Genomic DNA, 57,671 nt, shown 5'->3' with positions numbered 1-57,671 from the left:
ATCGAGCGCTTGGCCGAAGATCTAGAGCGCTGGCTGCCCGATGCACCACCCAGCCTGCTGCATGGTGATTGTTGGTCGGGGAATGTACTCACCACCCCGCAGGGGCCCGCTCTGATAGACCCCGCGATATATTGCCACTACCCGGAAGTGGATTTAGCGATGCTGACCTTGTTTGGCTCGCCCGGCGAGGCCTTTTTTGACGCCTACTGGAACGGCGACGCCCCGACCGACTGGCCGAGGCGTGAAGCGCTGTTTCAGCTTTACCCGCTGTTGAATCACCTGCTGCTGTTCGGTGCCGGTTACTGCTCGGCGGTTGAGCGCAGCGTGGCGAGGGTCGAGTCCTTCGCTTGAGTTACCAAGACTTATAGGGCAAAAACTTGCCGTTTAACGTTAGCAAAACCCGGTCGCCTTTGGGGTCTTCGATTTTGTCGACTTCCATGGTGAAGTTGATGGCGCTCATGATGCCGTCGCCGAACTTCTCCTGCACGACGTCCTTCAAGGTTTCCCCATAAACGCCGACCACTTCATACAGGCGGTAGATGAAGGGGTCCTGGGGAATTGCTTCGTCCCAGGCTTTGGTGGGAAACGCCACTAACGCTTCGGCGACGTCGCTTTCCACGCCCAGCGTATCGCATATTTGATGAGCCACATCGCTGCTGGCGCTATTCATGCCGTAGCAGGCGGAAGCGACCCAGACCGGCGACATGCCAACCGTTTTACCAATGTCGTCCCAGCTCATTTTTTTACGCGCTTTGGCGGCGAGCAGAGTATGACGCATTTCGAGCTTATCCATGATGGTTCTCCTTTAGAGTTAAGGGCGTTTGACGCCCTTTTTTGCCTAATAGGCTGCGATCAAGAAAAGACTTTTTTGGCCTGAGTGCGGACGTGGGTGGTGTAGAGAACCAAGCCAACCAGCGTCAAACCGCCTACCAAGTTGCCTAGTACGGTGGGGATTTCGTTCCACATAATGTATTGATACAGAGTGAAGTCAGCGCCCATCATCAGACCAATCGGGAACAGGAACATGTTGACAACGGAGTGCTCAAAACCGAGATAGAAGAAGACAATAATCGGCATCCACATGGCCATGATTTTGCCGGAAACCGTTGTAGAGATGGCAGCACCCACCACGCCCATGGACACCATCCAGTTGCAGAACATGCCTCTTAGGAAGAGCACGATCCAACCGGCAATGCCGGCATCCTGATAACCCACCGTTCGGCTTTCACCGACGGTCATCATCGTTTGGCCGACAGCGTTGATCTCTTCAGTGCCGCCCATGGTGAAGTTCAAGTAACCGAAGGTGGCGATAAATAGGGCACCCCCAAGATTGCCGAGCCCTACCAGCCCCCAGCACTTCAGCATTCGGGGTAGTGTGACGCCAGGCCGCTTGTCGAGCCATGCAAGAGGCACCAGTGTGAAAACACCAGTGAGCAGGTCATAGCCCATCAGGTAAAGCATCACAAAGCCGACCGGAAAGAGCAGCGCCCCTATCAAGAAGTTGCCTGTTTGTGTCGCTATGGTAATGGCGAAAATAACTGCCAACGCCAGGGTAGCTCCCGCCATAAAGGAGCGAATAAGTGTATCCCGGGTGCCCATATAGATTTTTGATTCACCCTGATCCACCAGCTTGGTGACAAATTCACTGGGCATTAGATAAGACATAAGCATGTCTCCTGTGTCATTTCGGTTAATTAACGCTTAACCCAAGAGTTTTAGAGTTTCCTGCTAGGAGCAATAAATAGGAGCAATAAAACCGATGGCTGCGCCTTCCTGGTGCAAAAGAGATTAAGCGTGTGGCGCTATCGCACTATCACTGTTTGTATTGCGATTTATGTGCCAACTCTTGATTGTGCTGATTAACCGTTTGTTTTTAATTAATTTATTTTTTTGGCATTGGTTTTGAATCACTCGAATAGTTACGAAAAATCGTAAATAACGATATTTCGTTGTTTTATTAACGAAAAATCGTAACTGGCGTGGGAATTGAATGGTTCATTAGTGAAGATCACCTTGAATCCTGAGGTAGTAGCTAATGCTTATGCAGGAAACCACGCACGCCACAGCCTCTGCACTCATGGGCGGCTACTCACCGCTTGCCATGATTGTGATCGACCCCTTTACCGATCAGCTATTGGCTGCCAATCCGGCTGCCTGTGAGCTGCTATGCATTGAACAGCTATGTACTGAGCAAACAGGTATTGAGCAAGGCATGTCTCTAGCGGCTCCCTTTAGCCACCGTTTGAGTGCGTCACTGCCGCTATGGGTGAGCTTTACGGATGAGGCGCTGGTGCAAAAAACCGCCTGGTCGGATGATTTGGTGATACTCGATATGCTGCGCCAGCCCTACCGGGTAGAGGTTTATGCCCAGTGCATTGAAGACTCTGACCAGCTTCTGTTAACGCTGATTGATCGTAATAAAGCCGAGCAGCGACGTGCCAAGGCAGAGCTTGGTCGCCAGCACCGCCAGGGTGAAGTGGGCTGGCAGCGTGTCGAGCAGGTCTTCGAGCGCATTGAGAAGCAGAACCAGCTGATTCTCGGCGCGGCAGGCGAGGGCATTTATGGCCTGGATGCCGAGGGTAAAACCACCTTTGTTAATCCCGCCGCGGAGCGCATTTTAGGCTGGAGTACCGAGGACATGGTGGGCCACGACGCGCATCTGATGTTCCATCACACCCACGCCGATGGCAGCCAATTTCCGGTGCAGCAGTGCCCGATTCATGCCTCGTTTAGTGATGGTCAGGTCCATCACGTCGATAACGAAGTGTTTTGGCATAAAAACGGCGAAGCGATCCCGGTCGAGTACACCAGTACACCGATTTTCGAGATGGGCCGTTTGGTCGGGGCAGTAGTGTTGTTTCGTGATATTCGTGAGCGTAAGCGCGCCGAGCAGCAGCTGCGCGATGCGCTGGCTGAAGTGGAGACGCTCAAACAGCGCCTAGAGCTAGAGAACGAATACCTCCAAGAAGAGATAAAAGCGGAGTTAAATCACCGCGATATCGTGGGCAATAGCCCGGCGGTGGCACAACTGATTAAACAGATAGAGATGGTCGCGCCCACTAATGCCAATGTCTTGATTAGCGGCGAATCCGGTACTGGCAAAGAGCTGATCGCCCGGGCTATTCATGCGGGCAATGCGCGCAGCGATCGGCCGCTGATCCGCGTGAACTGCGCCGCTATCCCGCGAGATCTTTTCGAGAGTGAGTTTTTCGGCCATGTAAAAGGCGCCTTTACCGGTGCCGTGCAGGATCGTCCCGGGCGTTTTGAGCTGGCCCACGGCGGTACGCTGTTTTTAGATGAAGTCGGTGAAATTCCCTTGGAGCTGCAGAGTAAGCTGCTGCGTGTATTGCAGGACCAGCAGTTTGAAAGGGTGGGTGACAACCGCACACGGGAGGTCGATGTGCGGGTCATTGCAGCGACCAACCGTGAACTGCGTGACATGATCGAAGCGGGCCACTTTCGGGAAGACCTCTACTTCCGCCTTAACGTCTTTCCCATTGATTCGGTGCCACTACGTAAGCGGATTGAGGATGTGCCGCTACTAGCGCGTCATTTTTTGCACCGTGCCTGTCTTAAATTCAATAAGCCCGGCGTGCGTATTCCTCCCGCCCAATTAGAAATACTCCAGCGTTACCCCTGGCCCGGCAACATTCGTGAGCTGGAAAACGTCATTGAGCGACAGGTGATCGTCACCCAGGACCGGCGCCTGGTATTTGATGACCTGCTGCTGAGTGAACCGCCGCGTTTGTCAAGCCGCAATAACTCGGTGCACTCGGTGGCTCATTCTAGTGGGCAACAAAGTGAAGCACCGCTGCTAACCGAACATGCGCTTAGCCAGCGCCAGCAAGAAAGCACCATTGCCGCTCTATCCAAGGCGGGCGGCAAAGTGTCTGGGGCGGGCGGCGCTGCGGAGCTACTGGGGATCAAGCCAACCACGTTAGCGTCACGGCTAACAAAGTGGGGCATTGATCCAAGGGAATTTCGTAAAAGAAAGCCGCATCTATCGTCAAAGTCTCATGCTTTGGACTAAGGTAAGCTGGATGCGACTTGACAATAGGCCGTACACACAATTTTAGATTGTTCAAGGCTAGCATACATACATGAATGTAACTATAATGCTCATCTTTCTGAGTGGCTTAATGCGCTGAGTGAGTTTGTAAGCTTAGATTCTTTGTAAGCTGAGAGACTTCGTAAGATGAGAAGCTTAGTTCGTTCGCCATCCTGACGCTGATACTTAGAGGCAACCCCATGCGACTGGCACACTGGGCAGTCAATGCCCCTTTACGACCCTTACTGTTAGCGGTATTCACAGCTTCTTTTGTGTTGCCTGCTCAAGCTGCTGACCTCCTCACGATTACCCGTGATGCGTTAGACAATAATGCGGCATTAGCATCGGCACGTTCCGAATATTTAGGCGTTGAAGCTGGCCGAGATGTGGCACGCAGTGGTTTGCTCCCCCAAGTTAACGCAACCGGTAATGTTGCCCACAACCAGCAGTACGAAAGTAAGACATCGTCGCGTGCAGGTACTGGCACAGGCACCGGTAATGTGAGTACCGGTGATGACCGTTACAACACCGTATCGCTCACCTTAGAAGCCACCCAGGCGCTTTATAACGAGGTGACACGCAGAGAAGTCACTCAGGCCGAGCGTCAGATTGACCAGCAGGTATATCTGCTAGCGGCCACCGAACAGCAGCTACTGATTGATACCGCCAGTGCCTATTTTGATATTCTGCGCGCCCATGAAATATTAGAAGCACGTTTCGCTCAAGAGCGGGCGATTGGCCGTCAGCTTGAGCAAGCCGGCGAGCAGTTTGAAGTTGGCTTGATTGCGATTACCGAAGTCGAAGAAGCGCGTGCCACCTTTGACCAGTCTCGTGCTGACCGCATTGCCGCAGAAAGTAATCTTCAAGTGGCTTTTGAAGCATTGGAGCAGCTGACCGGCCAACGTTATGCCAGCATTGAAGCACTGGGCGACAGCATGCCGGTTGGCCTTCCCGAGCCAAGTAGTCGCGACTACTGGGTTGAACAGGCCCTTGAGCTTAACCCGCAGGTATTGGCCCAACAGGCCGGTATTGAGGTAGCACGCAGCGGCGTAGAAATTGCCCGGGCGGGCAACTTACCTACGCTTCAAGCGTTTGGTAATTATCAATACAGTGACAGTGATGTTGATAATACCACCGGTGAAGATTCCTCTAGCCAGGTGGGCTTAAGCGCTAATTTGCCGATTTATACCGGCGGCCGTACCAGCGCCAGTATCCGTCAAGGGACCTATCAACTGGAAAGCAGCCAGTATGATTTCGAGTCTCAGCGTCGCTCTTCGATCCAGCAAGTCCGCTCGCTGTATACCCAAGTCAGCAATGATGTGGAAACCGTTGAAGCCCGCCAGCAGGCTATTGTCTCCAACCAAAGCGCCTTAGAGGCTACCCGCGCCGGTTACGAGGTTGGTACCCGTAACATCGTGGATGTGTTGAACGCTGAGCAAAACCTCTACAACGCGATCGCCAACTACGCGGAAGCTCGCTACGACTATGTGGTGAATTTGCTCTCGCTGCGCCAACAAGCCGGTCGCCTGGACGTTGAAGCCATTGAGGAAGTCAATGCGTGGTTAACCGGCGATGAGGTGAACTTTATCTTGCCAGAAAGTGACGGCAACGACCGCTATGACAGCGCTCTCGACATTGGTGCACCGCCCCAACCGGGTATGTAATTTGCTGCTGTTTTGGGGATGACCCAGGTGCGCAAGTGCTATCAGTCGACTTTTAAAAGATACATGGGAACTTAACGTATGAAGAAGATGATTCACTCACGCCGAGCGAGTCTAGTAACGCTGGTAGCCGCGCTGGCACTCGCGGCCTGTGGTCAAGAGCAAACCGAGGCGCCCCAGCAGGGCGCTGAACAAGAATCCCCGCCCCATCAAGTAGCAGTAACTGAAATGGCGCGTCAGGATATACCGCTGGATAAATCCTACCCCTCCTTGCTACGCAGCGATGATGAAGTCACTTTGGTGGCACGTGTAAACGGTTTTCTTGAAGAGCGTCACTTCGAACCAGGCCAACTGGTAGAAGAGGGCGATAGCCTTTACACCATTGAGCCTGATCTTTACCAGGCAACCGTTAATCAGCGGGAGGCTGATTTACAAAGCGCGCGTGCTGAGCTTTCCCGTGCCCAGCGCGATGCCCAGCGTTTCGAGCAGTTGCTAAGTCAGAACTCGGTCAGCCGTCAGCAGTACGACCAAGCGCTCGCTGACCAGCGAGTCGCCCAAGCAAGCGTAGCGCAGGCCGAGGCGGCATTAACCAGTGCTAACTTAGACCTAGGTTACTCGCAGGTAACTGCTCCGGTGTCGGGCATGATCGGTTTAAGCCAAATTAACGTGGGCAATTTAGTGACTTCTGGCACTGAGCTAGCCACCATCACGCCGCTTGATCCCTTAGAAGTGCGTTTCCAGTTGCCTCAGCGCGATGCCTTTGAGTTGCGTCGTCAGTTGAGCGATGGAGGTGAAGCATCGGATATTCGTGCACGTCTAAGTATTCCGGGCGTGAGCGGCGGCAGTGATTCCGAATTGGAAGGGCGTTTAGACTTCCTGGGTTCCAGTGTGGATCAAGGCACTAGCACCGTTCAGGCATCCGCAACGTTTGAAAACCCTGAAGCGAGCGTACTACCCGGCCAATTTGTCCGCGTACGTATCGAAGGCTTAAAGCGCTTTGATGTGATAGCCGTGCCAGAAATTGCGGTGACCCAAGGCTTGATGGGCCCGCAGGTGTATGTGCTGGATGACGAGGATAAAGCCCGCGAACAGACGGTCTCTTTAGGTGAAGTGGCAGGCCCTTGGCAGTTGATTCGTGAGGGCTTGGAGCCGGGTGATCGCGTGGTGGTTGGCGACCCTGCTGGTTTAGAACCGGGTATGGCGATTGATCCTCAGTCGTTTGATGGCAACGCTGAATACATCGTTGAAGATGTAGAGCAAGAAGAGGAGCAAGAACAGGCCGAGGCAGCGCAAGCGATGGAAGCAGGGGCCGCCGATGGGCAGCCCGCTGAAGGGGAAGAGGGTGCGCAATAATGAACTTCTCTAACTTCTTCATCAGCCGCCCGATATTTGCCACGGTGCTGGCCATTATCGTGACGTTGGTGGGTGTTATGTCGATGCGGGTGCTGCCGATTGAGCAGTATCCCAGCGTGGTACCGCCAACAGTGTCGGTACAGGCGCAGTTCCCTGGTGCGGATGCGGAAACCGTCGCGCAAACCGTTGCGGCACCGCTTGCGGAGGCCATTAATGGCGTTGAGGACATGTTGTACATGACCTCTAACAGTGCTGATAACGGCACCATGAGCCTCAGCGTGGCATTTGATATCGGCACCGATGGCGATATTAATACCATCAACGTCAACAACCGCGTTCAAGGGGCGCTTTCGCAGTTGCCTGAAGCTGTACAGTCCCAAGGCGTGACTGTGGAGCTGCGCTCAGACTCTATTTTGATGTTGGTGGCATTGACCTCACCTAGTGGGGACTACAACAACATCTATATGCAGAACTACGCCACGCTAAACGTGCTTGATGAACTGCGTCAAGTGCCTGGGGTGGGTAATGCCGAAGTGTTGGGTGGTGGTGAGTTCGCCATGCGTATCTGGATGGACCCGGATAAATTGGCGCAGTACGATCTAACGCCTAGCGAAGTGGCGAGTGCGATTAGAGCGCAGAACACTGAGATTCCGGCTGGTAGCTTGGCATCAACGCCGCAAAGTGAACCGCGTGCCTATACCTATACGATTACGGCGGGTGGTCGACTGAATAACGTCGATGATTTCCGCAATATTTACCTGCGCACCAACAGCGATGGTTCCTCACTACGTTTGGAAGACGTAGCGCGCATTGAGCTGGGGGCATCCTTTTACGGGGTTGATGCACGTTTGAACGGCTCTACCATGACGCCGATCATCATTAATCAGCAGCCTGGGGCCAATGCGCTAGCAACCGCAGATGCTGTGCGGTCTACCATGGACGAGCTGGAAGGGCGCTTTCCGCCTGGGTTGGAGTATGTCGCGCCTTATGACACCACGCTCTTCATTGATGCCTCAGTTGAAACCGTACTTAAAACCTTTGTGGAAGCTTTCCTGATCGTTATTGTCATTCTGTTTATTTTTCTGCAGAACTGGCGCTTTACGGTGATTGCCATGTCGGTCGTGCCCGTCGCGGTGGTGGGGACATTTGCTGGCTTCTACCTGTTCGGTTTTTCGATCAATCTGCTGACGCTGTTTGCGCTGGTATTATCGATAGGCATAGTGGTCGATGATGCCATCCTGGTGGTGGAGAACGTTGAGCGGGTGTTGAGTGAAGAGGAGGATATCAGCGTAACGGATGCCACTATCCGCGCAATGAAAGAAGTCGGCGGACCCGTTATCGCCACCTCACTCATCATGGCGGCAGTGTTTGTACCTGTTGCCTTCTTGGGCGGTTTCACCGGCCAGATTTATCAGCAATTTGCGATTACAGTGGCAATCTCTGTGGCGCTCTCGGCGGTCATGGCATTGACCTTCACGCCCGCGCTGTCAGCGATCTTCATCAAGCACAAGATCGCCGGTGCCGGGCAGTCCAAGTTCAAACGAGCCCTGCATACGCCGCTGCGCCTGTTTGACCGTATGTTTGCGGGGATTACCGCCGCTTACATGTTGGTGGTAAAAGGCTTGGTGCGTTTTTGGGTATTGGCGTTGGCGCTCACGGTGCTGACCGGGGTGGGGTCGTACTGGCTCTACGCCAATACGCCCTCGACCCTGGTACCCGAGACCGACCAGGGGATCGTGCTGGTCAGCGTATCGCTTCCCGATGCGGCGTCCCTTGATCGTACTCAGCGCTATATGGAGAAACTTAGTGCCGAGATTGAAAAAATCCCTGGCGTTGAATACTCCTCAGCGGTGGCAGGTTACGACATTCTTTCCAGCGCTGTTAACACCGCGCGTGGGATTATGTTCGTCAATATGCACCCCTGGGCTGAGCGAGATCTGACGGCCAGCGAACTCGTAGGTCAAATTATGGGGCTGGGCGCCAGTATCGACGGCGGTTCGGCAATGGCCTTTAATGTGCCGCCCATTATGGGACTTTCGACGACGGGCGGTTTCACCGGTTATTTGCAATCTTTTGAAGGGTCGACGCCGCGGGAGCTTTACGAAGCTTCGCTACAAATTATGCAGAAGGCGAATGAGCACCCTGCGCTTAACCAGGTATTCTCAACCTTCAACGTGAACGTTCCCTCGTATCGGGCCAACATTGATCAGCAGAAGGCGCTCAGCTACGGTGTGGCGCTGGAGAACATTAACTCGGCTTTATCCAATACGTTTGGTAACGGCTTTGTGAACTACTTCAGCTACCAAAACCGTAATTTCCAGGTGTATCTGCAAAACGAGGATGAATTCCGTAAAACGCCAGAAGACGTGAGCAACGTTTATGTTCGTGGCGGTAATGGTGAGCGTATTCCGCTTTCGGAGTTTGTTGAGCTTGAGCGTCAAACGGGGCCGTCTGTGGTATCGCGATTCGGTGTTTACGCCGGTGCTCAGTTTCAGGGTAATCCCGCGCCTGGCTATAGCTCGGCGCAGGCGATTGAAGCGATGGAGCAGGTGGTTCAAGAAACGCTGGGAACCAACTGGGGCATGGGCTGGACCGGTACGGCGTATCAAGAGTCGAACCTGGGTAATGCTGCGACCCTGGCGATTGTCTTCGGGCTATTGATGGTGTTCCTGATTCTGGCGGCTCAGTATGAAAGTTGGTCTTTACCGCTGGCGGTACTGACAGCAACGCCCTTTGCTTTCCTCGGTGGTATAGGTGGCATCGTGCTGCGCGGGCTGGACACCAGTGTGTATGTACAGATCGGTATGCTAGTGGTGGTCGGGCTTGCCGCGAAAAACGCTATTCTGATCGTAGAGTTCGCCGAACTTCAGCGTAAAGAGCAGGGTAAAACCATTCGCGAAGCGGCAGTTACCGCAGCAGAGCTACGTTTCCGCCCCATCGTGATGACCTCTTTAGCGTTTATCTTCGGTACCTTGCCGTTGGCTTTAGCGACCGGCGCCAGCGACATTAGCAGCCATCACATTGGTACCACGGTGGCGATGGGTATGTTCTCTGTTGCCACTTTGGGCAGCCTGTTTATTCCCAGTTTTTACGCCATGATTGCGACAGCTTCTGATTGGTTAGCTCGCAAAATGAAGGGGAAAAAGCATGCTTCTAACCAGCCAGCGCTGGAGCATGATCACCACTAAGGTTTACGCCTAAGCCGATAAACCAACGTGTAAAGAAACGGGTGCTCCCTGCGGGGAGCACCTTTTTTTTGTCGTGATAATTTAAATCAAAGTAAAATTGGTGCAGAAAAGCTAACGTCGACTAAGCTAAAAGAATAATACATCGTCGGCTAAGTACCGATGGAGGAGGACGTCATGAACGAGCTACTGCACGCAGCGATGCAATTCCCAAGCGTTGTGTTTACGTTTCTACTCGGGCTGTTAGCGCTCTACTGGCTATTAGTTATTATCCGTTTAGCCCCCTTGGAACTGTTTGAGCGCGATAGCCTAAAAGAGGATCATCTGGCAAGTACGTTAGTCTCTTTAGGCTTTGCGGGCGTACCCGCGACGCTGGCGTTAACGGTCATCCTGGCGATTGCTGCAGCACTCACCATCGCGATCGAACTGCTGGTGTTGCGCTGGTTGCCGCTGGGTTTAATACGTATTCCTGTCGGTGTGCTGGTGCTCTGGGGCTCGCTGGTGATTGCCTCACCCGTGTCAGCTGGGCTTTGCCACGTTTTACACCGCGGACTACATCGCTATCACCCCTTTACCCGGCGGTGTTTGCTGGGCCAAACGGTGGTGGTGACCGAGCGCCAGGGGGAGGGTGAACAGGCGTTTGCGGTCATTGATAATGAGCCTAACAGCACCGTAAAACTGCTCAGCAAACGCGATGCCTTGCCTGTACAGGGCGAGCGTCGGGTATTGGTGAAGTACCTGCCTGATGAGGGGGCTTACCGCAGTGTCACTGAGCAAGAGTATCTGGAGACACGTGTTCGTTTAAATAAACTGCGGTTAAGCCAAAAACATCACCCTGCTAGCCATTACTCGGCCTCTCACTGAGTTATCACACGCATTGTGGGTCGCCGCCGGGAGGCCCAAATCTTGAGCTTCCCGGTTTATTTCCACCACCGCCGCCACTGATGAGCCAACCACTGCACTGGGTGATGCCAGAAGTAATGCCAGCCAGTGCCGGTTTGCGATGAGCCGCCTGGAATGGGGCGTGGTACAGGGCGGTTTAGAAAGTGGCGAATGGGATCGACCTGGGCAGATTGATCCAACATGGGGGCGTGGCCGCAGTTAGGGACGGTCAGGGTGACAAGTGTGGGCTGTGCTTCGGCCATGCGGGGCAGCGTTTCGGCATCTAACAAGGTTGATTCTTCGCCGCGAATAACCATCACCGGGCAACGGATACTCGCCCAGTCGGCCCAGGTGTCGCGTGGTGTATCGTGCACAAATTGCTCGCCAATGCGTGGGTCAAAGTGATACGTCCAGCTACCGTCTGGCAACCGACGGGCACTATTAAGCGCTAGTTCACGCCAAGCGGACTCCTTAGTGATGCCGAAACTTGCGTAGTGCTGGGTGAGTTCTTGATGAAGCTCGCTAAAGCTAGAGAATCGGTGAGTAACGCCAAAGTAGCTAGAAAGGGCAATCAGCCCCTGTTTGTTCAATTCAGGCCCTACATCGTTCAGGATTAGCCGAGAAATGCGCGCGCTGTGTTCTGAATCAGCAGCGATCAGCATGCCTAACAGGCCACCCATCGACGTGCCCAGCCAATCAACGTGATCAAGTTTAAAGTGATCTAATAGAGCGATGGCGACCGTCACGTAATGGCTATAAAGGTAGTCGTGAGCCGGAAATAACGACCAGCTTGATAACCCACGGCCTGGCGTATCGGGTGCAAGAATACGCCATTCGCTGCCCAGTTCACGCGCCAGTGCACTAAAGTCGCCGCCGTGGCGAGCAAGACCATGCCAGGCGATAAGCGTGCGGGGGGCGGAAGGGTTCCAAATGCGTACGGCAACTTCTAATTCGCGTACGCGAACAAACTCCAGGGTATCCATAGAATGCTCACACGGCTAGACATAGCGCCAGTAGTAGCATATTTGCTGCATTGCAGCGAGGGATGGGTGAGGTGTTTAACGCTGCATCATACGAATAGAGGTATCGATCAGCTCGCCGCCGCGTTCACGTATTGCAAAAGCGTCAGGATTACGCAACCAGTCATGGAAAAGACCACCCAACATGGATTGCATTAGCCGTGTTGCTACTTCTGGGCTTAAATCTTCGCGCAGTAGTTGCTGCTCTTTAGCCTGTACAAATACCGCCAGCATTTCCTGGTAACACTCGTTACCGATCTCTTCTTGCATATCAAGCGGGTTAATGTCGCTGAAGAACTCGCAGCGGTGCAGTAAAATCGACAGTATCCGTTGGTATGACGGTTGTTCAAGGCGCACCAAGCCCGCATGGCAGGCAAGACGTATCGCTTCTAACGGTGATAGGGCGGTGTCCGTTTTGTCGACTTCATCCATTAACGACTGGAAGGGCATGCGTACCTGTTCAACCAATGCCATGAACAGGTCGCCTTTATTCTTGAAATGCCAATAGACAGCACCGCGGGTGAGGCCCGCATGGCGAGCAATTTGCTCAAGCGATGTGCGTGCCACGCCTTTGGCAAAAAATACCTCTTCTGCAGCTTCAAGCAGCGCTTCGCGAGTAGCAGCAGCTTCAGCTTTGGTCTTTCTTGCCATGGAAACGGAACCTCGTTATCAACTCTGTATGGTCATATTTTAACCTAAGCGAGTGAGTATTTACATTCAAAACTGTATGGATAATTGACTCAACGCATAACGTAAGTTAACAAATTCGTCATTTTGCCAGTGAAAGCGTATAAACAGGCAATGTTACTAGCTTTGAATCTTACTAACATCGCGAAAATAACCGATTAAAAACAGGACATAAAGCATGGCGCGAGCTCCTTTTCAGTTGGGCGAACATACCATTATGCCCGGCCAACGCTTACAAGTGGATGTGCCGGTGGCGCGTTTATATACCCATACGCCGCTGCATATTCCTGTGGAAGTGGTTCATGGCCGTAAGGAGGGCCCCGTATTATTGGTGTGTGGTGGCATTCACGGTGATGAAATTAACGGGGTGGAAATTGTTCGCCGGGTGCTGCGCGCGAAAGCGATCAATAGCATTCGCGGCACCCTGATTGCCGTGCCAGTGGTGAATGTGTTTGGCTTCCTTCAGCAAACACGCTATTTGCCCGATCGACGCGATCTCAATCGCTGCTTTCCAGGCAGTGAGTCAGGGTCGCTAGGCGGACGGATTGCCGCGCTGTTCCGCGAACAAATCGTCGATCACGCCACCCATATTATTGATCTACACACAGGCGCCATTCATCGCACTAACCTGCCACAAATCCGCGCTCAATTGCGCCCAGGCAGTGAAACCGAGCGTATGGCCGATGCCTTCGGTGCGCCCGTGGTACTCAATGCGGAACTGCGTGAAGGCAGCCTTCGCCATTACGCCCAGACTCGCGGCATTCCGGTATTGACCTATGAAGCAGGTGAAGCGCTGCGTTTTGACGAGTGGGCGATTGCCCCCGGCGTGCGCGGTGTGCTGCGGGTAATGCGGCGCCTAGGCATGCTGACCGGCGAGCAGCGCCGCCGCACGCCAGCACCCGCTGAATTGGCCAATGGGTCAAGCTGGGCGCGCGCGCCGATTGACGGCATTTTGCGCCCCAAGGTGCGCCTGGGCGCCCGCGTTGCCAAAGGCGAAGTGCTGGGCAAAGTGGCTGACCCCTTTGGTAACGACGAGGGCGAAGTGCGTGCTGTGGCGGATGGCATCGTGATTGGGATGAGCCGCTTGCCATTGGCCAACGAAGGCGAAGCGCTGTTTCATATTGCCCGTTTTGATGAAATTGAAGAGGCCGAAACCGCCGTTGAAAGCTTTAATTCCAGCTTAGTGCCGCCCACTGATTCGTTCTCTTAAGTGCTTATTCATAAATAAAAACTATTGAGCTGATAGGCAAGCGATAGCCTTCGCGAATGGCAAGTTAGTGACTCGTTGACTATACCTATTATGGGCTTTGTTAGCGGCTATCAAAATGACAACAATGAGGATAAATAGCCAAGCTTTCATCGTACTAGAACGAGTGGCGATCATACGCCACGTCTGCCGTGACATGGAGGAAAAGCGATGACGAGCGATAAACCAAAACACACCACAACGGATGCGGGTATACCGGTTACCAGTGATGAGCATTCACTATCAGTAGGCCCCGATGGGCCGATTGTTCTGCATGATCACTATTTGATGGAGCAGATGGCTGCCTTTAACCGGGAAATGATTCCGAATCGTCAGCCCCACGCAAAAGGGAGTGGCGCCTTTGGTCACTTTCAAGTAACTCACGACGTTAGCCAATACACCAAGGCGGACTTTCTCCAGCCGGGCAAGAAAACCGAGATGTTGGCGCGTTTCTCGACGGTGGCCGGTGAGGCAGGTAGCCCGGACACTTGGCGCGATCCTCGTGGCTTCTCGCTGAAGTTCTACACCGAAGAGGGCAACTTCGACATGGTGGGTAATAATACCCCTGTGTTTTTCGTTCGCGATCCGCTCAAATTCCAGCACTTTATTCACTCACAAAAGCGTCGAGCGGATAACGGCTTGCGTGATCACGATATGCAGTGGGACTTCTGGACGCTTTCGCCGCAATCTGCCCACCAGGTGACCTGGCTAATGGGCGATCGTGGTATCCCTGCCAGTTGGCGCCACATGAACGGCTATTCAAGCCATACCTATATGTGGGTCAACGCTGCAGGCGAGCGCTTTTGGGTGAAGTACCACTTCAAGACGGACCAGGGCATTAAGTGCATGACCCAGGAACAGGCCGATAAGATGGCGGGGGCGGATGCCGACTATCATCGCCGCGACCTGTTCGATGCCATCAAACGCGGGGATTATCCCACCTGGACGCTGCAAGTTCAGATTATGCCGTTTGAAGATGCCAAGACCTACCACATCAACCCCTTCGATTTGACCAAGGTATGGCCGCACGGCGACTACCCGCTGCAAGAAGTCGGTAAGATGACGTTGGATCGCAACCCCGTCGATTTCCACAGCCAAATCGAACAGGCAGCGTTTCAGCCCAGCAACTCGGTACCGGGCACCGGTTTCTCGCCGGATAAAATGCTCTTGGCGCGGGTAATATCCTATGCTGATGCGCACCGCGCGCGTTTAGGGGTGAACTACCAACATATTCCCGTTAACGCACCCAAGGTCCCGGTTAACAGCTATAGCCAGGGTGGTCAGATGCGTATTAATCACTCCACCGACCCGGTGTATGCACCTAATAGCAAAGGGGGCGCGCACGCCAACCCGGAAAAGTACCCGGAAGATGCGGTATGGGAGACGGACGGCGAGTTGGTTCGCGCCGCCTACACGCTGCGCCCGGGCGATGGCGACTTCAACCAGGCCAATGACCTGGTCAATAAGGTAATGGATGATGCTGCCCGCGACCGATTGGTAAACAACATTGTGGGCCACGTTTCCGACGGTGTTGAAGAGCCGGTGCTATCACGGGTATTTGAGTACTGGAAAAACGTCGACCAAACGATCGGCGAACGTGTCGAGCAGGGCGTAATGGCGAACCGCCGGGAAAGCGGTCAGTAAGCTTACGCTACTAGGAAAACGAACCCGCTACATTGCGTAGCGGGTTTTTTTATACGACGCACTTATACAACGAACTCAGGTTCGTTCACCAAGCTAAGCGCGTCATCAAACAGGCGCAATCCTGCGCCTTCCTTATGGGCGTATTCTGACAAATGGCGCCGGAAGCGCCTGCCGCCAGGGCAACCCTGGAACAGGCCCAGCAGGTGACGGGTAATGTGATTCAGCTTCGCGCCTTCATCCAAACGCTGCTGAATATAAGGCCGGAAAGCGTTCGCAGCATCCAAGCGGCTTGCCGCGGGGCCTTTTTCACCAAACAGCTGCTCATCGACGCCTGCCAGCAGCCAAGGGTTTTGATACGCCTCACGCCCCACCATCACGCTATCCACCTGGGTGAGCTGTTCACGGCACTCGGCGAGCGTTTTAATGCCGCCGTTAATACCGATATGTAGCTCGGGCCGACTCTGCTTCAAACGATGAACGCGGGGGGAGTTAAGCGGCGGCACATCGCGGTTCTGCTTAGGCGACAACCCCTGTAGCCACGCCTTACGGGCGTGAACGGTAAACACCTCACAGCCTGCGTCCGCGACGATAGCGATAAACCGCTCAAGGTCGGCATCCTCATCCTGGTCATCGATGCCAATACGGCACTTCACCGTGACCGGAATAGACACCACCGCCTGCATCGCCCGCACTGCATCGGCCACCTTTTCGGGGTAACCCATCAAGCACGCGCCAATCATATTGTTCTGCACGCGGTCGCTCGGGCAACCCACGTTCAGGTTCACCTCATCATAGCCCCACGCCTCGGCAATCGCCGCGCACTCCGCCAGCTCACCGGCATCGCTCCCGCCCAACTGTAGCGCAAGCGGATGCTCCACCTCGTTATAGCCCAAAAAGCGCTCACGGGGCGTCCCGTGCAAAATCGCACCGGTGGTGACCATCTCGGTATACAGCAGCGTCCGCTTGGTTAAGGTACGTGCGAATGCTCTGTAATCGCGGGTTGTCCAGTCCATCATCGGGGCCACAGAAAAAAGCCGCCCACGATCTGCACTATTTTCTTTAATTAAATTAGTCATTTAATAACATTTTTGGCTGCACTAAATGCAGCCATATTGCCTCTTAAAACCGTAATTAACGCACCTGATGTACCCAGCAGCGGTAGTGACTGAAGCCTCAAAAACCGGTTACACCTTGATAGCTATCTCACAGGTAGCATGTTGTATGCGCGCCATTGTACGTAAGAAAGGGCGCGCAGCACATAGCAGGGTAGTTGCCACAGCGCTTACGCCGCAGATCAGGTTGGTTACCGCCCAGCAATGCCATGAAATAGCGCTGTAAATGTGCCTTAGGAGAATGGTGCTAACCTTATTGATGGGTTAGGCTTTCTTAAGGTTAGTAAATGGTTGGTACAAAAATGCCGCGTCCCAAAATAGGAAGGCGTGTTCATACTGCTGGTAAGTGGCGAGCGACGGATCTGACGAGTACAGCGCCTGGCGGGCGGTGCGCTGTACCTAATCAGCGTCAACGACCACTACCAGCCGGAAATTATCAAGCCGCCTGGATATGCATAATATGGAGATTCTGGGGCGGTGTGAGATTCGGATTGGGCGGGTGGTTTGATAAATAACCGTTGAGCAAGTCTCAAAGTCTATTTTAATCATTATATTAAAAATATCGGGGGCAAAGTGAGTAGACGTAATTTTACTAATAAAGAAATTTCTGTTGATGATTTGTTGCTAGACGTTGGAAATGCACGTATCAGAACCGGAGCTGATCAGCGAGACTGTATTGAAAAATATTGGCCAAAGAAGAGCAAATGCTTACGCTGATACAGGATATCGCTGAAAATGGATTAACAACTATGCCCATTTTGGTTCAGCCTTTAGATAATGGGGAGTGGTTAGTATGGGATGGTAATAGGCGTACGACAGCACTTAAGCTGCTAAGGCACCCTGAAAGATGCCCTGTAGAATACTTGAAGCTGAAAATAAAAAGAATTGCAGATGAATTCAAAGATAACATATTAGATAAAGTTGAGTGTCTTTCAAGTGGTGATATACAGTCTTTAGAGAAGGAGGTTATTGCAAGACACTCTGGAGCTATGGGAGGAGCTGGGCAACTCTCTTGGGCTGCTTATATGAAAGCTGTTTTTTCGTTGAATCATAATGGTTCAACAGATTATAGACGAGCTGGAAAATATTTACTTTGGGCCGAATCCAAGGGCTTAATTGTTGAGGATGATTTTCCAATAACTAGTTTGCACAGGTTTTTTACAAAAGAAAATATGAATTTTTTAGGCTTTGAAGTGCAAGATGATGATGCTTTAAAGCTGATGGTTCCAGAAGCTACTGCAAAGTTAATGGCAATTAAAGTTATTTCGGACTTTAGTAGTGGTAAGCCTGTAAGGGATGTTTTTTCACCAGACAGTGCTAAATCATACCTATATGAAGTAAGAGGAAGTGTTGGCCTAAACGCTAATTTAGAAAATGAAGCTGATAGCAATTCTAATACGGGAGCAAGAGCAGAAGGAGAGTCAGAGATAAATAATCAAGAAAGTTCAGACTCAAATGAAGCAACAGGTAATAGTCGCGAAAGTGCATCTAATAATAGTCAGTCTACTAGCTCTGATGATGCTGAAATTGAAAAGCCAGCTGGAACCGGTTCACAAGTTAAAGGTACTCGTTCTGCCTCATGGGAACGCCCCGGGCTGTTTCCGAGAGGGAAGGATGGAATCCCAATTCCTACCGTTAATACAAAGGCTAAGAATATCGTAGCGGAGCTTCGACGTTTAAAAACTAACGGTAGCAGAAGTACCCCGGGAACGCCAATTGCAGTTGCAATGCTATTAAGGGCTTTAATTGAAATTAGTACAGAAAATTATTGTAATAATTTTAGTGATGTTAAAAAAGATCAAGATTTTCATAAGCAAGTTGCTAAAGTCGCTGACCATATGCTGGAAAATGGGTTTATAGCTAAGGATGAGTATGAAGTTGTGATGCGTCAAACCCGTACTGCCGAAAGCATGCTCCACATAAAAACTATTCAGAAGTATGTTCATTCAGAATCATTTCATCCCACGGGACAAGTTCTAAATAGTCTATGGGATGAAGTTTCATTTTATATAGGAATTTGTTGGAGGGCTAAGCCTTCCTAACGACGGAGTGTAGGGCTGTTGTGCAATGTTAAGTTGTCATAAAACATGATTTCAGTTGCATTTGGTCTTGATAAGTGCGTAGAATAATGTAGCGAAAATTCAACATTCCGTTCTTGAGAGTATAGAGCCCTTATAGGATCGCAGTTGTCATAAGTTACTAGCCAGGGATGGCGGATTTTTCTTACTGTGTCTGCAATTTTAGCGTGATCTTCAGGTTGATAATGGTTTCTATATAATTGACTGCCCTTGACATAATAAGGGGGGTCGAGATAAACAAGGCATTTGCTGTTTTCTTCATGGAGTTTTTTTGTTACTAATTCTAACGCGTCCAAGTTGTAAACAGTTATGTGATTTTTGAGGGAGTTTATGCTCTTTATTCTTTTCAAAAGCTTTTCTTTGTTATAACGAGCGTCAATCTTATATTTTCCTTCTTGTTTTTTTCCCCCAATGACACCTGCTGATATTATTCCAGACCTATTGGTTCTGTTTAGAAAAAAGGTGGCAAATCCGAGTTCGGTTATACTATGTTCATCCGGATTGTTAACTATATTTTTTTGCTGATACCAACTTTCCATGTTGATTTCAGTTTTCTCAAAAAGATCGAAGAAAAACTTGTCATCATTTAAGATCGACCACCAGAAGGCATAAATTGCTGGATCAGCATCATTTATAATTATGTTGTTAACATAACCATGTGTTAACAAGTAGATAGCAGCACCTGCACCCCCTGCATAAGGCTCTACATATGAACCGCCACTGATGCCATTGTGCCGCATTAAACTACCCAACCATTCACCAAGGCGAGCCTTTCCTCCCGGGTAGCGTAGGGGAGTAACGAATGAGCGGGGCGAAGACATATTGACTCTCAATTTAGTGTATTTGGCAATTTCGAATTTGAAGCCCATTTTCACGGATTTTTATGCAAAATAATAGGTGTTTCATTGTTATAGCCCAATCTAGATTTTTGCAACTTGATGTTTTTTCAACTAAATATTTCTTACTGCTTGTTTCGCCGCCCCCTCATTCGTATACGCCACCATCAACTCATCCCAATTCGTCGTATAGCGCGTCCATGGTGGCCATTAGCTGTTGGCTGCGCTGGCGTTCCTCTTCCATTTGTGGTTTGTCTATCTGGTTGGGCTTCCGTTGCCGCCAATTGTCGGCCGAGGTAGTTAGGGCTGTTTTGCGACTGTGCAGCAGTTTAAGGGGGGAGTTAGGCAGGCGAGGCGTTGGATGGTGCAGGTGGTCATTACATTGCGTAACGGGAAATAACTTGCTGGCAACTTTGCCATATTGAAGGTGTCGCCTAAGAGCACGCGTTGCGGAAACGTTTCGCCAGATTAATGCGGCAATAAAAATCCCCGACCATGTGGAGTGGTCGGGGGGGGGGTTGAAGCTAACAATTAGGACAGGCGAAAAACGGACTTCTGAGCGCGTTTCTGCGCTTCCTCAGCGCTCAGGCTGATTTTTACATTGCCTTGCCGTTGTGCGGCAAGATAGCGCTTACGTGCGGCCTCAATGGTTGCTGCCTTGCGCTGCTGCTGTGTGATGTGTTCATCCGCGTATAAATGCATAGCATGTTCCTCTCTGGGAGGTATAGGGCGTTAGACCGCTAGCTAGGAAATAAGCTCCATAGCGTCGATAAAGCCTTCTGTAATAGTGGCACAGCTGAGTATTGTCATCAACGGCACAGCCATAATAGCCCGAGCCATGCATATCATAATCAAACAGGCTAATGGACTCTAGCAAGCCAGAGCCGAGTAGATTCAACTCAGTTAAGCCCGCCTTATTCATGAGGCCGACCTGAAAACGAAGATAGCGGATGGTATTCTCTTGAGAAATCAGAACGTTCCGGCAAGAATCTGAACCAAGAGAGCCATCCGCTATGGGTGAAAGCCTATCCACCTGGACGCCCTCATGCAACGGCTCTGTCCGTGTTGAGCTGAGCGGCCAGCGCACTACCAGCGACAGCGGCGCTCTGCTGTTGCGTGAGGCCCTCGACAACAGCGGCGTGATTGAGGCGCTGGAAGACAATCTGGTCGATCGACGCCACCCGCTGCGCATCCTTCATTCGCTGGCCAGCCAGTTGCGTACCCTGGTGCTGCAGCGTGCGATGGGCTGGATCGACCTCAGCGATACCGACACGCTGCGCCGTGATCCGCTCTGGCAGCTGGCCTGCAGCGATGCGCGCGGGACAACGCCCCTGGCCCAGGACCGGCCGTCTCAAGCCACGCTGTCGCGGCTGCTGAGCTGCCTCGGTCGTAACGACAATATCGATGCCGTGCACGAAGGCCTGCTGCGGCTGGTGGTCTGGCGCCTGACCTCGCTGCAGAACGGTGAACGTCCCAAGCAGCTGACGCTGGACATCGACGGCCTGCCGATCAAGGTGCATGGCCACCAGGGCGGGTCGGCCTATCATGGCCTTTACGGGGCCCGCATCTACTCGCCGCTGGTCGCCTCGCTGGCCGAGACCGGCGACATGGTGGGTGGGCTGCTGCGCGAGGGCAACGCCGGCCCGGCCGAGAACGCCGACACTTGGATCCCGCACCTGGTGAAGCGACTCAACGAGAGCACCGGCGCCCAGGTTCGGGTGCGCATCGACGCCGGTTTCACCGACAACGCGACGCTGGAGGCCCTGGAAGAGCGCGACATCGAGTACCTGGGCCGACTGCGCAGTCACTCCGGCCTGCAGAAGCTGGCGGCACCGCACCTGAAGCGGCCACCCGGCCGGCCACCCGAGCAGCCTCGCGAGTGGTGCCACGATCTGGAGTATCAAGCGGGCTCTTGGTCGGCACCGCGTCGCGTGGTGCTGGTGGTGCAGGAACGCCCCGATGACCTGCTGCTGCATGCCTTCTTCCTGGTCACCAACCTCGGCAAGTTCGACTGGCCGCCGGAGAAGGTCCTGGCGCTCTACCGCAAGCGCGGCAGCGCCGAGGCGCACATGGGCGAGGTGAAGTCGGCGCTGGACGTGCACCTCTCGTCGACCGATCGTGGCGCCTCCACCGTTCAGGACGTGATGGCCCGCAACGAGGTGAGCCTGCTGCTCAGCCTCTACGCCTACCAGGTCCTGCATGGCCTGCGCTGCCTGCTGGAGCGGCAGACCCGGCAAGGCTGGAGCCTCAGCCGGATGCGCGAGCAGGTGCTGAAGGTCGCCGCCACGCTGAGGCTGCACGCTCGGCGAATCACGGTTCATCTCGGAGCCGCTGCCGACAAGTGGTGGCCGACCTTGCTTAAGGGGCTGCCGAAGCTGACCGCACTGAGCTGACGCTCCTGCGAGACCACCACAGCATCAGAAAGCGAGCGACCGGAGCGGCGGTCGGCGATCACGGCTGCTTGGACGGCCGCCATTGATTCCAAAGAGCTATAAGTAAGTAGGAAAAGGGCTGCGTTCTGGCATTACTCAACAGCCACTCGCGCTGAAGATGCGAATCCTGATAAGCAATGCCAACAGCCAGTACCTTCAGACCGCTCAATCAGCGCCCTCGTGAATAAGGCGGGTTAAGGAGTAAGGGGCTAGACCTAACTGATATCGAGTACGGTAGCCATGGGCTGGGTTGTCATCCAATAGGCTATCAAGCGTATCAAATTTGATCTCGTAGGCATCTTCTGGGATCTGAACGCCTAGTTCCTGGGTCACTTTAAGAGCGGTGTTATCGTCCCATGCGGGACGAGGAATAAATAACGCGCCGTAGTTAGTCCCAGCTAGCGAAAAATGCTGAACCTGTGCCCCTGGGAGAGTGGTTTCGTCAATAAATTCCCGATTACCAAAAATAATGCCCATGCCGCCTCCTACAAACGGGCCGAATATTATGGCACGGAAATACGCTGCTTTCCTTTCATCTGGCAATGCCTTACAGCGTCTCTATCCTAATACTGCAGGTATAGCTCACGCCGTAAACACCGCATACACCATCTGCAGCGCCAGTCCCATCAACATAAACGCGAATACGCGCTTGAGTAGCGCGACGGGCAGCTTGTGGGCGAGCTTGGCACCAATCGGAGCGGTTATAATGCTGAACGGCGCCATTAGTAGAAACGCGGGAAGATAAACATAGCCTAGCGCGGCACTAGGCAGCCCGGCTGTACTCCAACCATTAATGATGTAACCCAGCGCCCCAGCGACGGCAATGGGTAGCCCAACGGCTGCCGAGGTGCCAATCGCGCGGGGGAGTTTGACGTTGCACCAGGTGAGGAAGGGCACGGTTAGTGAGCCGCCACCAATCGCCACCAGCGCTGAAATACCACCGATGCCCAGGCCCACACCGCTTACTCCCATTGGGCTAGGTAGGCCGCGGTTCGGTTTGGGCTTGATGTTTGCCAACATCTGGAGCGACATTAGCACCATAAAACAGGCGAAAAAGATGGCTAGGCTACGGGTGGGGATCAGCGCGGCGATAAAGGTAGCTAAAAACGTGCCGACTAAAATGCCGGGGGTAATATAACGCACGATGTCCCAGCGTACCGCCTTGTGCCGATGGTGGGAAAGCAGGCTGGCGGTAGACGCAGGAATAATAGACGCCATGGCAGTGCCTAACGCCAAGTGGGCGAGATGTTCATGGGGCACACCTTGAAGTACAAATAGCGACGTTAAAATCGGCACCATAATGCCACCGCCGCCAATCCCTAATAAGCCTGCCATCAAGCCAACAAAGCCGCCCAGTGCTACATATGCCAACCACCAGATGATGTCCAAATCCGCTGCTCCTAAAAGTGTCTTGTTAGCACGATAAGCACATTGTACCGGAAGCGGCGCGTGTAGCGGGACCAAAGTCGAGTATTCGACTGTGGTAGCGGCGATGCAGTGGTAAGCTGCAGGACAAGTAATGTTTCGGAGTTCGTATGCGCAAGGTAATAGGCAATGTTGGCGTTTTGGTAGTGGTAGTTGCGCTATTGGCAGGCTGTAGCGACATGGAGGAGCCGTCAACTGACACAGTTTCCTCCGCGCAACCTGAGGCCACCCCTGAAGCCCCGGTGACTGAGTCGGAAATTGCTGAGGTGGAAGTAGAGCCGCTTGTTGTCGAGATATCGACGCAGGTCGCCTTACGCAGCGATCGGCGCTTAATGGTGGAAGGTAAAAGCAACTTACCGGATGGCACCCAGGTACGCATTGTAGTCGAGCGTGAGATCAGCCGGGTGCGTTGGCAGGCAAGAACGCAAATCGAAAATGGCCAGTTTGCAGCCGGCCCGTTTGGTTCTGGCAGTGGGCTGCCCGATGGCGGCTACGATGTCCGCGTGGAAGTCTCGGAAGGCAGCGTGCAGCCAGTCGCCGTGCAGGCGCGTATTGGCCACGAGGGCCAGCACCTGGCGGGAGAGCTTGTCAGCCAATCCCGCCATGGGCTGGGCCAAGTGGCCACCTACTCACAGCGTTTCTTGGTGGGGAGTGAACCAAGGCAAACGCGTGACCAGGTGGAGGTGCTAGAGAGTCCGGGGAGGTAGACGCTTTAGGCAGGATGCCAATGGGCTAATAGTACTGCATGAATCGATGTGTCACTGGGGGCTTTGGCGAAGTGCTCAATGACGAAACGATCATCGCGTTGCACCACGTAGTGGCCCGCTTTATGAAACACATGGGTAGGCCCGAGCAGCAGTAAATCACCAGCGTTAACGGGCGAAAAATCCGTACCTTGGCCAGGGGTTGCCATCACACATGGTGCTTTCCAGTCGATGTTCAACGGCAAATGGCTGGGCACTTTAATGGTGGTTGCCTGTACCTGTTCCCAGGGGAGGGGACCAGTATGAGTCAACGTTAATAGCTCGGGTGCGCTATCACCTTCCAATAGTGTTGCCAGGGAACAGTCGAGGGCGTCAGCGAGCGCAACTAAGCGTTCGTGACCGATCTGTTTGATCGCCCCGGATTCCCAATAAGAAATGGTGACATCTGACACGCCAACTTTGCGTGCAAGGGCAGCTTTGTTGAGCTTGGCCCTAAGCCGCAGTTGCTTGATCCGTGAGCCTAGCGATTCCATTTCGTTTTCCTGATGATGAGCTAAAAAGCTCGTGAATGTCTTCCACTATAGTCGTCTTTTTCAATATAAAATATAAATAGTGGCGCTACGAACATACGTTATTGCTCTGCTTCAGTCTTGAGGTATGCGCTCAAGGGGTTGCTACAGTGCCATACTAAGCGATTGTGCTTTAGCGCGCATTAGTGGACAAATAACGTTGAGTTAATTTCTCTGACGCTTTCTTGCGCGAGTTGTTCCCTGGGTGCCGCTGTTGGTTGCGCCTAAGGTGCGTATAATAACGCTATGCATTTTTGCCAATAGGACGTTTTCATGACCGTACGTACTCGCATCGCGCCTTCTCCGACAGGGGACCCCCACGTTGGTACGGCTTACATCGCGCTTTTTAATCTATGTTTTGCTCGTCAGCATGGCGGCCAATTTATCCTTCGTATTGAAGACACTGATCGGGTGCGTTCTACGCCTGAATCAGAGCAGATGATTCTTGATTCATTGAGCTGGCTGGGTCTTGAGTGGGATGAAGGCCCTGATGTGGGTGGCCCCTATGGCCCATATCGGCAAAGCGAGCGTGGCGACATTTATGCCCAACACGCTCAACAACTTTTGGATGCCGGTCATGCGTTTAAGTGCTACCGCACCAGTGAAGAGCTGGATGAGCTGCGTGAGACACGCAAAGCCGCAGGATTGCAGCTGGCCTTAAAACCTGCAGATTTAGCGCTGGATGCACAAGAGCAAGCGCGCCGTGAGCAAGAGGGCTGGCCTTATGTAGTGCGCATGAATGTGCCCGCCGAAGGCGTGTGCGTTGTTAAGGACATGCTGCGTGGCATAATCGAGGTGGAGTGGGCGCAGGTAGACGCGCAAATTTTGCTCAAATCAGATGGCATGCCTACCTACCATTTAGCCAACGTGGTCGACGACCATTTAATGGCAATCACTCATGTGTTGCGTGGGGAGGAGTGGATTAACTCCGCACCAAAGCACCAGTTGCTGTATGAGTATTTTGGTTGGGAAATGCCGCAACTTTGTCATATGCCGCTGCTGCGCAACCCGGATAAATCCAAACTCTCCAAGCGCAAGAACCCAACGTCGATCAACTATTACCGTCGAATGGGCTTTTTACCCCAGGCCGTCACCAACTATTTGGGGCGGATGGGCTGGTCAATGCCCGATGAGCGCGAGAAATTCAGTCTGCAAGAAATGATGGCAGAATTTGATGTGCAGCGTGTCTCGTTAGGCGGCCCTGTATTCGACCTGGAGAAGCTGACCTGGCTGAACGGCGTCTATATTCGTGAAGACCTGGACGACGATGCGCTGTTAAGCGCGCTGCGTGAGTGGGCCTTCAATGAAGCCTATATTAAGCAGATTCTGCCGCAGGTACGGCCGCGGGTAGAAACGCTCTCCCAGGTCATGCCGTTGGCAGGGCACTTCTTCTCGGGCTTGCCAGCACTGACTAAAGCGTCGTTTGAGAGTGTGAAGCTTGAGGAAGAGGAGCTGGTAAAACTGCTCCAGTTCCTTGTTTGGCGATTTGAAGGCGTCTCCGCTTGGAATAAAGAGGCGCTACTGAGCGAAGTTAAGCTGCTGTCCGAGCATTTTGATTTGAAAATGAAAGCGTTCCTGGCGCCGGTGTTTATTGCGATTACCGGCAGTACGTCCAGCACCTCGGTTATGGACGCCATGGCGATTCTTGGCTCCGACGTTACCCGGGCTCGCCTGCGCAGCGCGATAGAGGTGTTGGGTGGCGTCTCTAAGAAACAGGCGAAGCGCTTTGAAAAAGAGTTTCGTGAAATAGCTTCGTGAAAGAGCTCTGTGAAAGAGCTCTGTGAAAGAGCTTAGTAACATCAGCTAACCGCAATTGAGATAGTGCTAGCGCCAATTTCTTATCTTTAAGTAATTGGCGTTTTTCATGTTGACGAAGGCCAGGGGAATCAGTATTATACGCTCCGTCTTCGCGACATGTGGGGCCTTAGCTCAGCTGGGAGAGCGCAACACTGGCAGTGTTGAGGTCAGCGGTTCGATCCCGCTAGGCTCCACCAATTCAGCAGCATGTGAATAGTTGCTCGGGAAGACACGCTTTTAGCGTTATATGTCTAGTGTTATACGTCCCATTCGTCTAGTGGTCTAGGACACCGCCCTTTCACGGCGGTAACAGGGGTTCGAACCCCCTATGGGACGCCACTACTTACTACTCCCTTTCTAATGTTTTTTCTGGCAATGAGTCTTCTCATCTGCTGGATTTCTGCGTTCCTGCCGTTCACAAAAAAGCTACAAATCGCCACTTTTTGGGCGATTTTATGCTTGACTTGTCCACTTTTGCGATTCTGATTTCAAGGTTGTGCACAACCCCTTGTTGTTGACGCAAAAAATATTGAACAGAACTTAAATCATTAAAAAACAATGACTTACATTAGATCAAAAAATGACCAATTTAAGGCTGGCCCACTGCCCATGGCGATTGTGGGACGTTTTGAAGTGGTTGTGAACAGGGTTATCCACAGATAGTGTGGAAAACCCTGAGCGAAGCCGAGAGGCAAAAATGTCAAGCGATATTAGGGGTGCTCAGGTGTTTTAATGGTGGTGATTTAGCGCAATGGTTGATTCAAAATTGACTAAGTAATGGAGATACCCAGCGAAGTCAGCTGGTGTTGGTTGCACGGGCATTATAGTAGCCCGTCAGGCGGTGAACTTGCTCAAGCCCTCGTTGGTGTAGCGGTGCGAACGACAGGCGAGTAGAGACCTTTGTTGGCTCAAGTCGCTGGCAGGTGACTGGCGTAATGCCAGCCCAGCGTGAAAGGGACCTTACGCAAAAGGCCACCCGAAGGTGGCCTTTGATCAAGCGGGGTGTTGATTTATTTTTTCGGGTAGTCGCGCTGGTCATGACCAATATAGAGCTGACGCGGACGGCCGATTTTGTAGCTTTCGCTGAGCATTTCGTGCCAATGAGAGATCCAGCCAATGGTGCGCGATACCGCGAAGATCACGGTGAACATATTGGTGGGGATACCCATCGCTTTCAGGATGATGCCTGAATAGAAGTCTACGTTCGGGTATAGCTTACGCTCGATGAAGTACTCGTCTTCAAGGGCGATCTGCTCAAGACGCTTGGCGATTTTAAGCTGTGGGTCGTCGGCCATGCCGAGTTCTGCAAGTACTTCGTCGCAGGTCTCTTTCATTACCTTGGCGCGCGGATCGAAGTTGCGATATACGCGGTGGCCAAAGCCCATTAGCTTGAATGGGTCGTCTTTGTCCTTGGCTTTATCGACAAAGTGCTGGATGTTCTCTTCGGAGTCTTCGCCGATTTCGTCGAGCATCGCCAGTACGGCTTCGTTAGCGCCGCCGTGAGCGGGGCCCCAAAGTGCCGCGATACCAGCGCTGATACAGGCGAATGGGTTAGCGCCCGTGGAGCCTGCAAGGCGTACCGTAGAGGTAGAGGCGTTCTGCTCGTGGTCCGCATGTAGCATAAAGATGCGGTCCATGGCTTTCGCGAATACCGGGTTAATTTTGTACTCTTCGCACGGGTTGCTGAACATCATGTAGAGGAAGTTCTCTGCATAGCTCAGGTCGTTGCGCGGATAGTTGAACGGCTGCCCCACATTATACTTGTGCGACATGGCCGCCAGCGTCGGCATTTTAGCAATCAGACGGATCGCACTAATCACACGATCTTCTTCTTGAGTAATGTCCATATGGTCATGATAGAAAGCGGCTAGGCCGCCGACTACGCCACACAGGATAGACATCGGGTGCGCGTCGCGGCGGAACCCTTTAAAGAAGTTGTTGATCTGATCGTGAACCATGGTGTGGTTACGAATGCGCGATTCAAAATCTGCGTATTGCTCGTCGTTAGGTAGCTCACCAAATAGCAGGGTGTAGCACACTTCTACGAAATTAGACTCTTTGGCCAGCTGGTCGATGGGGTAGCCGCGGTGAAGCAGTACGCCCTTGCCGCCATCAATATAGGTGATGGCAGATTGGCAGGAAGAGGTGGCCATAAAGCCGGGATCGTAGGTGAACAGGCCTTCAGCGCCTAAGCCGCGTACGTCGATGACGTCGGGGCCAAGTGTGCCGGAATACATGGGTAGCTCGATCGGTTTATCAAGACCGTCTACCGTCAATGTCGCTTTCCTGTCAGCCATGCTGGCCTCCTTTCGAATTCGGGTTGGGACGTAAAGTCGTTGCTGCGCATACCGCGCCGGCGAAAAGGCCTGCCCACTATAGAAGTGTGCGACATTTTGTCAATTAGCCTAAGCGCTAGCTGTGTATTGTACAAAAATTGTTATTATGATGAGTGTTGTATAAGATTTAAAAGTCTACAATATGACAAAGCGTTAAAAGACCGGCGATATTTTAACAATAGTTTAACATGAGATGTTAACAGGCTTATCAAATTGCTACTCTATCGTCACTATAGCGATGCTGCAGCGCAAAATCGAATCCGAATGATGGTAATTTTCTTGCACCATAGTCGAGTTAAGCCTGAGTTCGGTTTGTAAGCGAGGGCGAAGGTTCTTATAATCCACGGCGCGCGACCGGCAGGTAGGTGGTCGTGCCCGACTTGGCAACGGCCGAGCCCCTTCCAGCAACCACCGCCCGCTCGGGCCATGCCCGACCTGTCGCAGAGCGGGCCAAGAGAGTGTGTACAAAGCCGTGAATAGCAAACGACCCGTAAACCTAGACCTTACTACGATCCATTTCCCACTGCCGGCCCTGACGTCGATCGCACACCGTATTACGGGTGTCATCCTGTTCATTGGCCTGATTTTCGCTTTTTGGGCGCTGGGTAAATCCTTGTCATCTCCGGCGGGTTTTGACGCCGTTAGCGATGTGCTGGCCAATAATTTCTTGGCTAAGTTAATCGCTTGGGGGCTGTTGTCCGCCCTGGCATTCCACTTTGTAGCAGGCATTAAGCACCTGCTGATGGATGCCGATATTGGGGTAACCCTTGAAGGTGGCGTACAAAAAGCGCAGATCACCGTCGTGGTCAGTGCCGTTCTGATTATTCTGGCAGGAGTTTGGGTATGGTAACTAACATCACAAGTTTTGGCCGTAGTGGGCTTTCTGACTGGCTGATGCAGCGCGTTTCGGCGGTAATTCTGGCCATCTACACGGTCTTTATCGTTGCCTTCCTGCTGTTTAATCCCGATCTCGATTACTACGCGTGGAGCGGCCTGTTCAACCAGACGTGGATGCGGATTTTCTCGCTACTGGCGTTCGTCGCCTTAGCCGCGCACGCCTGGATCGGCCTATGGACCGTCACCACCGACTATCTCAAGTCCACTCGCCTGCGCGTGGGTGTCCAAGCTGTCATCATCCTGGGCATTTTCGTGTACTTGGTGTGGGGCATTCAAATTCTGTGGGGAGCTTGATTACATGTCTAATCTGCGTAGCCTGACGTTTGACGCCATTATCATTGGTGGCGGTGGTGCTGGCCTGCGAGCCGCGCTTGAACTTGCCAAGTCCGGCAAAAAGACGGCCGTGTTATCGAAAGTTTTCCCGACCCGCTCTCACACCGTTTCTGCTCAGGGTGGTATCACCTGTGCAATCGCGTCTGATGACCCGAATGATGACTGGCGCTGGCACATGTACGACACCGTTAAAGGCGGCGACTATATCGCTGACCAGGACGCGGCTGAGTATATGTGTTCTGAAGGCCCGAAAGCGGTCTTTGAGCTCGAACACATGGGCCTGCCGTTCTCGCGTTTAGATAACGGCCGTATTTATCAGCGTCCGTTCGGTGGTCAGTCAAAGAACTTCGGTGAAGGTGGCCAGGCGGCACGTACCTGTGCGGCGGCTGACCGTACCGGCCACGCGCTGTTGCACACGCTTTATCAGAATAACTTGAAGAACGACACCGTGTTCCTCAACGAGTGGTACGCGGTTGATCTGGTCAAAAACGCCAGCGGTGACGTGGTCGGTTGTATCGCCATGTGCATCGAGACGGGCGAAGTAGTTCACGTTAAATCGAAGGCCACGGTACTCGCGACCGGTGGTGCAGGCCGTATTTACGCCTCCACGACTAACGCCTTGATCAATACCGGTGACGGCATCGGTATGGCGCTGCGTGCGGGCTTCCCGATGCAGGACATGGAAATGTGGCAGTTCCACCCGACCGGCATTTACGGTGCGGGCACGCTGGTCACAGAAGGCTGCCGCGGTGAAGGCGGCTACCTGATCAATAAAGACGGCGAGCGCTTTATGGAGCGTTATGCACCGAACGCCAAAGACTTGGCCGGCCGTGACGTTGTTGCTCGTTCAATGGTCATGGAAATTCTGGAAGGTCGTGGCTGTGGCGAGAAGGGCGATCACGTCTTCCTGAAGCTTGATCACCTGGGCGAAGAAGTGCTTGGTAAGCGCCTGCCCGGTATCGTTGAGCTTTCTAAGACCTTTGCTCACGTTGACCCGGCAAAAGATCCAATCCCGGTCGTGCCGACCTGCCACTATATGATGGGCGGTATTCCAACCAACATTCATGGTCAGGCGATTACCATGGACGAAAGCGGTAACGATCATATCGTTAACGGACTGTTTGCCTGTGGTGAAGCGGCGTGTGTATCGGTTCACGGTGCCAACCGCTTGGGCGGTAACTCACTGCTCGATCTGGTAGTGTTTGGGCGTGCCGCGGGTATGTTTATCGAAGGCGCGCTGAACGCAGGCATTGAGTACCTGGACGCTTCTGAGTCTGACATTGAGTCGGCCATGAAGCGGATCACGCGCTGGAATGAGTCTGAGGGTGGTGAAAGTATTCCTGAGCTGAAGGCTGAGCTTCAGGACATCATGCAAACTTCCTTCGGCGTATTCCGTGAAGAGAAAAACATGCTGGAAGGCGTCGACAAGCTAGCGCTACTGCGTGAGCGTATCGCCAATGCCCACCTGCCTGACAAGTCCAATGCCTTTAACACTGCCCGTGTAGAAGCGCTGGAACTCGATAACTTGATGGAAGTGGCTGAAGCGACGGCGATCGCTGCCCTTGAGCGTAAAGAGAGCCGCGGCGCCCACTCGCGCTACGACTATCCAGACCGTGATGACGTCAACTGGCTGAAGCACTCGCTGTTCTTCCCTGCGACGAAAGAGCTGAAAAAACGCGACGTTAACTTCAAGCCGAAAACTGTTGATACGTTCGAGCCTAAGGTTCGTACCTACTAAACGCCGCATAGACGAGAGGGAGTCACTATGTCCAATCTTCAGGTATCCGTATACCGCTACAATCCGGAAACCGACTCCGCACCTTACATGCAGGAGTTTCAGGTCGATACCAAAGGCCGCGATGTGATGGTGCTGGATGTTCTTCATATGATGAAAGAGCAAGACAGCGGTTTGGCGTTTCGCCGTAGCTGCCGTGAGGGTGTTTGCGGTTCTGACGGCATGAACATGAACGGCAAAAATGGCTTGGCGTGTATTACGCCTTTGTCAGACGTTGTGAAGAACAACAAGCTGGTGCTGCGTCCGCTGCCAGGCTTGCCGGTTATTCGCGATATGGTGGTCGATATGGGCTTGTTCTATAAGCAGTACGAGCGTATTCAGCCGTATCTGCAAAACGACACGCCGCCGCCTGCCATTGAGCGCCTGCAGTCGCCGGAAGAGCGCGACAAGCTTGATGGCTTGTATGAGTGTATTCTGTGCGCCTGCTGCTCAACGTCTTGCCCGTCGTTCTGGTGGAACCCAGAGAAGTTTGTTGGCCCAGCCGGTTTGCTGCAGTCTTACCGTTTCCTGGCCGATTCACGTGACACGGCTACCAGCGAGCGGTTGAGCAATCTGGAAGATCCGTTCTCGGTGTTCCGTTGCCGTGGCATAATGAACTGTGTGGCGGTTTGTCCAAAAGGCCTAAATCCCACTCGGGCGATTGGTAAAATTCGCGAAATGCTTCTCGCTGATGCTACCTAAGTTCATGACATTTGAGTAAAAAAGCGTGTGCCACTTAAGTTGGGTAACAATGCCACTTAAATCATGGCGCTTCGCTTGTTATCATAGGGTTTGTCACGTGGTGCGGCGTCACGTCGCACCGCTGGTCAGACAAGTTTGAAAGCCGGTGCCTTGGGTACCGGCTTTCGAGCATGAACTGAAGACGAAACACCGTATGACGCGTTAGATAATGAATAGTTAGATGAATAGGGTTTCCGGCCGTTGGCCGGCGCCGCCGGCAAACGTCCCGCCCCGCCGGCAGGGCAATAGCGATGTCGCCGCACGTTTGCGACGATACCGATACCACCCCATCAGTGCAGGGTGACCGAGAGATGCAACAAGGCATAATGGAGTTGATGTGGCGTTCCTCTCACGTTAGTGGCGGCAATGTTCACTACGTGGAGGCGCTTTACGAGCAGTACCTCGCCGATCCTGAGTCTGTCCCTGACGAATGGCGCAGCTATTTTGATGAGTTGCCGCGTCCCGAGGGCAGTGCCTCCCACGATGTTCCACTAAGCCCAGTCCGTGATCAGTTCTACCAGCTGGGGCGCGAAAGTCGTCCGGGCCGTGTAGTCGCCGCTGCCGATAGCGGTGAAAACAAAAAGCAGGTAAAAGTCCTGCAGCTGATTAACGCCTACCGCTTCCGTGGCCATCAAAAGGCCAATATCGACCCGCTAGGACTGCGTAATCCCACCCCCGTCCCCGATCTTGATCTGTCCTTTCATCAGCTCTCAAAAGCTGATTTGGACACCGAGTTCCAAACCGGTTCTTTCTTTTTAGGTATCGACAAAGCGCCACTGCGTGACATCGTTGATGCGTTGGAGCGCACATACTGCCGCTCCATCGGCTGCGAGATCATGCATATCGTCGATACGGAAGAGAAACGTTGGTTACAGCGACGTTTCGAGTCGGTACGCAGTGCGCCTGATTTCAGTGCTGATGTGCGTAAGCACGTACTGGAGCGTTTGACGGCCGCTGAAGGTTTGGAGAATTACCTGGCATCCAAGTATCCAGGTACCAAGCGCTTTGGTCTTGAAGGCGGTGAAACGTTTGTGCCAATGATGGATGAACTCATCCAGCGTGCCGGCGGTTATGGCACCAAGGAAGTGGTCATTGGCATGGCACACCGTGGGCGACTCAACCTATTGGTCAATATTTTGGGTAAAAACCCAGCTGACTTGATCGATGAGTTTGACGGCAAGAAAGTGATTGAGCGTGGCTCAGGTGACGTGAAGTACCACCAGGGCTTCAGTTCGAACGTCATGTCCCCGGGCGGCGAAGTCCATTTGGCGATGTCGTTTAACCCATCGCACCTGGAAATCGTTGCACCCGTCGTGGAAGGTTCGGTGCGTGCCCGCCAAGATCGCCGTAACGACGAAGAGGGTAGCAAAGTGCTGCCGATCAACGTCCACGGCGATGCAGCGTTTGCCGGTCAAGGCGTGGTGATGGAGACATTCCAGATGTCCCAGACCCGTGCTTTTAAAACCGGTGGCACGGTCCACATTGTGATTAACAACCAAGTGGGCTTCACCACCTCGCATCCGCTGGATGCACGCTCCACAGAATACTGCACTGATATTGCCAAGATGGTTCAAGCGCCTATTTTCCATGTTAATGGCGATGACCCGGATGCAGTGCTGCACGCCACTCAAGTAGCCCTTGATTACCGTCAGCAGTTTAAGAAAGACGTGGTGATCGATCTGGTCTGCTACCGTCGCCGTGGCCACAACGAAGCTGATGAGCCGTCAGGCACGCAGCCGATGATGTATGCCAAAATAAAAGATCACCCCTCTGCGCGCTCGCTTTATGCCAAGCGCCTGGTTGATCAGGGTGTGCTCTCTGAAGAGTCCGCCAAAGCGATGATAGAGACCTATCGTGATGACCTGGTGGCGGGTAACCACGTAGCCAATGCGTTGGTGCAAGAGCCCAATGCCTCTCTATTCGTTGATTGGGCGCCTTACCTGGGCCACGAGTGGACCGGCGATGCAGACACGACGATTGATATGAAGCGTCTGCAGCAGTTGGCTGCCCGTATGTGCGAGGTGCCGGATGGCGTCGACGTTCAGCGTCAAGTCGCCAAGATTTATGAAGATCGCCGTAAAATGCAGGCCGGTGGTTTGGCACTGAACTGGGGCTTTGCGGAAACGTTAGCCTACGCCACGCTGTTAGAGCAGGGTCACCCGATTCGGATTACCGGGCAAGACGTGGGCCGCGGCACTTTCTCCCACCGCCATGCGGTGGTGCATAACCAGAAAGATGGCACCACTTATGTTCCGCTGCAGAACATGGCCGATGGTCAACCGCGCTTTACTATTCATGACTCCTTCCTCTCGGAAGAAGCCGTGCTGGCGTTCGAGTATGGCTACTCCACCACAGCACCGAATGATTTAGTGATCTGGGAAGCCCAGTTTGGTGACTTCTTTAACGGCGCACAGGTCGTCGTTGACCAGTTCATCTCCTCCGGTGAGACGAAGTGGGGCCGGGTGTGTGGTTTGACCATGCTGTTACCACACGGCTACGAAGGCCAGGGTCCGGAGCACTCTTCGGCACGCTTGGAGCGTTTCCTGCAAATGTGTGCTGAGCACAATATGCAGGTGTGCGTACCGACGACCCCCGCGCAGATTTATCATCTATTGCGTCGTCAGGTGATTCGTCCGCTGCGTAAGCCGCTCATCGTAATGACGCCTAAATCGCTGCTGCGTCATAAAGAAGCGACGTCGAGCCTTGAAGATCTGGCCCACGGCAAGTTCCATATGGTGCTCGCTGATCAAGCCGATCTTGCGCCGGAGAAGGTCACCCGCGTTGTACTTTGTGCTGGCAAGGTCTACTACGACTTAGCCGCTTGGCGCGCCGAGAATGAGCGCCATGACACGGCAATCTTGCGTGTTGAGCAGCTTTATCCCTTCCCGAAAGAAGAGCTTCTGGAAGCGCTGCAAGGCTATACCAATGTAGAAGACATTGTGTGGTGCCAGGAAGAACCGCTTAATCAGGGCGCTTGGTACTCCAGTCAGCACAATATGCGTGCAGTGGCCGATATGCTGAAAGATGGCTTCGGACGCGAGTTGAAATTTGCAGGACGTCCTGCCTCTGCTGCACCAGCAGCTGGCTATATGTCCGTCCATACTGAACAGCAGCGCCAGCTGGTGGAAGACGCTTTTAATTTATAAGCGGCCACCGGATTTAGAGAACACATAAGGGAAACGACATGGCTACTGAGATCAAAGCGCCAACCTTTCCGGAATCCGTTGCCGAAGGCACAGTGGCGGCGTGGCATAAAAAGCCGGGTGACAGCGTTGAGCGTGACGAGCTGATTGTTGAGATTGAAACCGACAAAGTGGTGCTTGAAGTCGTCGCACCGGAAGCGGGTACCCTGACCGACGTCATGGCCGAAGAGGGCGATACCGTTCAGTCAGAGCAGGTGCTGGGCAAAATCGGTGAAGGCAGTGCGTCAGGCAGCAAGGAAGAGAAATCTTCTAGCGATGATAGCGCTGAAAAATCCGAAGAGAAGTCTGACGTTAAGGCGTCTGAAGAGAAGCAAGAAAAGCCTGCCAGTAGCGGTGGCGGCAAGCAGCACGACGTAAAAGCCCCGAGCTTCCCTGAGTCGATTCAGGAAGGCACCGTGGCCACTTGGCACAAAAAAGTCGGCGAAGCGGTCAAGCGCGATGAGGTGCTGGCCGACATCGAAACCGATAAAGTCGTACTGGAAGTGGTTGCGCCGGCCGATGGCGCCCTGGCTGAAATTAAAGCCGAAGAGGGTAGCCAGGTCGAATCCGAAGCGATTCTCGCGACCTTTACCGAAGGCGCCGGTGGCGACAGCAGTGGTAGCGAAAGCGGCGGCGATGCAGCGCCTGCTAAAGCTGACACCAGCAGCGACGACGATGGCGCCGATGAGAAAGTCGGTGACAAGATCCTCGCTCCGGCTGCGCGTAAAATGGTGGCTGAGCACGACCTGGACGTTGCCAAGATTAAGGGCACCGGAAAAGGTGGCCGCATCCTGAAAGAAGACGTACAGAAAGCGGTCAAAGACGGTTCCGCCAAGAAAGCAGCCAAATCAGCGGCACCGGCGAAATCGGCTGCTGCACCGGCGGCCGAGGGGGAGCGCATCGAGAAGCGCGTGCCGATGAGCCGCCTGCGTCAAACCATCGCCAAGCGCTTGGTTCAGGCGCAGCAAACGGCGGCGATGCTGACGACCTATAACGAAGTGGACATGACCGAGATCATGGCCCTGCGTGCGCAGTACAAAGAGACGTTCTTAAAAGCTCACGATATCAAACTGGGCTTTATGGGCTTCTTTGTCAAAGCAGCTTCAGAAGCGCTCAAACGTTATCCGGACGTGAACGCCTCTATCGACGGCACCGACATCGTTTATCACGGTTACCAGGATATCGGCGTTGCCGTTTCCACCGACCGTGGTCTGGTCGTGCCGGTACTGCGCGACACCGACAGCATGAAAATTGCTGACGTCGAGCGCAAAATTGTCGATTTCGGCAAGCGTGGTCGTGACGGTAAGCTGGGCATGGACGACATGATCGGCGGCACCTTTACCATCACCAACGGTGGTACTTTTGGCTCGTTGATGTCGACCCCGATCATCAACCCGCCGCAAACCGCCATTCTGGGCATGCACAAAATCCAGGATCGTCCGATGGCAGTTAACGGCAAGGTCGAGATTCGTCCGATGATGTATCTGGCGCTCTCTTACGACCACCGTATGATCGACGGCAAAGACGCCGTTCAATTCTTGGTTACCTTGAAAGAATTGCTGGAAGACCCGGCTCGTCTGCTGCTGGATGTCTAAAGTATAAGCGTCATCTTTATTGAGTACGCTACTGCTTAAACCAGGATTTAACTGCACTCGCACACAGCCTCCCACCCAGTCGCGTTAAAATGGGGGGAGGCCAGCAAGCTAAAGGAGCCAACATGGCTGATAAGTTTGATGTGATCGTTATCGGTGCCGGCCCTGGCGGTTACGTTGCCGCCATTCGTGCTGCACAGATGGGCCTGAAAGCGGCCTGTGTTGAAAAATGGATTGGTAAAGAAGGCAATGTCGTTCACGGTGGCACCTGCTTGAACGTGGGCTGTATCCCGTCTAAAGCGCTGCTTGAAGCCTCCCACAAGTTCGTTGAAGCCAAGCACGATTTCGACGATATGGGTATCCAGGCTGGCGACGTTTCCATGGACGTTACCAAGATGATGGCCCGCAAGGACAAGATCGTTAAGAACTTGACCGGCGGCATCTCTGGCTTGTTCAAGGCCAATGGCGTAACCGCCATCGAAGGTACCGGTAAAGTGGTTTCCGGCAAGCAGGTTGAAGTCACCGATACCGATGGCAACACCACTACTTACGACGCCGACAACATTGTGATTGCAGCGGGTTCAGTGCCGGTAGAAATTCCGCCGACGCCACTGACTGAAGGCCTGATTGTTGATTCAACCGGCGCGCTTGAGTTCACTGAAACACCCAAGCGTTTGGGTGTGATTGGTGCCGGTATCATCGGCCTTGAGCTGGGCAGCGTATGGAACCGTCTCGGCTCTGAAGTTACCGTACTTGAAGCTATGGACTCGTTCCTGCCCATGGTGGACACCACCGTCGCCAAAGAGACGCAGAAACTGCTTAAGAAGCAGGGGCTGGATATCAAATTGGGCGCTCGCGTGACCGGTTCTGAAGTCAAAGGCGACGAAGTCGTTGTGAAGTACAGCGATGCCAACGGCGAACAAGAGATGACATTTGATAAACTCATCGTTTGTGTCGGCCGTCGCCCATACACCAAAGGCGTGATTGCCGACGGTGTTAGCGTTGAACTGGATGAGCGTGGCTTTATCTTTGTTGACGACCAGTGCCGTACCAACGTCCCGGGCGTTTACGCCATTGGTGACTGTGTACGCGGACCAATGCTGGCGCACAAAGCCTCTGAAGAGGGCATCATGGTGGCGGATATCATCGCTGGCCATAAAGCCGAGATGAACTACGACGCGATTCCTAGCGTCATTTATACCTACCCGGAAGTGGCATGGGTCGGTATGACTGAGCAAGACGCTAAAGCGAAAGGCATCGAAGTCAAAACCGGTACCTTCCCGTTCGCGGCAAGCGGCCGTGCGATGGCTAACAACGCCACCGAAGGCAGTGCCAAAATTATCGCCGATGCGGAAACTGACCGTATTCTCGGTATGCACATCGTGGGTCAACACGCTGGTGAGATGATCGCCCAAGGCGTGATTGCCATGGAATTCGGCTCTAGTGCCGAAGACCTGGCCCTGACCTGCTACGCGCACCCGACCATGTCGGAAGCTGTTCACGAAGCAGCGCTTGCGGTAGATGGCCATGCGATTCATATGGCCAATCGCAAGAAGCGTAAGTAATTTAGTTAAACAACGAAGCGCCACCTTTTATGGGTGGCGCAAACTTTCGGCTTTGTGGTAACAAACAAAGATCGAAAGAACGGGGATGACCAGTTCTTTTAAGACCGTTTTTGTAAGACTGCTCTTAAAAAAGAACTGATCATCGTTCGAGTCACATGCAACCAATGGCATGAATCGATGAATCTTCACGAGTATCAAGGTAAACAGCTGTTTGCCGATTATGGTCTACCAGTGTCTAAAGGCTTTGCAGTCGACACTCCCGAAGAAGCGGAAGAGGCTTGCAAAAAAATCGGTGGTGACATGTGGGTGGTTAAAGCCCAGGTGCACGCCGGTGGCCGTGGTAAAGCGGGTGGCGTTAAGCTGATCAAAGACCCGGCTGAAGCCAAAGCATTTGCTGAAAAGTGGCTAGGCAAGAACTTGGTTACCTTCCAGACTGACGAAAAAGGTCAGCCGGTTGCCAAGATTTTGGTTGAGACCTGCACTGACATCGCCGACGAGCTCTATCTCGGTGCCGTTGTCGACCGTACTACCCGTCGTGTGGTCTTCATGGCCTCTACCGAAGGTGGTGTAGAGATCGAGACGGTTGCAGAAGAGACGCCGGAAAAGATTCTCAAAGCTGAAATCGATCCGCTGGTCGGCGCACAGCCGTACCAAGCGCGTGAGCTAGCCTTTGCGCTGGGCCTGAAAGGCGACCAGATCAAGCAGTTCACCAAGATTTTCTTAGGTCTGTCTCAGTTGTTCCACGACAAAGACCTGGCCCTGTTGGAAATTAACCCGCTGGTCGTCACTGAAGAAGGCAATCTGCACTGCCTCGACGCCAAACTGGGTCTGGATAGCAACGCGCTATACCGTCACCCTGACCTGCAGGCCATGCGTGATCCTTCGCAAGAAGATCAGCGTGAAGCCGATGCGGCGAAGTGGGAACTTAACTACGTAGCGCTTGATGGCAACATCGGCTGCATGGTGAACGGCGCAGGTTTGGCCATGGGCACCATGGACATCGTCAACCTGAGCGGCGGCAAGCCCGCTAACTTCTTGGACGTTGGCGGCGGCGCCACCAAGGAGCGCGTGGCAGAAGCGTTCAAAATCATCCTGTCGGATGACAATGTTAAAGCCGTACTGGTTAACATTTTCGGCGGTATCGTACGTTGCGACATGATTGCTGAAGGCATTATCGGTGCCGTTGAGCAAGTGGGCGTCAATGTGCCGGTAGTCGTACGTCTGGAAGGTAACAACGCCGAACTGGGTGCTGAAAAACTAGCATCTAGCGGTTTGAACATTATCGCGGCTACTAGTCTGACCGACGCGGCTCAGCAGGTCGTTAAAGCGGCGGAGGGCAAGTAATGAGCATCCTGATCGATAAGAACACCAAGGTCATCTGCCAGGGCTTTACCGGTGGCCAGGGCACGTTCCACTCCGAGCAGGCGATTGCCTATGGCACGAAAATGGTCGGTGGTGTTACACCGGGCAAAGGCGGCCAAGAGCACCTCGGTCTGCCCGTTTTCAATACCGTGAAAGAAGCGGTAGCGAAAACCGGCGCGGAAGCCAGCGTTATCTACGTACCGGCGCCGTTCTGTAAAGACTCAATCCTTGAAGCGGCGTTTGCCGGTATCAAGCTAATTGTGTGCATCACTGAAGGCATCGCTACGCTCGACATGCTCGAAGCGAAAGTGAAGTGTGACGAGCTGGGCGTACGCCTGATCGGCCCGAACTGCCCGGGTGTTATCACTCCTGGCGAATGCAAAATCGGCATCATGCCGGGTCACATTCACCAGCCGGGCCGCGTAGGTATCGTATCTCGTTCTGGTACCTTGACCTATGAAGCCGTTAAGCAGACCACTGATCACGGTTTCGGTCAGTCTACCTGTGTGGGTATCGGCGGTGACCCGATTCCGGGCTCTAACTTCATCGACATCCTCGAAATGTTCGAGAAGGACCCGAAAACCGAAGCCATCGTGATGATCGGTGAAATCGGCGGTACGGCTGAAGAAGAAGCGGCAGCTTACATCAAAGCCAACGTTTCCAAGCCCGTGGTTTCCTACATTGCCGGTGTGACTGCACCTCCTGGCAAGCGTATGGGCCACGCGGGCGCCATCATCTCTGGCGGTAAAGGCACCGCTGACGAGAAGTTTGCGGCCCTGGAAGACGCCGGTGTTAGAACCGTGCGCTCTTTGGCTGAAATCGGTGATGCGCTGAAAGAAGTGACTGGCTGGTAAGCCATGAACGTTTAGCTGCACGCTATAAGGGCGCCCCTCGGGGCGCCCTTATTTATTTCTGCGTGCTATTTAATAATACTGCTATGGCGCCGAGCGACGCAGCATTCGGTAGCTATACAGCACAAACAGCGGTGCGCCTGCCGCCAAGTAAAGATGGTAGCTGACCAATCGCCACACCAATACCGCTGCGGCGGCCTGTTCGCGCTCCATTAGCGGCAGCAACAGACCACCCACGCCCACCTCCGCAGCGCCCGCGCCACCAGGCAGAAAGCTAAGCTGACTCGCGGCCATCGCCAGCATTTGAGTCAAGAAGGTCCACATCCAGTCTGCATGGCCGCCTACTCCCAGAACCGCCAAATAGAGCAAGCTGTAGCGCATCAGCCAATGGGCGGTGGTCAATAGCATCATCGCAAGAAGCGTCGTGCGCGGCAGCTCTAGCGTCACCTTGAGTGCATGCCGACAGCGCAAAAGGCGCCGTGCAAGCCAACGTCGGCGATACTGGCTTGGCCACGGCGTGTTCACGCCGGGTGAGCGCAGTAGACTTGGTAGATAGCGCATGACCACACTCACCAGCGTCGCCATGAACGCTAACCCCACCAGCGCCCATTGTACGAGAGATTGGTGTGGCCACTGGGTATCGCTGAGCGCCGAAAAGAGCACCAGGCCGCTCAACATGGCCAGGAAAAACAGTAAGTCACAGCCTTGATCAATCAGAAACACTGCCGCGCCTTTGGCAGGCGGAAAGCCGCGCCGTGCAAGCAGCAACAGCAGGGTCGCTAGGCCACCGCTGCCGCCTGGGGTGGCGCACAGCGCAAACTTAGAAGCTAGTTCAATCCCTAGCGCGCCGCGCTGGCCGAGCCTGCCTGCACGGCCCCCCAGCATCAAACGTAGCCTAGCTGCATTCAGGTTCCAGCACAGAACGGCCATCACCAGCATCAATAGCAGCAACCCCAGTGGGAAGTGTTTGACGCGCTGCAGCGCCTCGGCTCCACCCAGCCAGGCGGTGAGCACCAGCGGCGCAATCAGCGCCAAGGCAATCATTACGCCGTGGATAGGCCGCCACTTCAGTAGCTGGCGACGACTAGTGGTGTTGGTGGAGTGCATAGGGTTGGCTGCCGTGGCAAAGCTGCTGATAGTGCTCAAGCAGCGAGTGCATAACACCATCCCAGTTGAAATGGCGCTCGACATGGCGACGCGCATAGCGCCCGCTAGCAGCGATATCATTACTAAACAGCGCTAGACAGGCCTCAGCCATGGCAGTGGGGTCGAGCGGTTTGCATAAAATACCCGCTCCCAACGGCACGTTTTCGGCCAGCGCCCCGGCCCTGACTGCTACCACTGGAATGCCGCAGGCCATGGCTTCCTGGGCAACTAAGCCGAAGGTTTCGCGGGTGCCTGCGTGCAGCAGAGCGTCGCTACTGGCCAGTGCTTTGGCGACCTCGTGGGCACCACAGCAGCGATCCACAATGGTGACATTGCTGGGTACGTGATGCGGCATACCGGGGCCCATCAACAGCAAATGGTAATCGCTGTCTAGCTGACGCATCGTTGAAAGCAGTACATCAAGATTTTTCTCGCGTGAGTTACGTCCCACAAAGATCAGCAGCTTTTTATCGCTGGGTATGCCCATGGTCTGGCGGAACGTCGGGTCACGCTGCTGGGGATTAAATTGCGCTAAATCGACACCCAACGGCTGCACGCGAACATTGTCGACGCCCCAGTCGCGCAGCCGATCTGCCATCGCGTTACAGGGCGCCAATACGCTATCGAACCGACTATAAAGGTCCGCTACATAGCGGGTTAAGCGCTTCTCAACGTAGCGCCCTAAGCGATCACCCATCAAACGTGGAAGATCAGAGTGATAGAAGCCGACCACCGGCACGCCGAGTCGCTGCCCCGCGGCTAACGCCGCCCATGCGGTTACGTACGGGTCGCCAGCCTCAATAAGATCAGGCTTTAGATCAATCAGGGCATCCCGCCAGGGGGAGCCACGTAGTGGGAAACGATAGCCCTGGCCTAGAGGCAGGTGTAGCGCCGGTAAGGTGTGGTGGTCACCCAGGCTATCGCGCTCCGCCCCCGGCACCAGCAGGCTGGTACGCAGCTGTGGGATACGTGAAAAAACACGGTGTTTGGCCTGTAGATAGGTACGTACACCGCCGCTGGCGGGTGCATGGAACATCGTCACATCGGCAATGTGCAAGCTAACCTCCAACCACAAAGAGTGTCATCGTTTCACCATAAAGGAGAAATAAGTCAGTTCAGCGACAGTGGCTTTGCAGGGGGCGGGGTGAGCGTTTATTTACGCTATTAGCTGGACTATTGCTGATTAATGTCTATTATTACCATCCATATGGATGGTGTATGGATTATTTCGCTGCAAAAGAGGCAATGACACATGAGCGTGCATGAACTGCGTCGTAAAAGCGGTGACTCCAGCGAGAAGATCACCATTAATCTGGGCTTGGTTGACTTAGGGCAGATCGACCTGCTGGTGCAGGAAGGGTTTTACTCCAACCGAACGGATCTAATCCGCACGGCCATTCGTAATCAACTGGCGACTCATGCGGAGGTGGTCAAGGAGACCGTGTCCCGAAAGTCGTTTGTACTCGGGCTTGAGCACTATAGCCGTGCAGATTTGGAAGCCCTGCAAGCGACAGGCGAGACGTTACAAATCCAGGTGCTGGGCATGGCCAGCATAGCCGATGACGTAACGCCTGAGCTGGCTCTCGCCACTATCGAATCCGTGGTAGTTCTGGGCGCCTTGCACGCCAGTAAAGCGGTTAAGGCCGCTCTGGCAGATCGCATCCACTAAGGGCTCAGGCTCACTCAATAAACACTGACTACGCAATCATTGAATAAGGATATTGAAAATGATCGATGCCACGATGACTAAGCGAATGGAAGAAGCGACGCGGCTAACCCGTGCGGGAAAACTGCAAGAGGCGATGGCGGTTCTCCAGGGTAGCGCACCCGAATCGAGCGGCGTTGAAACGCCGAATACATCCTACCAGGAAGGCAATACCTTCGACGGTACCTACGAGGTCATCGACGAAGAAGCCTCCGAATCAAAGCCAGAGCCTGCTGAGGCGCCAGCCGGCGCATTCTTGCCCGGCGCTATTAAGGTGCCTGCTGCATGGCGGGATAAGTGGATGAAGTTTCGCGGTGGAATGGCGCAACCCGAGCAAGCACCGAATACCAGCGAGGAGCCACAGCCCGGGGCGTTTACTGCAGGCCGGTTTACCAACCCTGTGGGTTCGCGTGATTACAAACTGTATATCCCTAGCGGCTATACTGGTCAAGCGCTGCCGCTGGTAGTGATGCTGCATGGCTGCACACAGAACCCTGATGACTTTGCTGCCGGAACCGAGATGAACCGGCTGGCCGAAGAGCAGCTGTGTTATGTGCTCTATCCAGCCCAGCCGATGACCGCTAACAGCTCGAAATGCTGGAACTGGTTCAAAGCCGAAGACCAGCAGCGCGAGGGCGGTGAACCCGCGATTATTGCGGGCATGACCCGCCAGATCATTGATACCCATGGCCTTGATGGAACCCGAATCTATGTCGCAGGCCTGTCGGCAGGCGCCGCCATGGCAACCACTCTGGCGATGACCTACCCGGATCTATTTGCGGCGGTGGGCGTGCACTCCGGGCTACCCCACGGCGTGGCCCAAAGTCTTCCTGATGCCTTAGGCGCCATGCAAGGAGGCACAGGGCCTCTTGGCGGTGGTAAAGCGAAAGGGGCCGGTTGGGCATCGGAAGTGCCCGCGATTATCTTTCATGGGGATCTTGACACCACCGTGCACCCCAGCAATGCGGATCGCGTGGCCGCCCAGTACAGCACATCGCGTCAAGAAAGTGCGACGGTAGAGCAGGGAAAGGTGGCTAATGGCCATGCCTATACGCGTACCACGCATCACAACGAGAAGGGCGAACCACACATGGAGCAGTGGCGCATTCATGGAGCTGGCCACGCCTGGTCGGGCGGCAGCGCGAAGGGAAGCTATACCGATTCCAAGGGCCCCGATGCCACCAAGGAAATGCTGCGTTTTTTCTTACAGCATCAGCAGTGTGAACGTGACATGAACTGAGGTGTGACTTGTCGGGCGGCGAAAGCCCGACGCTTCTAGCTGGTACCCCCAGCGCCGCCACGGTCGATAACCGTGGTGGCGTTCTTACTTTTCAAGCGGATACAAGGTTAAGGTGGTAAGAGTGTATGTAACAACAAAGTGCAAAATGCATTCATTATGGTGCATACAATTAATAGTGAAGGTGGTTTCACAACGCTGTTAACAAGATAACTAAAAAATAGCGCTGCTCGTTTTTCTGGAATCATATTGATTTTTTATAATTAAATCGATTTTTGGCACATTAAATGCAGTTGCTAGGGGACCCAGGCAGCCCAAAGGCTCTAACGATGAACTCGTCAATCGCCGTCCCCATCTCTCCAAACGCTAAGCTGAATGACCAAGAAATGCTCCGTCAGAGTGTGATTTCTCTGAGCGGTGTTAAAAAGGCCTTCACAAGCCCCAGCGGTGAATCAATTCCTGTTATCGAAGATATCACTTTAGACATCAAGCAAGAGGAGTTCATCAGCATCGTAGGGCCAAGCGGCTGTGGTAAGAGCACGATGTTCAATATTATCGCCAGTTTGCTCGAACCCAGCGATGGCAGTATTACCTTACGTGGTCGAGATCCAGCATGCGGTGCGCGTATTGGATATATGTTGCAGCGTGATTTGCTCTTTCCATGGCGCACCATTATCGACAACGTGTGCTTGGGGTTGGAAATTCAAGGTGTAGCCAAAGCCAAGCGTTATGCAATGGCCCGCGAACAGTTGGCTCGTTATGGTCTTGCTGATTTCGCTGATCAATACCCCAGTACGCTGTCAGGTGGTATGCGTCAGCGGGTGGCACTGATTCGTACGTTAATCACTGATCCAGACCTTATTCTGCTTGATGAACCATTCTCAGCGCTCGACTACCAGACACGTTTGGTGCTTGAAGAAGAGATCGTCTCAATTCTTAAAGAGCACCATAAAACGGTGGTGTTGATTACCCACGATATTGGCGAAGCTATTGCTATGTCAGATCGAGTGGCGGTAATGACACAACGTCCTACGTCAGTAAAGAAAATCTATGATGTAGGCCTATCCCGCGAGCTCGGTTCCTGTTTAAAAGCGCGAAGTGATACCCGTTATCAGCGCTACTTTGACAGCATTTGGGATGATTTAGATATCCAAATTTCGGGGGCCGAGCAATGAGCGAAGCACAGTTCTATACCCATACCATTCGTGCCGGGAGTATTAAAGAGAACGATGAGCAGCGCACACGAAGTAGCTTTATCACTGACAATTTATGGCGTGTGACTGGCATAGGGTTAGTGGTGGTCCTATGGCAGATAGGCGTTATGACTGACTGGATTAATCCCTTTTTGATGGGGTCCCCTGTTGGTATCGCGGGCGAAGCTTGGCGGCTGATTCAGTCTGGCCAGTTACTAAATGACACCATTGCGACGGTTTATGCCACCGTGGTGGGGTTTCTGCTAGGCAGTATTCTCGGTTCTATCAGTGGGTTGCTGCTGTGGTTCTCGCGGACTACCGCTCGTATTATTGACCCCTTCATGGTGGCACTTAACGGCCTACCCAAGATTGCTCTGGCGCCGATGATTATCATCTGGTTTGGCTCCGGCATGCTGTCCAAAATTGCTCTTGCCTTTGTGGCCACCTTTGTTGTCGCTCTGCTCTCTGCCTATCAAGGGACGCATCAAATAGATCGCAATCTTATTAACTTGATGCGCTCGATGGGTGCCAGTCGCCGTGAAGTGTTTACCAAAGTAGTTGCGCCAGCGTCGTTGCCTTGGATCATCTCTGCTTTCCGCTTAAATATTGGATTTGCCTTGATTGCTGAAATTGGCGGTGAGTTTATCTCTTCCGATCGGGGGTTGGGCCGCATGATTTTTGTCGCCGGCAACCTGTTTAATCTTAACGTCGTTTGGGTGGGCGTAATCACACTAATGATTGTGGCCATCGTGCTGTACGTCATCGTATCTCAGGTTGAGAAGCGCTTATTGCCATGGGAACAAGGCCAACGATAGATGCAGCGAAGTAGGTAGTGCATCACCACTGTTCGTCAATCGATAACCTCAAGAGGCAGACAAGATGAAATTTTCTTCCGTCTATAAGCATGCTGTTTTCGGTACTGGGCTACTCGCACTAAGCGCAGCGGCTCCGCTCCACGCCGATGATATGGACACTATTTTAATTAATGAAGCCTTCCATTCGCTGCTCTATTTACCAGTCTATGTCGCTAAACATGAAGGCATTTTCAATAATCATAATATTGATGTGCCAGTGGTGCGCTCAGCGGGATCGGGACCTGCTGCGTTAGCATCAGTATTAGCGGGAGAATCACAGTTTTCAGTTCATGGTCCTGAGCACGTTGGTTTTGCTCAGGAGCAGGGGGGCAGCGGAAAAGCCATCAGTGCCGTAGCCAACAGTGCGCCTGTATGGGTTTTGGCTCATCCAGATCTCGACTACGACTCTCCTGCGGATTTGGCAGGCAAAGAGGTGGTCGTTGGGTTGGCGCCTGGTACCTCGAATACACTGATACGCAGATTGATCGCCGATGCAGGTCTTGAAGGGGAAGTGGATGTCACCGAAGTACAGAATGGCTCTGAGTTGGGCCCTGTGCTCTCAGGGCGCGGTGATATTGCGGTTGCTTATCAGCCACAGGTTGAGCAAGGCATATCTCAAGGTTTGGAGATTATTCATGCTTTTACCGATGACTATCCTGAGTATGCCTTTTCAACTATTAACACTTCTCAAGAGATGATTGATGAAAACCCTGATTTAGTAAAACGATTTGTGATGTCGATTAATGATTCACTGGCGTTGATTCACTCTGATGCCGACATTGCAAAAGCAGTCGCGCGGCTTGAATTTGGTGACTTGCAAGGAGAGGTGGTGGATGCGGCCGTCCAGCGTATGATTGAAAATAGTGTCTACCCTGAAAGCGTAATGATTACTGAAGATGCTTTTACCAACGCGATTGAAATGCAGCAGTTCGTAGGCAATATTAAAGGCGAGATGTACTACGAGGATATTGTGGACGCCTCATTTGCCAATGAAGTAGTCCAATAGTTTTATTATTTATAAAAAGGATAGGGGCAATCAAGTAGTGCTAGCGTAGTGCCACTTGATTTGTTTACAGGTGTGAATTGTTAGTCATAGTCTTTGATAGTTTTACAGGAGAGTGTTGTGACCCTTGATCCCCATTTGACCATCGAGAACTATCAAACTGCTTTAAAAGAGGGCAGTGCCGAGCCTTATGACTGGTGGCATTACTGCGCGGCCTGTATAGAAAAACGCGAGCCCGAGGTACAAGCCTGGGAGGCGCTGGCACCACGCTTGCCAGCGTTGCCTTCAGAGGTAGATGTTGGCAGCGTGCCACTATATGGAGTGCCGGTAGGTATTAAGGACATTATCGACACCACGGATATGCCCATTACCTGGGGCACTCGCGGTTATCTTAGCTCTCCTGGTGCACAACTAAATGCCGCGCTGGTCACGCTGTTGGAGGAAAACGGGGCATTGATCATGGGTAAAACGGTGTCCACGGAGTTCGCCTATTTTACGCCGGGCAAGACCCATAATCCCCATGACCCGACGCGCACCCCCGGAGGTTCTTCAAGCGGTTCGGCTGCGGCCGTGGCGGCTGGGATGGTGCCGCTGGCGTTTGGTACACAAACGGCGGGTAGCATGATTCGGCCAGCGAGTTATTGTGGCGTGTTTGGCTTTAAACCCACCTTTGGCACGCTTAGCTGTGACGGTGTTAAACCCTTTGCAGCCTCATTAGACACGTTAGGCTGGTTTGCCCGCCATATCGACGATGTCTGTACGACATTCTCGGCGCTGACCAAGGCGCCCCCCATCCCCGCGCTGGATAACCTCAAAGGCGTTCGCGTCGGTATACGTAGCTTGCCGGTGGATGAACCACTGGCACCGGATGTTAAGCAAGCCCTGGCAAATGCCCAAGAACGCTTTGAAAACGCGGGGGCTGAGATAGTGCCATTAAGCCTGGATGCGCGCTATGAAGCGCTAGTGGAGCACCAAAAAGTAGTCATGGCTTATGAGGCATCTCAAGCACTGGCGAGTGAATATCACCACTACGCTGCGCAGATGGGTATCAAGCTGGTTGAGCTAATCGAGGAGGGTAGGGCGACAAGCTTTGAACGCTATATTGAAGCCAAGCGCGCCACCAGTCAGATGCAGCAGACGCTCTCGCAGGTATTTAGCGAGCAGGTAGATATCATCCTCGCCGCTAGTGCTCAAGGCGAAGCGCCGAAAGGCCTCGATGCAACTGGCGACCCGATTTACTGTCGGGCATGGACACTGTTGGGAGTGCCGTGCCTCAATTTACCGTCGAGCCAAGGTAGTGCCGGCATGCCGGTCGGTGTCCAGATAATCGCCGACCGCTGGCAGGATAAGAAGCTTTTACAGGTCGCACGTACGTTGATGAAGATGAGCTAATCCTCACCCGCACAATCGAAACAACAACGGCGCCCTAGGGCGCCGTCAAGACTGCTGAAAAAGCACTGGCTTTTACAAGCGCTTTACTTTTATTGGCACGAGCTAAAAGATCCTTCCCCCACCACTTTGAGCTTGATATGAACCGTCCCCGTTACACTGAAGAATTCAAATTCGAAGCCGTTAAACAGGGGGAATAGCGCGGCCATCGCATTGCAGCAGTCTCTGAGCGTTTAGGCGTGACAGGCCACAGCTTGTAACACTGGATCAAACGCTACAATAAGCCGGTAGAGCAGCAGCAAGAAGATGACGATCTCCAGCGGAAAATCGTCTTTTGAAGGCTGAGCTAGTACGCATATCAGAAGAGCGAGATATATTAAAAAAGGCTACCGTCGGAATGCCGCCCAGAACTTCGCCAGGGAATCCGACTGAGGTACGCGTTTATTCAAAAGCATGCGAGCCAATATCCGGAACGTCGCTTGTGTCAGATGATGGCTGTGCATCCCAGCGGTTACTACTCATGGTGTAAAAAGCGATTTCTAATCGAGCTCGGGAAGATAAGCGCCTGCAGGGATTGATCAAGCATTCCTGGCTTGAGAGCGGTGGTGTATACAGGGCTATCGCAAGATCCATCAAGATTTGCGTGAGGCTGGTGAAACCTGTGACAAACACCGTGTGGCCCGTCTAATGAGTAGGGAAGGCCTACGTTCTCATACAGGCTATCAACGACGCCCTGGCTGCTATGGTGGTTTAAAACCGGCTGTTGTATCACCCAACCATTTAGATCGTCAGTTTATAGTAACAGTGCCAAATGTTGCTTGCGTGACGGACATTACGTACCTCCGAACCTACGAAGGCTGGCTTTACTTAGCGGTAGTTATCGATCTGTTTTCTCGTCAAGTGGTTGGCTGGTCGATGAAGTCTCGTATGACCACGGAGTTGGTGCTTGATACTTTGTTATCAGCAGTCTGGCGACGCAAACCACAAGGATCTGTGATGGTACATTCGGATCAAGGAAGCCAATTCAGCAGCGGATATTGGCAAAGTTTTCTGAAAGCCAATCACTGGGTGGGCAGCATGAGTCGTTCAGCCAACAAAGTAGCCCTGGAATGCAAAATGCAAATTCAATAGCTATAAATCTGAACGCCATTTACAGTGATTATTCGCGATGACTATTTGTTACAGTGAAACTAATGCCAGCCAACAGGGTGCTGACTTCCCAGCATCCTGCCATAAAAATCGTCTCTACGGTCCCTGAGGGGTTGGTTGTATTCGTTCCAGTTTCGCTTTCGCCGGGCGTCAGCAAGGTTCAGATCGGCATATATTATTTCCTCTTTGTCCGGGCTGGCTGGGCCGCCAATTGGCCAACCCGTATAGCTGACAATCAGGCTTTGGCCAATGAATGGTTGCCCGCGCTCGGTACCGACTCTATCCGCTGCAGCGATGAAAACAGAGTTGCTATGTGCTGATGCCATACACAGAATGTTCGCCATGGCTTCCCGGTCTGGATCCTGGCCGGGAATCGGTACCCAGTTGGTAGGAATGCATATGATGTCTGCACCCTGGAGGGCCGCGATCCGAGAACTTTCAGGGAACCAGAGGTCGTAGCAAATGCAGCTGGCGAGGCGTCCCAAGGGGGTATGCCAAACGGGGAAACCTAGATTGCCAGGTTCAAAAAATAGATTCTCTTCATTCCAAAGATGCATCTTGCGGAAGGTGCCTACATGGCCATTTGGGCCGAAGCACACAGAGGCATTGTAAAGTCTGTCTCCATCTCGTTCTGCCATGCCTGCGATAATCCAGCAGTTATGCTCTTTACATAATTTCATCCAGGCGACTGACGCAGGGCCAGTACCGACTACTTCTGCGCATGAAAAGGCTTCCTCTCTCGATTTGAATACATACCCTGAATTGGCTAATTCAGGCAGTACAATAAGTCTGGCTCCCTGATTAACTACGGCCTCCTCAATAAGTGCGATACTTTTATTTATGTTGCCTGAGATATCCCCTACATGAGGCTCCATCTGTATGCAGGCAACTCTTACCAAGGATTCCTGTCTGTTATTTCGACCGTTGCTCATTTATTTTTCCCGTTTGGCTAAATTTAATTGAACCCAACTGGCTTATCTTCAGCATGTGGGTGCTCTGCCTCAAAAGCAGCGGCAAATGTAAGCACTTTTCGTTCGGACAGGGGAGGGCCTGCAATCTGTAGCCCTATTGGTAGACCCTTTCCGTCAAACCCCGAAGGCACACTAATTGCCGGCATGCCGGTTAGGTTGAAGGGGTAGGTAAAGCGCCATGAAGCGGCGAGGACACTTTCTAGGGAACCTTCAATATCTAATTCCCATTGGCCTGAGTTCCATGCGGTGATTGGGCTAGTTGGAGAGATTACCAAATCCACCGTATTGAAGATTCTTGCGAAATCCTTACATAGCTCAGAGCGTAGCTGTTCCGCATGTAGGTAATCCACAGCGGAAACCAGTCTACCCATTTCTACTAGATCTCGTACGTCACTTTGGAAGCCGCTTGTCAAGCCACTCTGTAACGCCTGTTCATGATAAGCTGAGGATGACGCTAATTCGATGGCGAAAATTGCTCCCAAGCCATAGTCTAGATTAGGGACATCGAATTCCTGAATCTCCACCCCCTTGTGTTTTAGCCACTCTTGTACCGTGGCAAAGTTGTCTGCCACGTCAGCGGAGATGCGCTCCGAGAAATGATTGCGGATCACTCCTATGCGAAAGCCTTTTATTGTGGGGTTAGCTGACGGTTGATATCTGATCTCTGGAGCACTCAATGAGGCAGGGTCATCGGCATCACTTCCCACCAACGCTTCGAGAATCAGGGCTGCATCGGTTACCGTTCGGGTTAGAGGTCCGGCATGGTCTAATGACCAGCTATGCGGAACAATCCCCGTTCGACCAACTAATCCGAAGGTAGGCTTGAGCCCCACAGTGCCGCATAGAGTGGCAGGAATGCGCACTGAACCACCGGTGTCGCTGCCCATGGCCGCGCTACAGAGCCCAGCTGCTACGGCTGCGGCAGAGCCGCCACTGGAACCTCCGGGAACGCACTGAGTATTCCAAGGGTTTCGGGTTGGTGGAGTGATATTACCCCATGCGAACTCGTGCATCCGAGTCTTACCCAGGATGATGGCCCCAGCTTTGCGCAGCTTAGCCACCACATGGCTGTCTGTCTCAGGAAAAGATATCTCAGCGACGTCAGTGCCTGCCCGTGTGGGCATATTATGAGTCAGGTAGTTATCTTTGACTGAAATACAGGCGCCTGCCAAGGGGCCGAGCTTTTCCCCCCTGGCGAGCGCTTTGTCGATTGCCGCGGCTTCTTCCAGTGCGGAGTTGCTAAGAGTTACATGGGTTGCTAACTGACTGTCATAAGCTTCAAGACGCTCGGTGTAGGCAAGGACAAGATCACGTGCGGAGAGGTCGCCGCTGGCTATTGCCGCCACTTGTTGGTGCAACGGCCAGTAGCTAGGAGAGTTACTCATTGTTTTTATCCTCTGCGCTATAGGCGGCTAGTGGGCTAAAATGGACAGCTGGGTAGGTTGAATTGAGATTAAGCGTGCGCAGTTTTTCAATCTCGTTCAGGATTGGTCGGTAAGCGTTTATAACATGCTCTAAGCGCTCGTCGTCTAGTTGAATTCCGGCAAGAGTACGTACAGTGTCCATAAGCAAGCTTCCATAGTGGCGTTTGAAAGTTGGGATCCGCATCATCTCGGCGAATAATTTTCGAACTATAAGTAATGCATCACTTGTATCAATTTATGTTTTCGCAAAGTCAGTTGTAGGAAAGAGAAAACATAAGTTCATCGGTTAATCTGATATATGTGATCAACCACCTTTTTAGTTGATTCAACACAGCAGTAAATGCCTTCTAGTATCTCCACAGATGCTTGATGCAACGACTCGTGGAAAGCTGCACAGGCATCCGTAACCAGTACCACGTCATATCCACGGTCGGCTGCATCTCTGACAGCAGTATCAACACACTGGTTGGTTAGTACACCAGTTATAATTAAGTTATCTATTTTGAGATTTCTTAATTTCTGGTCTATATTTGAACCATTAAAGACCCCTGAGCAGGTCTTCTTGAAAACCATTTCATCATGCATCGGTCTTAATTCTTCAATCACTTCACCCTCTTTAGAGTTGGGGCTAGCATGAAGGTTTGCTTTTTTATGTTCTTTGCTTCTGTCACGCCCGTCCTTTGTCATAGATTCAATGGTACAATAAATTACTTCCAGGCCATTTTCGCGACATGCTTTCAGTAAGAGTTGTATGTTTTTAATGGCTACCTTGAGGCGGTCTTCATAATATTTTGTGTCAATTCCATGCTGTTTTGCAATTTGGATAAGCCCATATTCAGGGTGAGCGTCTAAATACTGCATATCAACAATTAAAATTGCAGAGTTGTTGTTATGCAGTTGAGCCATCTTTAGGGGTGAAAGTATTTGTTTTAGTGGGTCGGCTACGAGGCTCATGCGTCCAGTCCTTGATGTAAATAATGTTATTATTAAAGAGTAATATGCGCATATAAGTTTCGCTAAATTATATGCCGAGATTTCAGATAGCTGCCTATGAAAACTTTAAGATGTTTAATTACTCTCGGTGAACACTAGAACATCGCATTAGGTATTGATACCTTTCGCTCCGCCTTTTCTTGGCAGCCTAAAAGCTGAAGTAGACGAACAGGGATGTAGTCAATAGCGCCAATATCCCTAGCTTTTTGAATTACACGTAGGGGTAGTGGGTCTTCGTTAATTGATTCGTTACGGCCTAGGAGGCCGTCGTCCGGCAGGAGATGGGAAAAGATGCGTAGAGTATTCATTAACGAGTCTCCTTTCGATGTGGGGGTGATCAGACGCGCATCATCTCGGTCAGTGCTAGCTCGTTGTCAGCCCCATCATCTAGCTGCATTTCTTGCACGATGCGGCCAATCTCCAGTAACGCCACCGAATGAGCAACGCGAGTGACCAATCGTACATTCTGCTCCACTAAAAGAACGCTAGTATTTTCTTTCGCCGCCACCTGTCCGAGAACCTGCGTGATATTCTCCACCATAGTGGGTTGCAGCCCCTCGCTGATCTCGTCTACCAGCATCAGCTTGGGATCGCTCATGAGTGCCCGGGCCATCAGCAACATCTTTTGCTCGCCACCACTTAAGGTGCCTGCAAATTGCTTGCGTCGTTGGGGGATAATAGGGAAATAGGCAGCAACCTTTTCCATACCGCTTGGCAGCAAGCGATCACTCGGCAGGCCAAGGCGGAGATTTTCCTCTACGGTCAGATCCTGGAAAATGGCGGCTTCCTGAGGAATGTAGGCGATGCCACGCCTTGCGAGCACTTGAGGCTCTAAGCCGCCTATGGGCTGATCAGCATAATAGATTTCCCCATTTATGGGTTTAAGAAAGCCCATAATGGTCTTTAGCAAGGTGCTTTTGCCCATGCCATTCTTGCCTAGAATGCCGAAGACTTGGCCCTCGGTGATTTGAATGTTGATATTGTCGATGACAGTCGCATCATCGTAGCCGCTACTCAGTTGACGGCACTCCAGGACAGTAGCTTTATCGGATTTCTTCGTATTTTCGCTCATTCGACATGCCCCGAATAAATCTCTTGTACTAGGTCAGAGTTGACTACCTCCTGAACCTCGCCATCTAAGACCAGTTCCCCGCGGTGAAGCACTACTAGCCGCGAGCAGACCTGTTTGACGAAATCAAAATCGTGTTCAATTAGCACGATAGCGAGACCGAGTCTAGTCTGTAAATCCGTAAGAATGTTGCCAATCATGAGGCGGTCTGCTTTTGTCAGTCCGGCCGTAGGCTCATCAAGCAGCAGTACGTTTGGCTCTAAAGAAAGTACCATCGTCAGCTCTAAGGCACGCTTCATGCCGTGAGGGAGGTTGTTTACTTTTCCGTCCAGCTGTGAAGTCAATCCAGTGCTCTCTAAAACCTCCATCGCAGCGGTGGGTAGCCCGATGCGGTCTGCCGTATCAGTTTTTGATGGCTGCCAATGTCGGTAGCGAGCAAGACGCAAACACTCGGACACGCTAAGACTTTCAAATAAGCTAGTATTTTGGAAGCTTCGCCCAAGCCCCAGTGTCGTAATGGCTGCGGGTGATTTTTGGCCAATATCCTTGCCGTTGACCTTGATGACTCCACTGCTGCGCTCCAGCCCATCGCTGATACAGCGCATTAGTGTTGTCTTACCTGCGCCATTGGGGCCTACAATACCCACAAGCTCTCCCGGCATTACGGCAATATCGATGCCCTGCAATACCTTCAAGTGTCCGTAGCGCTTGGTAACACTGCTCAAATCAAGTGCGGGCTGGCTCATGTTGGCTGGAAAGGTCTTAATGTCACTCTCAGCAAGCGGGTAGAATGTGATTGCTCCCTTACCTTTAGCAGCTTTAGCCAAACGAGATGGTAGCTTTTTCGACAGTGTCCGCCAGATTGGAGGAAGCAGCCCTTCTGGCATAATTACGATAACTACAACGAATATGGTCCCGATGATGATGGTCCATACAAACGGTAGAATGCTACTGATATAGGCACTAGCCCACTCCAGCCCAATAGTGCCTATGACGGGCCCCAGGACCGTGCCGCGTCCACCTAGGGCGACGTAGATCACCAATTCGGTACCAAAGACGAAGCCGGCATGTTCTGGCGCAACAATAGTGCCCACACAGGCATAAATGAAACCTGCCATTGAAGCCAGCGCAGCCATGGCCATCATCAGAGTGATCTTTATGTGACTTGTTGGGATGCCTAGGTAACGGTTGCGTGTTTCGTTATCACGTATTGCATTTAGCATGCGGCCGTAATCACTGCGGATGAAAACCCAGGCGCAAGCCGTCAGCAAAACCATCAGGGTACCGGTAAACCAGAACCAGCCACTCATGGATAATGATGGCGCATCAAAACCTACTAGCCCGCTACTGGAGCCGGTGAAAGAGCCTCCAGAATAGATTAACTGCACCACGACTATCGGCAATACAAGTGTGACTACCGCCACATAAAGTGAGGTTGCACCTTGCCAGAAGGCTAGCCAGCCTACAAAGGCAGCAACCAGCATAGATACGGTAATTGCCGCCAACAAGGCAAACAATACTGTCCCTGCTGTGTAGCCGACATGGGTAAACATGAGTCCGGCTGCATAGGCGCCGATGCCGAAAAACGCGCCTTGAGCGAAAGTCAGGATCCCGGTTGTGCCCCATAGCAGATCTACGGTTAAGGCAGTCACTGCTAGCAGGAAAGCTCTTACCAGGACACTCTGAGTATAGGGATCCAGAACAAACGGGCCGATGAGAACGACTATCAAGGCCAGGGCCGTCAATATACACACTGCTCTGAAGCGAACATGAAGTGGCAGAACAAGATAACCGTGGTCGGCTTCAACGCCGCCGATAAACCTAGTCATATGCAAACCCCTTGGGACGAAGCCTTAACAGGAGGGCGGCCAGGACGGCGATTGTCAAACCACCTATGATTGGGTTGATGTAGGTACTTGCCAGCACTTGGGCGCCCCCAAGCACTAGGCAGGCAATAGCCAAGGCAAGGAATGAATTGCCGGATACCAGAACCAGCATAAAGGCGCTAACTAGCCATGGCAGCCCCATGTTGGGGTCTACGCTGGACAATGGCGTTATAAAAGCACCCGCTAGACAGGCCAGGCCAGCCCCAAATGAAAAAGTGATCAGGCGTACACGCGAGCTATTGATTCCCAGACCACGCGCCAAGGGTTCATTCATGATGACAGCGCGGGTTTGCAAACCAATGCGAGTACCCTTCAGAAGCAGCCACATGGCTGCAGCTACC

At 52.8% G+C, this 57,671-nt stretch carries 47 protein-coding genes, 2 tRNA genes and 1 pseudogene (2 of these 50 cut by a window edge); 30 read left to right on the top strand and 20 right to left on the bottom strand.

All coding sequences use genetic code 11. The features are described from left to right. Nucleotides 1-351: the final stretch of a fructosamine kinase family protein gene (locus tag KO116_RS15875; RefSeq protein ID WP_035559601.1), read on the top strand. It extends 489 nt beyond the left edge of the window; 351 of the gene's 840 nt are visible here — the last part of the coding sequence; its start codon lies off the left edge, out of view; it ends in the stop codon at nt 349-351. A 1-nt stretch (nt 352) separates the two neighbouring features. On the opposite strand, the gene cynS is transcribed toward KO116_RS15875, so the two are convergent. Together cynS and KO116_RS15865 are read right to left on the bottom strand one after the other, a co-directional pair. Beyond that, nucleotides 353-793: a cyanase gene (gene cynS, locus KO116_RS15870; RefSeq protein ID WP_035559604.1), complete on the bottom strand. Its 441-nt coding sequence runs from the start codon at nt 791-793 to the stop codon at nt 353-355. A 59-nt stretch (nt 794-852) separates the two neighbouring features. Beyond that, the gene (locus KO116_RS15865; RefSeq protein WP_008958187.1) at nt 853-1,665 is read right to left on the bottom strand and encodes a formate/nitrite transporter family protein; all 813 of its coding nucleotides are present in this window, start codon (nt 1,663-1,665) and stop codon (nt 853-855) included. Between the two features lie 370 nt (nt 1,666-2,035). On the opposite strand from KO116_RS15865, the gene KO116_RS15860 reads away from it, so the two are divergent. The 5 genes from KO116_RS15860 (at nt 2,036) to KO116_RS15840 (ending at nt 11,111) form a co-directional block, all read left to right on the top strand. After that, on the top strand, nt 2,036-4,030 hold the full coding sequence (locus tag KO116_RS15860; RefSeq protein ID WP_082072614.1) for a sigma-54 interaction domain-containing protein: 1,995 nt from the start codon (nt 2,036-2,038) through the stop codon (nt 4,028-4,030). A gap of 218 nt (nt 4,031-4,248) precedes the next feature. Next, nucleotides 4,249-5,712, top strand: a complete 1,464-nt coding sequence (locus tag KO116_RS15855; protein ID WP_035559610.1) for a TolC family outer membrane protein — start codon at nt 4,249-4,251, stop codon at nt 5,710-5,712. A gap of 78 nt (nt 5,713-5,790) precedes the next feature. Beyond that, entirely contained in the window at nt 5,791-7,062 is a 1,272-nt protein-coding gene (locus KO116_RS15850) for an efflux RND transporter periplasmic adaptor subunit (RefSeq protein WP_035559613.1), read from the top strand. Next, on the top strand, nt 7,062-10,250 hold the full coding sequence (locus KO116_RS15845; protein WP_035559616.1) for an efflux RND transporter permease subunit: 3,189 nt from the start codon (nt 7,062-7,064) through the stop codon (nt 10,248-10,250). The genes KO116_RS15850 and KO116_RS15845 overlap by 1 nt, the downstream gene beginning before the upstream one ends. A 174-nt stretch (nt 10,251-10,424) precedes the next feature. Beyond that, nucleotides 10,425-11,111 (top strand): hypothetical protein, encoded by a 687-nt coding sequence (locus KO116_RS15840; RefSeq protein ID WP_035559618.1) that lies wholly within the window; start codon nt 10,425-10,427, stop codon nt 11,109-11,111. 56 nt (nt 11,112-11,167) lie between these two features. On the opposite strand, the gene KO116_RS15835 is transcribed toward KO116_RS15840, so the two are convergent. Further along, the gene (locus tag KO116_RS15835; RefSeq protein WP_035559621.1) at nt 11,168-12,112 is read right to left on the bottom strand and encodes an alpha/beta fold hydrolase; all 945 of its coding nucleotides are present in this window, start codon (nt 12,110-12,112) and stop codon (nt 11,168-11,170) included. Between the two features lie 75 nt (nt 12,113-12,187). Next, nucleotides 12,188-12,799: a TetR family transcriptional regulator gene (locus KO116_RS15830; protein WP_035559624.1), complete on the bottom strand. Its 612-nt coding sequence runs from the start codon at nt 12,797-12,799 to the stop codon at nt 12,188-12,190. Between the two features lie 214 nt (nt 12,800-13,013). On the opposite strand from KO116_RS15830, the gene KO116_RS15825 reads away from it, so the two are divergent. Continuing rightward, nucleotides 13,014-14,045: a succinylglutamate desuccinylase/aspartoacylase family protein gene (locus KO116_RS15825; protein ID WP_035559627.1), complete on the top strand. Its 1,032-nt coding sequence runs from the start codon at nt 13,014-13,016 to the stop codon at nt 14,043-14,045. A gap of 207 nt (nt 14,046-14,252) precedes the next feature. Then, nucleotides 14,253-15,725, top strand: coding sequence for a catalase (locus tag KO116_RS15820; protein ID WP_035559630.1), 1,473 nt, complete (start codon nt 14,253-14,255; stop codon nt 15,723-15,725). A gap of 62 nt (nt 15,726-15,787) precedes the next feature. On the opposite strand, the gene dusA is transcribed toward KO116_RS15820, so the two are convergent. Further along, a complete protein-coding gene (dusA, locus tag KO116_RS15815) occupies nt 15,788-16,801 on the bottom strand; it encodes a tRNA dihydrouridine(20/20a) synthase DusA (protein WP_035559633.1) in 1,014 nt (337 codons plus the stop codon). A gap of 722 nt (nt 16,802-17,523) precedes the next feature. Between dusA and KO116_RS15810 the strand changes: the two genes are divergently transcribed. After that, nucleotides 17,524-18,879 (top strand): ParB N-terminal domain-containing protein, encoded by a 1,356-nt coding sequence (locus KO116_RS15810; RefSeq protein WP_144408604.1) that lies wholly within the window; start codon nt 17,524-17,526, stop codon nt 18,877-18,879. Here the strand turns inward: KO116_RS15810 and KO116_RS15805 are convergent. After that, a complete protein-coding gene (locus tag KO116_RS15805) occupies nt 18,876-19,736 on the bottom strand; it encodes a DNA adenine methylase (protein WP_035559709.1) in 861 nt (286 codons plus the stop codon). The genes KO116_RS15810 and KO116_RS15805 overlap by 4 nt on opposite strands. A gap of 546 nt (nt 19,737-20,282) precedes the next feature. Then, nucleotides 20,283-20,453: a hypothetical protein gene (locus KO116_RS25325; RefSeq protein WP_158414217.1), complete on the bottom strand. Its 171-nt coding sequence runs from the start codon at nt 20,451-20,453 to the stop codon at nt 20,283-20,285. A gap of 311 nt (nt 20,454-20,764) precedes the next feature. Here KO116_RS25325 and KO116_RS15800 point away from each other — a divergent pair, with 311 nt between their 5' ends. Further along, complete coding sequence (locus KO116_RS15800) at nt 20,765-22,144, top strand: IS1380 family transposase (protein ID WP_035564251.1); 1,380 nt, start codon at nt 20,765-20,767, stop codon at nt 22,142-22,144. A gap of 204 nt (nt 22,145-22,348) precedes the next feature. Here the strand turns inward: KO116_RS15800 and KO116_RS25320 are convergent, their stop codons facing one another. Together KO116_RS25320 and KO116_RS15790 are read right to left on the bottom strand one after the other, a co-directional pair. After that, nucleotides 22,349-22,660: a hypothetical protein gene (locus tag KO116_RS25320; RefSeq protein WP_045812154.1), complete on the bottom strand. Its 312-nt coding sequence runs from the start codon at nt 22,658-22,660 to the stop codon at nt 22,349-22,351. A gap of 105 nt (nt 22,661-22,765) precedes the next feature. Then, complete coding sequence (locus tag KO116_RS15790) at nt 22,766-23,572, bottom strand: sulfite exporter TauE/SafE family protein (RefSeq protein ID WP_035563041.1); 807 nt, start codon at nt 23,570-23,572, stop codon at nt 22,766-22,768. A gap of 146 nt (nt 23,573-23,718) precedes the next feature. Between KO116_RS15790 and KO116_RS15785 the strand changes: the two genes are divergently transcribed. After that, a complete protein-coding gene (locus KO116_RS15785; protein WP_035563044.1) occupies nt 23,719-24,315 on the top strand; it encodes a hypothetical protein in 597 nt (198 codons plus the stop codon). A gap of 5 nt (nt 24,316-24,320) precedes the next feature. Here KO116_RS15785 and KO116_RS15780 read toward each other — a convergent pair whose 3' ends face one another. Further along, the gene (locus KO116_RS15780) at nt 24,321-24,845 is read right to left on the bottom strand and encodes a helix-turn-helix domain-containing protein (RefSeq protein WP_035563045.1); all 525 of its coding nucleotides are present in this window, start codon (nt 24,843-24,845) and stop codon (nt 24,321-24,323) included. 309 nt (nt 24,846-25,154) lie between these two features. On the opposite strand from KO116_RS15780, the gene gltX reads away from it, so the two are divergent. The 3 genes from gltX (at nt 25,155) to KO116_RS15765 (ending at nt 27,017) form a co-directional block, all read left to right on the top strand. Continuing rightward, nucleotides 25,155-26,639: a glutamate--tRNA ligase gene (gene gltX, locus KO116_RS15775; RefSeq protein WP_035563047.1), complete on the top strand. Its 1,485-nt coding sequence runs from the start codon at nt 25,155-25,157 to the stop codon at nt 26,637-26,639. 160 nt (nt 26,640-26,799) lie between these two features. Continuing rightward, nucleotides 26,800-26,875, top strand: a tRNA-Ala gene (locus KO116_RS15770). 66 nt (nt 26,876-26,941) lie between these two features. Continuing rightward, a tRNA-Glu gene (locus KO116_RS15765) sits at nt 26,942-27,017 on the top strand. Nucleotides 27,018-27,688: 671 nt separating this feature from the next. Here the strand turns inward: KO116_RS15765 and gltA are convergent. Beyond that, a complete protein-coding gene (gene gltA, locus KO116_RS15760) occupies nt 27,689-28,975 on the bottom strand; it encodes a citrate synthase (protein WP_035563050.1) in 1,287 nt (428 codons plus the stop codon). A 511-nt stretch (nt 28,976-29,486) separates the two neighbouring features. Between gltA and sdhC the strand changes: the two genes are divergently transcribed. From sdhC to sucD, 9 genes are all read left to right on the top strand, one after another. Then, on the top strand, nt 29,487-29,864 hold the full coding sequence (gene sdhC, locus KO116_RS15755) for a succinate dehydrogenase, cytochrome b556 subunit (RefSeq protein ID WP_200897104.1): 378 nt from the start codon (nt 29,487-29,489) through the stop codon (nt 29,862-29,864). Further along, the gene (gene sdhD / locus KO116_RS15750) at nt 29,858-30,205 is read left to right on the top strand and encodes a succinate dehydrogenase, hydrophobic membrane anchor protein (RefSeq protein ID WP_035563055.1); all 348 of its coding nucleotides are present in this window, start codon (nt 29,858-29,860) and stop codon (nt 30,203-30,205) included. The genes sdhC and sdhD overlap by 7 nt, the downstream gene beginning before the upstream one ends. A 4-nt stretch (nt 30,206-30,209) precedes the next feature. Further along, nucleotides 30,210-31,982, top strand: a complete 1,773-nt coding sequence (sdhA, locus tag KO116_RS15745; RefSeq protein WP_035563058.1) for a succinate dehydrogenase flavoprotein subunit — start codon at nt 30,210-30,212, stop codon at nt 31,980-31,982. Between the two features lie 27 nt (nt 31,983-32,009). Then, nucleotides 32,010-32,720, top strand: coding sequence for a succinate dehydrogenase iron-sulfur subunit (locus KO116_RS15740; protein WP_008958564.1), 711 nt, complete (start codon nt 32,010-32,012; stop codon nt 32,718-32,720). 350 nt (nt 32,721-33,070) lie between these two features. Further along, a complete protein-coding gene (locus tag KO116_RS15735; RefSeq protein WP_035563102.1) occupies nt 33,071-35,905 on the top strand; it encodes a 2-oxoglutarate dehydrogenase E1 component in 2,835 nt (944 codons plus the stop codon). A gap of 38 nt (nt 35,906-35,943) precedes the next feature. Beyond that, complete coding sequence (gene odhB, locus KO116_RS15730; protein WP_035563063.1) at nt 35,944-37,536, top strand: 2-oxoglutarate dehydrogenase complex dihydrolipoyllysine-residue succinyltransferase; 1,593 nt, start codon at nt 35,944-35,946, stop codon at nt 37,534-37,536. Nucleotides 37,537-37,658: 122 nt separating this feature from the next. Then, a complete protein-coding gene (gene lpdA, locus KO116_RS15725; protein WP_035563066.1) occupies nt 37,659-39,098 on the top strand; it encodes a dihydrolipoyl dehydrogenase in 1,440 nt (479 codons plus the stop codon). A gap of 177 nt (nt 39,099-39,275) precedes the next feature. After that, nucleotides 39,276-40,442: an ADP-forming succinate--CoA ligase subunit beta gene (sucC, locus tag KO116_RS15720; protein WP_008958560.1), complete on the top strand. Its 1,167-nt coding sequence runs from the start codon at nt 39,276-39,278 to the stop codon at nt 40,440-40,442. Continuing rightward, nucleotides 40,442-41,314 (top strand): succinate--CoA ligase subunit alpha, encoded by an 873-nt coding sequence (gene sucD, locus KO116_RS15715; protein WP_035563069.1) that lies wholly within the window; start codon nt 40,442-40,444, stop codon nt 41,312-41,314. The genes sucC and sucD overlap by 1 nt, the downstream gene beginning before the upstream one ends. Before the next feature lie 81 nt (nt 41,315-41,395). On the opposite strand, the gene KO116_RS15710 is transcribed toward sucD, so the two are convergent. Continuing rightward, nucleotides 41,396-42,418 (bottom strand): lysylphosphatidylglycerol synthase transmembrane domain-containing protein, encoded by a 1,023-nt coding sequence (locus KO116_RS15710; RefSeq protein ID WP_045812153.1) that lies wholly within the window; start codon nt 42,416-42,418, stop codon nt 41,396-41,398. Continuing rightward, nucleotides 42,396-43,514, bottom strand: a complete 1,119-nt coding sequence (locus tag KO116_RS15705; RefSeq protein ID WP_035563072.1) for a glycosyltransferase family 4 protein — start codon at nt 43,512-43,514, stop codon at nt 42,396-42,398. Before KO116_RS15705 ends, KO116_RS15710 begins: the two co-directional genes overlap by 23 nt. A 195-nt stretch (nt 43,515-43,709) precedes the next feature. On the opposite strand from KO116_RS15705, the gene KO116_RS15700 reads away from it, so the two are divergent. The 7 genes and pseudogenes from KO116_RS15700 to KO116_RS25855 form a co-directional block, all read left to right on the top strand. Continuing rightward, nucleotides 43,710-44,126 carry a CopG family transcriptional regulator gene (locus KO116_RS15700; RefSeq protein ID WP_035563075.1) on the top strand — a complete coding sequence of 139 codons (417 nt, stop codon included), beginning with the start codon at nt 43,710-43,712 and terminating at the stop codon, nt 44,124-44,126. A 58-nt stretch (nt 44,127-44,184) separates the two neighbouring features. Further along, on the top strand, nt 44,185-45,402 hold the full coding sequence (locus KO116_RS15695; RefSeq protein WP_035563078.1) for an extracellular catalytic domain type 1 short-chain-length polyhydroxyalkanoate depolymerase: 1,218 nt from the start codon (nt 44,185-44,187) through the stop codon (nt 45,400-45,402). Between the two features lie 326 nt (nt 45,403-45,728). Continuing rightward, on the top strand, nt 45,729-46,574 hold the full coding sequence (locus KO116_RS15690) for an ABC transporter ATP-binding protein (RefSeq protein WP_082072613.1): 846 nt from the start codon (nt 45,729-45,731) through the stop codon (nt 46,572-46,574). Next, nucleotides 46,571-47,407, top strand: a complete 837-nt coding sequence (locus KO116_RS15685) for an ABC transporter permease (protein ID WP_035563081.1) — start codon at nt 46,571-46,573, stop codon at nt 47,405-47,407. Before KO116_RS15690 ends, KO116_RS15685 begins: the two co-directional genes overlap by 4 nt. 64 nt (nt 47,408-47,471) lie before the next feature. Continuing rightward, nucleotides 47,472-48,452 carry an ABC transporter substrate-binding protein gene (locus KO116_RS15680; protein WP_035563085.1) on the top strand — a complete coding sequence of 327 codons (981 nt, stop codon included), beginning with the start codon at nt 47,472-47,474 and terminating at the stop codon, nt 48,450-48,452. Between the two features lie 117 nt (nt 48,453-48,569). Then, nucleotides 48,570-49,841 (top strand): amidase, encoded by a 1,272-nt coding sequence (locus KO116_RS15675; protein ID WP_035563088.1) that lies wholly within the window; start codon nt 48,570-48,572, stop codon nt 49,839-49,841. Nucleotides 49,842-49,978: 137 nt separating this feature from the next. Next, nucleotides 49,979-50,933, top strand: a pseudogene (locus KO116_RS25855) (IS3 family transposase); the annotation flags it as partial. A gap of 95 nt (nt 50,934-51,028) precedes the next feature. Here the strand turns inward: KO116_RS25855 and KO116_RS15665 are convergent. The 7 genes from KO116_RS15665 to KO116_RS15630 all read right to left on the bottom strand — a co-directional run. Continuing rightward, a complete protein-coding gene (locus KO116_RS15665) occupies nt 51,029-51,919 on the bottom strand; it encodes a nitrilase family protein (protein ID WP_082072611.1) in 891 nt (296 codons plus the stop codon). A 23-nt stretch (nt 51,920-51,942) separates the two neighbouring features. Next, the gene (locus KO116_RS15660; protein WP_045812152.1) at nt 51,943-53,343 is read right to left on the bottom strand and encodes an amidase; all 1,401 of its coding nucleotides are present in this window, start codon (nt 53,341-53,343) and stop codon (nt 51,943-51,945) included. A gap of 318 nt (nt 53,344-53,661) precedes the next feature. After that, a complete protein-coding gene (locus KO116_RS15650) occupies nt 53,662-54,336 on the bottom strand; it encodes a cysteine hydrolase family protein (protein ID WP_035563093.1) in 675 nt (224 codons plus the stop codon). Nucleotides 54,337-54,470: 134 nt separating this feature from the next. Then, the gene (locus KO116_RS15645) at nt 54,471-54,683 is read right to left on the bottom strand and encodes a hypothetical protein (protein ID WP_035563096.1); all 213 of its coding nucleotides are present in this window, start codon (nt 54,681-54,683) and stop codon (nt 54,471-54,473) included. A gap of 29 nt (nt 54,684-54,712) precedes the next feature. Then, nucleotides 54,713-55,447, bottom strand: coding sequence for an ABC transporter ATP-binding protein (locus tag KO116_RS15640; RefSeq protein WP_045812151.1), 735 nt, complete (start codon nt 55,445-55,447; stop codon nt 54,713-54,715). Then, nucleotides 55,444-57,273, bottom strand: a complete 1,830-nt coding sequence (locus KO116_RS15635) for a branched-chain amino acid ABC transporter ATP-binding protein/permease (protein ID WP_082072610.1) — start codon at nt 57,271-57,273, stop codon at nt 55,444-55,446. The genes KO116_RS15640 and KO116_RS15635 overlap by 4 nt, the downstream gene beginning before the upstream one ends. Beyond that, nucleotides 57,266-57,671, bottom strand: partial view of a branched-chain amino acid ABC transporter permease gene (locus KO116_RS15630; protein ID WP_035563099.1) — the end only. The gene runs 431 nt beyond the window's last position; 406 of the gene's 837 nt are visible here — the last part of the coding sequence; its start codon lies off the right edge, out of view — the gene reads right to left on this strand; it ends in the stop codon at nt 57,266-57,268. The genes KO116_RS15635 and KO116_RS15630 overlap by 8 nt, the downstream gene beginning before the upstream one ends.

The sequence above is a fragment of the Halomonas sp. KO116 genome, assembly GCF_000734975.2.
GTDB classification, from domain to species: domain Bacteria; phylum Pseudomonadota; class Gammaproteobacteria; order Pseudomonadales; family Halomonadaceae; genus Vreelandella; species Vreelandella glaciei.
This window is presented reverse-complemented; position numbering and strand designations above follow the sequence as displayed.

What these genes read in the sequence shown, in the direction of transcription:
- cynS (WP_035559604.1), bottom strand. Translation starts at nt 793, where the DNA reads ATGGATAAGCTCGAAATGCGTCATACTCTGCTCGCCGCCAAAGCGCGT.
- KO116_RS15865 (WP_008958187.1), bottom strand. Translation starts at nt 1,665, where the DNA reads ATGTCTTATCTAATGCCCAGTGAATTTGTCACCAAGCTGGTGGATCAG.
- KO116_RS15860 (WP_082072614.1), top strand. Translation starts at nt 2,036, where the DNA reads ATGCTTATGCAGGAAACCACGCACGCCACAGCCTCTGCACTCATGGGC.
- KO116_RS15855 (WP_035559610.1), top strand. Translation starts at nt 4,249, where the DNA reads ATGCGACTGGCACACTGGGCAGTCAATGCCCCTTTACGACCCTTACTG.
- KO116_RS15850 (WP_035559613.1), top strand. Translation starts at nt 5,791, where the DNA reads ATGAAGAAGATGATTCACTCACGCCGAGCGAGTCTAGTAACGCTGGTA.
- KO116_RS15845 (WP_035559616.1), top strand. Translation starts at nt 7,062, where the DNA reads ATGAACTTCTCTAACTTCTTCATCAGCCGCCCGATATTTGCCACGGTG.
- KO116_RS15840 (WP_035559618.1), top strand. Translation starts at nt 10,425, where the DNA reads ATGAACGAGCTACTGCACGCAGCGATGCAATTCCCAAGCGTTGTGTTT.
- KO116_RS15835 (WP_035559621.1), bottom strand. Translation starts at nt 12,112, where the DNA reads ATGGATACCCTGGAGTTTGTTCGCGTACGCGAATTAGAAGTTGCCGTA.
- KO116_RS15830 (WP_035559624.1), bottom strand. Translation starts at nt 12,799, where the DNA reads ATGGCAAGAAAGACCAAAGCTGAAGCTGCTGCTACTCGCGAAGCGCTG.
- KO116_RS15825 (WP_035559627.1), top strand. Translation starts at nt 13,014, where the DNA reads ATGGCGCGAGCTCCTTTTCAGTTGGGCGAACATACCATTATGCCCGGC.
- KO116_RS15820 (WP_035559630.1), top strand. Translation starts at nt 14,253, where the DNA reads ATGACGAGCGATAAACCAAAACACACCACAACGGATGCGGGTATACCG.
- dusA (WP_035559633.1), bottom strand. Translation starts at nt 16,801, where the DNA reads ATGACTAATTTAATTAAAGAAAATAGTGCAGATCGTGGGCGGCTTTTT.
- KO116_RS15805 (WP_035559709.1), bottom strand. Translation starts at nt 19,736, where the DNA reads ATGTCTTCGCCCCGCTCATTCGTTACTCCCCTACGCTACCCGGGAGGA.
- KO116_RS25325 (WP_158414217.1), bottom strand. Translation starts at nt 20,453, where the DNA reads ATGCATTTATACGCGGATGAACACATCACACAGCAGCAGCGCAAGGCA.
- KO116_RS15800 (WP_035564251.1), top strand. Translation starts at nt 20,765, where the DNA reads ATGGGTGAAAGCCTATCCACCTGGACGCCCTCATGCAACGGCTCTGTC.
- KO116_RS25320 (WP_045812154.1), bottom strand. Translation starts at nt 22,660, where the DNA reads ATGGGCATTATTTTTGGTAATCGGGAATTTATTGACGAAACCACTCTC.
- KO116_RS15785 (WP_035563044.1), top strand. Translation starts at nt 23,719, where the DNA reads ATGCGCAAGGTAATAGGCAATGTTGGCGTTTTGGTAGTGGTAGTTGCG.
- KO116_RS15780 (WP_035563045.1), bottom strand. Translation starts at nt 24,845, where the DNA reads ATGGAATCGCTAGGCTCACGGATCAAGCAACTGCGGCTTAGGGCCAAG.
- gltX (WP_035563047.1), top strand. Translation starts at nt 25,155, where the DNA reads ATGACCGTACGTACTCGCATCGCGCCTTCTCCGACAGGGGACCCCCAC.
- gltA (WP_035563050.1), bottom strand. Translation starts at nt 28,975, where the DNA reads ATGGCTGACAGGAAAGCGACATTGACGGTAGACGGTCTTGATAAACCG.
- sdhD (WP_035563055.1), top strand. Translation starts at nt 29,858, where the DNA reads ATGGTAACTAACATCACAAGTTTTGGCCGTAGTGGGCTTTCTGACTGG.
- sdhA (WP_035563058.1), top strand. Translation starts at nt 30,210, where the DNA reads ATGTCTAATCTGCGTAGCCTGACGTTTGACGCCATTATCATTGGTGGC.
- KO116_RS15740 (WP_008958564.1), top strand. Translation starts at nt 32,010, where the DNA reads ATGTCCAATCTTCAGGTATCCGTATACCGCTACAATCCGGAAACCGAC.
- KO116_RS15735 (WP_035563102.1), top strand. Translation starts at nt 33,071, where the DNA reads ATGCAACAAGGCATAATGGAGTTGATGTGGCGTTCCTCTCACGTTAGT.
- odhB (WP_035563063.1), top strand. Translation starts at nt 35,944, where the DNA reads ATGGCTACTGAGATCAAAGCGCCAACCTTTCCGGAATCCGTTGCCGAA.
- lpdA (WP_035563066.1), top strand. Translation starts at nt 37,659, where the DNA reads ATGGCTGATAAGTTTGATGTGATCGTTATCGGTGCCGGCCCTGGCGGT.
- sucC (WP_008958560.1), top strand. Translation starts at nt 39,276, where the DNA reads ATGAATCTTCACGAGTATCAAGGTAAACAGCTGTTTGCCGATTATGGT.
- sucD (WP_035563069.1), top strand. Translation starts at nt 40,442, where the DNA reads ATGAGCATCCTGATCGATAAGAACACCAAGGTCATCTGCCAGGGCTTT.
- KO116_RS15710 (WP_045812153.1), bottom strand. Translation starts at nt 42,418, where the DNA reads ATGCACTCCACCAACACCACTAGTCGTCGCCAGCTACTGAAGTGGCGG.
- KO116_RS15700 (WP_035563075.1), top strand. Translation starts at nt 43,710, where the DNA reads ATGAGCGTGCATGAACTGCGTCGTAAAAGCGGTGACTCCAGCGAGAAG.
- KO116_RS15695 (WP_035563078.1), top strand. Translation starts at nt 44,185, where the DNA reads ATGATCGATGCCACGATGACTAAGCGAATGGAAGAAGCGACGCGGCTA.
- KO116_RS15690 (WP_082072613.1), top strand. Translation starts at nt 45,729, where the DNA reads ATGAACTCGTCAATCGCCGTCCCCATCTCTCCAAACGCTAAGCTGAAT.
- KO116_RS15685 (WP_035563081.1), top strand. Translation starts at nt 46,571, where the DNA reads ATGAGCGAAGCACAGTTCTATACCCATACCATTCGTGCCGGGAGTATT.
- KO116_RS15680 (WP_035563085.1), top strand. Translation starts at nt 47,472, where the DNA reads ATGAAATTTTCTTCCGTCTATAAGCATGCTGTTTTCGGTACTGGGCTA.
- KO116_RS15665 (WP_082072611.1), bottom strand. Translation starts at nt 51,919, where the DNA reads ATGAGCAACGGTCGAAATAACAGACAGGAATCCTTGGTAAGAGTTGCC.
- KO116_RS15660 (WP_045812152.1), bottom strand. Translation starts at nt 53,343, where the DNA reads ATGAGTAACTCTCCTAGCTACTGGCCGTTGCACCAACAAGTGGCGGCA.
- KO116_RS15650 (WP_035563093.1), bottom strand. Translation starts at nt 54,336, where the DNA reads ATGAGCCTCGTAGCCGACCCACTAAAACAAATACTTTCACCCCTAAAG.
- KO116_RS15645 (WP_035563096.1), bottom strand. Translation starts at nt 54,683, where the DNA reads ATGAATACTCTACGCATCTTTTCCCATCTCCTGCCGGACGACGGCCTC.
- KO116_RS15640 (WP_045812151.1), bottom strand. Translation starts at nt 55,447, where the DNA reads ATGAGCGAAAATACGAAGAAATCCGATAAAGCTACTGTCCTGGAGTGC.
- KO116_RS15635 (WP_082072610.1), bottom strand. Translation starts at nt 57,273, where the DNA reads ATGACTAGGTTTATCGGCGGCGTTGAAGCCGACCACGGTTATCTTGTT.